Below are 57,671 nucleotides of genomic sequence, written 5' to 3' on the forward strand. Positions count from 1 at the left end.
GCCCTCAAGAACGCCATCAGATGTTTGCGTTCCAACACCTGTTAAATCTCAAAAATCGTGCGGTCCTGCCTAATTTACTTCTTCATATGAACAAACTAGGATTGTCAGGGAAGCTCAAAACGTTAAATATGTTGAAAAACAGTGTTTGGGCCAAAGATTTTCTTACTCTGGAGCTTTTAAAACGATGGAGCAGCCTTCCCCAACATCCTTCCATTGCCGCAGCTCTTCACTTCTATTTTGTGGAACATGACTTACTCAATGTTTCTGACGTTGCCGATGATCTTTACGATCAATCTGGGGACAGATTGTTCGCCGCTATTCTTAGCGTAAGAAAATACAAACCCTGTGGAGAATATCAGACTCTTGCTCAAAACCGCCTTTCTGAAATTCTACAATCTGAAGATCCCGAGTTAATAGTCAAAGGGCTTTCTGTCTTAGCTCTGGAACGCAGACCTTCGAATTTTCCTATTATCCTTCCATTTTTAACACATCCCAATGAGCAAGTTTTCCTACAGGCGTGTTTAGCTTTAGAAAGCTGCGCAGACAAGCAATATAACCAATACGGCCCAACTATCTTGCATACCCTGAAAAAAACTAAGGATATACAAGCCTCTATGGCCTTACTCAAGACCTTGGCCCCTCTCTTACAACCTTCTTTGATTCAGGAATTCATCACCACCGCAGTTCAACTCAAAAATGTTTTGCGCAAGCACGCAGAAACTATTTTAGCTTCTCTTCCTAAGGAATGTGTTCCTATTTTAGTCGATATTATCTCTGATTCCTCCTTACACAATAGCTGCCGTATTATGGCGGCAAAAGCACTAAGCCAGATCGATCATCGACAGCTAAAACGACTCGCTTTAAAAATTTTAAAAGCTAAAGCTAGCAAAGCTCTATTTTATGATTATCATAAAAATTTTATACAGAAGCGTTATCCTCGCTACGATCTCCATCTACTTATCGAAACCTTGGAGGCTAATTACCACGCTGAAGTAAATTTCATGCTAGCTTTTTTAGCTATCGTTGGTTCCACAGACTATGCAGACGTTTTAATCAGATCCTTAACAGGAAAGAATTTAAAGGCTCGAGCCCAAGCTCTAGAATCTTTGGAAAAAGATAGCGAAAGCCATCTTTTTACTCTCATCACGCCTTTTGTATACCGTGATGTACCAGTTTTTGAAGAAAAATATTATCTAAAAAGAGGTGTCGAACCTTTAGCCATTGAAGAACTTCTTAACTGGATCGAAAAAACTCCTTTCCATTTCAGCAAGCTTACAGCTTTGCAATTAAAAGAAGAGCTTTCTATTTGTGATGCAGAGTTTTCTGCTGCTTTACAAAACTTTGCGAAGAAACAAAAAACCTCTATACTATCCCGAGAATGTATAACGAGTCCGCAAATTTAATCCTTTAGGAGGGACTTCCTTGAACCTTATAGACAAAGCTTTTCTCCTGAAAAAAACGTTTCTATTCGCTTCTTTGGATATGGATGTGCTACTTTCGATAGCAGATAAGTCCGAAGACATGCTCTTTAAGGCAAGCTCCGAAATTTTTTCAGAAGGGCAACCAAGCTTTAGCTTATACGTCATAGCTGAAGGATGTGTAAGAATCTTTGCCAAAGAACCAGCTATTAATACACGTCTCAAACCTCTTGATTGCTTTGGAGAAGAAAGCTTTTTCAATAGCAAGCCTAGAGAATATTCTGCAGAAGCTATTACTCTTGTAAAAACGCTCGTATTGAACAAAGGACAGTTCTTAAGCATCGTTGAAGAATGCCCTTCCGTCGCGCTAGCGTTGTTAGAGCTTTACTCAAAACAAATAATTTTTCGGAATTAAAAAAAAACCACAGCTCCTCTTATCGAAGCTGTGGACGCAAGACTCTTCTTTGCAAAGAGTTTAGTTTTGACGCTCTTGGATGTACTTGATTACATCGCCAACCGTACGAAGTTGTTCGGCCTCATTTTCAGAAATTTCAAAAGCAAATTTCTCTTCTAAAGTCATAATCAACTCGGTCAAGTCCAAACTGTCAGCATTAAGATCCTCTATGAAAGAGGAAGTTTCTTTGACGTCCTCAGGGCTTACTCCAAGCTGCTCAACTACAATTGCCTTTACATCATCTTCTAAACTCATCCTATGATCCTTACTTTCATTTCAAAATGAAGCGCCTTCCATCTCAAGTAGACGGCCGACTTGTGGCTGCTCAAAGCAACCACTGGTTTTCTCGCAGAGTTTACAGCAAAAAAATCTAGCTTTAAATAAAGCTTGATTAACTAACTCCCACAAGTCTACTCTTTCGCACATTCTATGCGTAAGGGTTCCTAATAAGCTGGGCAACCTTGCCTAGCTACCGGTTCTGACTGTATATACAGCCAACGAAACTCCCACTAAATAAAAAATTTAGAAGGACTTAGAGCGAGAAGCACAAACCGCTCGCGAAGATAAAGAAGAAGTTAACACGAAAAAACTTAATTTTTCAAGATAACCTTTCCCAACTCCTTAAGCCATCCCCCCATCAACGCTTAAAACCTGTCCTGTAATATAAGAAGATTGCTCAGAAGCTAAAAATAAAGCAGCCTTGGCGATTTCTTCTGGAGAGCCAGCGCGCCCTAAAGGGACGCCCTTTAGCCATTCATTTTTCAAATTATCACTTAATCCCTTAGTCATGTCTGTATCGATGAATCCAGGAGCAATACAATTAACCCGGATATTTTTGCTTCCAACTTCCTTAGACAAGGCTTTGCTAAATCCAATAATTCCTGCTTTAGCAGCGGCATAATTTGTCTGCCCCGGACTTCCTCTTAGCCCTACAATAGAACTAATATTAACAATAGCTCCAGACCTAGCTTTAATCATAGGCCTTATAACTGCAGAACAAACATTGTATATAGATCCCAAGTTCGTATCGAGCACCGCAGACCACTCTTCCTCGGACATTCTCATCAAAAGAGCATCTCGAGTAATACCCGCATTGTTAACAACAATATCGATAGTCCCATATTCTGTTAAAAACTGCTGAATCTGAGCAGAAACCATCTCATTTTTGCTCACATCCACTAAAGCAAAAGACACCTTTCTTCCTGCTTTCTCAGAAAGCTCTCGAGCAGCTGCTTGACCAGCATCCCCATTAATCCCCCAGATTTGAACATCGGCCCCTTGCTCCGCAAATAGTTTTGCTATGGCAAAACCAATCCCTCTAGAACCGCCTGTCACAATTGCTGTCTTGTTCATCAATAAACTACTCATCACAACTCCGACAAAAATTTTCTATATCTTCTACAGATCCTAAATGTTTGCAGGGAGAAACAAGCCCTATAGATCTACAAAGCCCTGTCAGAACATTCCCTGGTCCAAGTTCAAGCAACAAATCTACCTTGGGATCAATTTGAAAACAGGTTTGATACCACAGTGTTGGAGAAGTCATTTGTTTAACCATTAAAGAACGAATCTTTGTACTCTCCTGGACCAACTCTCCTATTACGTTGGAAGCAAAAGCAATATTCGACTCCTTGATTGCCAACTGATAAAGATAAGGAGTCAGTTCATCTTGAGCAGCTTGCATAAGCGGAGTATGAAAAGCTCCCGAAACTTTTAGCATAACTACTTTTTTAGCCCCCAACCCCCGCAAAATCGTAGCAGCCTCCTCTATCTTCCCCTTGATTCCAGCAATCACGATTTGCTTAGGAGCATTGTAATTAGCTACCCAAATCCCTTCACCCAAAGATTCCAAAGCTGTTTGCACAACATCTGCGGTTAATCCCAAAACCGCAGCCATTGCTCCTAGCGATTGTTCGCAAGCAGCATTCATGAGTTCCGCTCGTTTTTGCACAACACGAAGACCATCTTCCAAACTCACCCGCTTGGACGCCGTTAAAGCGGTGTACTCTCCCAAACTTAAACCAGACACCAAAACTGGGTCAAAAGAACACCGCTTAGACAAAACCTCTAATACAGCTAAACTATGAAGATAGATAGCTAGCTGGCTGTTCACTGTCTTCAACAAGACGTCTTCTGGGCCTTCAAACATAATAGAAGATAAAGAAAAGCCAAGGAACTCATCTGCTTGAACAAATAAGCTCCTTACTTCCGGATATTGTTGACAAAGATCCTTGCCCATACCCACGAATTGGCTCCCCTGCCCCGGGAATAGCAATCCAATACGTTTCATAACTTGATCTCCTCTGCTACACCTGCTGTAAAATTACAGCTCCCCATGACAATCCTCCTCCAAAAGCGACTAACAATAATCGCTCTTCCACACCAATATCATGGGTACGTAATAGTTCATCTAAGGCAATGCCTACAGAAGAAGCTGCAGTATTTCCATACTTAGCAAGAGTCTTGAAAACTCGAGAATCTTTAACAGCAAAACGTTTTGCAATCGCATCAATGATACGTTCGTTCGCCTGATGAGGAACTAACCAATCTATATCTTTCTCCTGTAGCCCAGCTTCCGTAATACAAGTTTTTGCCGCAAACTCCATCCGTCGCACAGCGTGTTTAAACACCTCCTTACCCTCCATGGTAATGAAGTGTTGTTGTTTTTGTATGGTATCTTGAGATGCTGGACAACGACTTCCTCCTGCAGGCAACCGAAGAAGATCCCCTTGTTTTCCATCCGCCCCTAAATTTACTTTGGCTATTTCTAAAGATCCTGGTCTAGACGGGCCTACAATGCAAGCCGAGCCGCCATCTCCAAACAACACGCAAGTATTGCGATCCTCATAATTAACAAAGGAAGATAGCTTGTCAGCCGCTATCACGAGGACGCACCGATACATTCCGGATTCCACATAGGCTTTAGCTACAGACAACCCATAAAGAAAGCCTGTACATGCAGCCAGGCAATCAAAAGCGGGGACATCTTTAAGTCCCAAATAAGCTTGAGCCAATGCAGCACTGGATGGGAAAATATAATCGGGAGCCGCAGTAGAAAATACAATACAATCTATCTGATCTTTAGAAATTTGAGCAGCCTCTATAGCCTTTTCTGCAGCCTTGGCCCCCATAAAAGAAGAAAATTCTTCGGAAGAAGCTATTCTACGCTCCTTAATCCCCGTTCTAGTTGAAATCCACTCATCGGAAGTTTCAACCATTTTTTCTAGATCCGCGTTCGTCAAAATTTTTTTAGGCAAATACGAACCAGTTCCCCAGATCGACGCTCTCACATCTTTTTTCACATGCACCTGCAAACAAAAAGAAAAAATCGAGTATACTGCTAGGGGCGTTTATACTCTAACCTTTATTTTGCATCTATCCCCATAATCGATTATCTAGATGTACAGATCTCAATTGGCTTAAAGACATGTTGAAATATCCAGACTACATTGCAAAACTCATTTCATTTTTAAAAAAACTTCCTGGAATTGGATTTAAATCAGCTGAAAAGATTGCTTTTGAATTACTGGATTGGGACCCTGCTCAAGTTGAGGCCATGGGCTTGGCCATACAAGAATTTTCTACTTCGCACGCAACATGTCCGGACTGTTTTTGCCTAAAAGCTAATAAAACAACCCCTTGTGATTTTTGTAGCGAATCTAGAGACTCTTCATCTTTGTGCATCGTTGCAACACCAAAAGATGTATTTTCTTTTGAAAGATCCAAAATTTTTAAAGGTCACTACTTTGTTTTAGGAAACCTTCTTTCTCCCATTACCGGGAAACATTTGTCTCTAGAAAAGCTCGCTATTCTCAAACAACGTATAGAAGACTTCTCTCCCCAAGAAATTATCATAGCCCTTGACGCAACCTTAGAAGGAGATGCTACTGCCTTGTTTTTGAAACAAGAATTCTCCCACCTTCCCATAAAAATTTCGAGATTGGCCCTTGGAATGCCAGTTGGGTTATCCTTTGATTTTGTAGACACCAACACCCTAGCCAGAGCTTTTGCTGGAAGAAACGGTTTTTAGCCATCTCACAAACCGAAACGCTTTTCAAAAAACACCTTTTAAAGTATATTTGAGGCGGTTTAGCTAGTTTTTTGCCAGCGACCAGCACCCCTCTGAGTTCTCCCCCGAACCTGCTAGAGGGGCTGCTTTTTCCCCCACCCTTTTTCTGGGCTTGATAGTTCAATCGTTTTCTTTTTTTGCTGTATTTGTAGGGCTAGTCAAATTATCCTCGATTCTCTATTGTAATTGGATAGGTCTTAGGGAGCTCTCCTCAACGTACATAGAGGCAATTGTGAGGATAGCTTCCGGTCGAAGAAGGATGTCTTTCTCTTTTTTGAAAAGAAAAAGACATCTGCTCAAGAGAGCAGGACAAAGCTTCATCCCTTGCGAAGACTTTTCTAGATAAAGGAAGTAAGAATGCTTGGAATACGAAAAAAAATAATTCTGCAACTCGCTGTTTTACTGTTGCTCCCCTTTTTACAAAAGGCTTTCGGAGCGTCTCCAGAACGATGTATCGTGGTACAATCTGTTACCATTACAACTCAAGGAGAAAACGTTCAGAACAAGCGCGCTATTCCCAAAATAAAAACGAAGCAGGGCATGCTATTCTCTCAGGCGGATTTTGATGAAGATTTAAGAACGCTTTCGAAAGATTTCGACCGTGTAGAGCCCATTGTAGAGTTTCGCAATGGACAAGCAGTTATCTCCTTAGTTCTAACAGCAAAACCTGTTGTCAGACAAATCCATGTTTCCGGGAATGAAGCCATTCCTACTCATAAAGTTTTAAAGACTCTAGAGCTTTATAAAAACGATTTATTTGATCGCGAGCAATTTTTTAAAAATTTTGATGCTCTACGAACGCTTTATTTAAGACGCGGATATTATGATTCTCAAATATCTTATTCTCACGATCATAATGAGAAGGAAGGCTATATTGATATTTCTATTCAAATCAAAGAGGGCCCCTACGGACGCATAAAGAAACTAACCATTTCAGGCATTACTCGAACAGAGGCATCCGAACTGGGAGATCTCGTATTAACTAAACAATACTCCACCACAACCAGCTGGTTTACCGGGGCAGGAGTATACCATCCAGACATGGTGGAACAGGATTTATTTGCTATAGCTAACTATTTTCAAAATAAAGGCTATGCCGACGCTAAGGTAACAAAAGAAGTTTCCGCTGATGCTAAAGGAAATCTTACGCTGCTTATCAATGTGGAAAAAGGACCATTGTATACTTTGGGTCACGTACACTTGGAAGGATTTTCTTCTTTATCCAGACGACTACTAGATAAACAATTATTGGTGGGTCCTAATTCCTTGTACTGTCCAGAAAAAATTTGGACTGGGGCACAAAAAATCCGTAGCACCTACGCTAGATATGGGTATGTGAATACAAATGTGGACGTATCCTTTTGCGCTCATCCAACCCTTCCCGTTTATGACGTTACCTATAAAGTAAGTGAGGGAGCTCCATATAAAGTTGGTCTCATCAAAATCAAAGGGAACACACACACCAAACATGATGTGATCTTGCACGAGACAAGTCTTTTCCCTGGCGATACTTTTGACAGATTAAAATTAGAGGATACAGAAACTCGTTTACGTAATACAGGCTATTTCAAAAGCGTAAGCGTTTATACCGTACGCTCTCAACTAGATCCGTTGGACTCAAATGATCTCTATAGAGATGTTTTTATTGAGGTGAAAGAAACGGAAACTGGTAATCTCGGACTATTTTTAGGATTTAGTTCCATAGACCATTTGTTCGGGGGGGCAGAGATTGCAGAAAGCAACTTTGATTTATTTGGCGCTCGACACTTTTTCAAAAAAGGATTTAAGTCCTTGCGAGGAGGTGGAGAATATCTTTTCTTAAAAGCCAATTTAGGAGACAAGACTACTGATTATACCGTCAAATGGACAAAACCTCACTTCTTGAACACTCCATGGATCCTCGGCGTAGAATTAGATAAATCTATTAATAAGGCTTTATCTAAGGATTATTCTGTTGACACTTACGGAGGAAACGTCAGTACGACATACATCCTCAATGATAAATTGAAGTATGGATTGTATTATCGTGGTAGTCAGACTAGTCTAAGCTTACGCAAAAAAACACAAGCTTCCACTAGACCAGGACCAGATCTAGACAGCAACAAAGGGTTTGTTTCTGCGGCGGGACTTAACGTTCTTTACGATTCCATTGATAACCCTAGAAAGCCTACTATGGGGGTTCGAGGTTCATTAAACTTCGAATTATCTGGATTGGGAGGAACCTACCAGTTCACAAAACTAACAGCTAGTAGTTCTATCTATCGTTTGCTCACCCAAAAAGGTGTTTTAAAAATTCGAGGAGAAGCTAAATTTATTAAGCCTTTTGGCTCCACAACTGCACAAGGAATCCCTGTTAGTGAACGCTTCTTTTTAGGAGGAGAATCTACTGTTCGCGGATACAAACCGTTTATTATTGGACCTAAATTTTCTCCAACAGAACCTCAAGGAGGCTTATCTTCTTTATTGCTAACAGAAGAGTTTCAATATCCTTTGATTTCTCAGCCATGCATCAATGCATTCGTTTTCCTTGATTCGGGCTTTATCGGAACTGAAGAGTACACGATTCGACTTAAAGATCTTTGTAGTAGCGCTGGATTTGGTTTGCGTTTCGATATGATGAATAATGTACCCATTATGCTGGGTTGGGGCTGGCCTTTCCGCCCAACAGAAATGTTTAATAATGAGAAAATTGATGTATCTCAAAGATTCTTTTTTGCTTTGGGAGGAGTATTCTAGAATCCGAAAGGAGAAGGAGCTCTCTCCCCCTTCTTCTTTCACCTATCTGCTTATGTTTTTATAGGAAAGAATTATGAAAAAGCTCTTATTGTTTATCTCACTGTCTTTGGTTTCTTCACCCGCATTTGCAGCAAGTTCTACTAGTACGATCGGGATTGTTAACCTACGTCGCTGTCTAGAAGAATCTGCTCTGGGCAAAAAAGAAGCTGCTGAATTTGAAAAAATGAAAAAACAATTCTCAAACAGCATGGGAAAGATGGAAGAAGAACTCTCTTCTATTTACTCGAAACTTCAAGACGACGACTACATGGAAGGTTTGTCCGAATCTGCAGCAACAGAGCTGAGAAAAAAATTCGAAGAGCTATCAGCCGAATACAATACCGCTCAGGGACAGTATTACCAAATACTAAATCAAAGCAATCTCAAACGCATGCAAAAAATCATGGACGAAGTGAAAAAAGCTTCTGAAATTGTTCGCGTTCAGGAAGGCCTTTCGGTGCTTCTTAACGAAGATGTTGTATTAGCCATTGATGCCTCTGCAGACAAAACGGACGATATCATTAAAATTCTTGATGATTCTTTTCAAAATAATTAACATACGAAGCTAGCCGAGGAGTGCCGTATGTCCCAACCCATTTACTCTCTTAAACAGTTAGCTGATTTTTTAAACGTCGAGCTTCACGGAAATGGAGCCACTCTTATTTCCGGAGTTGAAGAGATTGGGGAAGCAAAAGCGGCACACATTACTTTCTTAGACAATGAAAAATATGCTAAGCATTTGAAGTCTTCGGAAGCTGGCGCCATTATTCTTTCTCGAACACAATTCCAAAAATATCGAGAGCTGAACAAAAATTTCTTGGTAGTGTCAGAGTCCCCCTCTTTAGCTTTTCAGAAGTGCTTGGAATTGTTCATTACTCCAGTAGATTCGGGATTTCCGGGTATTCATCCCACGGCGGTTATCCACCCTACAGCGGTTATTGAAGAACATGTTTGTATCGAGCCTTATGCTGTAATTTGCCAACATGCGCATATTGGAGCAGCTTGTCATATTGGAACGGGAAGCGTTATCGGGGCTCATTCATCTGTTGGAGAGCATTCTTATATTTATCCTCGAGTTGTGATTAGGGAAAGAGTTTCTATCGGCAAGCGAGTCATCATTCAACCTGGAGCCATTATAGGTTCTTGTGGATTTGGCTATGTCACAAGTGCTTTTGGACAACATAAACATTTGAAACACTTGGGGAAAGTAATTATTGAAGATGATGTAGAGATCGGAGCTAATACAACTATTGACAGAGGAAGATTTAAACACAGCATCATACGTGAAGGCTCTAAAATTGATAACCTTGTACAAATTGCACACCAGGTAGAGGTTGGTCAACACAGCATGGTTGTAGCGCAAGCAGGAATTGCGGGATCAACAAAAATCGGCAATCATGTAATTATTGGCGGACAAGCCGGCATAACTGGACATATTTGTATTACAGATCACGTGATCATGATGGCACAAACAGGTGTTACAAAATCTATCACCTCCCCAGGAATCTACGGAGGGGCTCCTGCTCGTCCATACCAAGAGATTCATCGCCAAGTAGCCAAAGTACGCAATCTTCCTCGCCTTGAAGAACGCGTTGCAGCACTGGAGAAGTTGGTTCAGAAGCTAGAGGCTTTGTCCGAACAGCACTGATTTGGCTGGATCGTTTGAAGTTGGCTTTCTTTATTCACAACAAAGGGCTCATAAAGAGCTCCTTTTTTTTAACAACAAAACTTTAATCAGTTTCTTGCGGATAATTTCTGGGCAAACTCTTCCTGTATCGACTAAATGCAGTAAACGCTTCTCGCTAAACTGGAATTCAGCTAAAGAAGAAAAAGTAAAAACATCCCCACCTTTGTGCAAAGTTTCAATAGCAGCTTCATCATCATGAAAAATATGACTTCCTGAAAACCGCAAACACGATCTATCTATATTTGCGGATAGCGCTGCAATAGTCCCCATCAGGTCGTAGTTCACAGAAATTGGATTCAGCCCTTCTCTCTCCTGAACCAAAGAATGAAACACTTCTCCCTGAACAATCTGTGATTGCTGAAGTCCTCGACATAGCTCAGAATACTTTTTATCATCTAGATCTAAAATTTCTTTGTAGATCAAAGTAATAGAAACCTTTCTTTGTTTCAGAAACTCCCCAACGGCTTCTCCAAGTCGAAAGAAATCCTCCTTTTCTTGAAAAGGGGCCCGATGTGCATAAGAATAATATGCCTGTAGAGCATAAGAGACCGTTGTAGCAACCAACATGGGAACAGCTCTAACCCTATTCACTTGATACAAATATTTATCAAAAGACTCGAAGGGTCCCGCAGAAAATAAAATTCCGCCTAATTCCCTTTTCTCAAAAGCTTGGAAAAATTTTAAAAAATCCTCCCACCCTAGATTTAAAGGAGGCGTATAAAAAAATAACTGGGCTAACTGTTGTCTGAACGATTCCAAAGACGAGAACAAATCTCGGATATCTTGCAACTCTTCTTCGGAACAAGGAAACTTCCCAGCATTCTTTAGTGATTTAGTTTGCAGAGAAACATTTGGGGAGCTAGGGCAAAAACATTTGGACCTTTTTCGGATAGCTAAAAGTTTTTTTTCTAGCTTAGATTCTTTATCGTGCCTTCTTTCTTCTAAAGATTGTTTATTTTCTCCAACGACTTCAGAGGAGCCTCCCACATTAGGAATTGCCGGAGATAACATACCGAAGAAGGCATTAAAAGAATTCACTACGGCTCCTAACAAACAAAATTTTGAGCGAAAATTGTAATTGTTTTTCTGATAAAATACAACAGCCGAAAACCGCTCAAAACCCTCTTAAAATAGGGTCTGAGCAAAGAAAATAAATTTTTAAAGTTAAAAAAAAGGTCTGTACTTCATCCATTTTTCTAGGTAGTGCTGAAAAATTATTTTGTGTAGCATAGGCTTTGCGCCCGGCAACATATAATATATTTGCGAAGGCCAAAAGCTTTCTGGTTTCTTTTTCACGCTGGCTTTGCATAACAAGAAAGGCTTTCAAGAAATTGTGCTTGAACGAATTTCTAACAAGACAAGTTTTTGAAAGTAGCTCTATATTTTTTAGGAACCCTTTATCCAAGAGAATCTATGCAGCTCCTGACTCTCAACATAGCTTCTGAGGAAACTACAGAAGACCAAGTTTCCCGTGTTATTGAACACTTCGGAACAGATTTCTGCATTAACCTTTTAAAAAAAATGCTGCTTATTCGTGAATTTGAGATTCAAGGAGAAGCAGCGTATTTGGAAGGCCTTGTTGGGGGATTTTACCACTCCTATATAGGTCAGGAAGCTGTTGCTACAGCAGCCATTGCCTGTACAGGGAAAGATCATTGGTTTTTCTCTTCGTATCGCTGTCATGGAGTTGCCCTTTTACTAGATGTTCCCCTACATCAACTGGCAGCAGAGCTATTAGGAAAAGAAACGGGGTGCGCCTTAGGACGAGGAGGATCCATGCACATGTGTGGCGAACGTCTTCCAGGAGGATTTGGTATCGTTGGCGGACAAATTCCTTTAGCTGCGGGAGCCGCTTTCTCTATGAAATATCAAAAATTATCCTCTATCTCTTTATGTTTTATTGGAGATGGAGCTGTTGCTCAGGGAGTGTTTCATGAAACATTGAATTTTGCCTCTCTTCACTCCCTTCCCCTAATGCTTGTTATAGAGAATAATGGTTGGGGCATGGGAACTGCTTTGCATAGAGCAATTGCTAAACAACCCATAGCGGAGTCCCAAGCTCCTTCTTACGCAATATCTTCTGTTACCCTCAACGGTTTCGATCTATTCAATTCGCTTATTGGATTCGAGAAAGCATATCAACATATGCAAAAAACGGGAGCTCCTATCGTTGTAGAAGCTTTATGTTCCCGCTTTAGAGGCCATTCTATTTCTGATCCGAATTTGTATCGCTCTAAAGAGGAAATGCAGTGTTTACTTAAACGAGATCCTATTCTTTTTGCAAAAGAATGGTTGATCCGCATTAACGTCTTATCTGAGGAGGATTTTAAAGATCTACGACAAATAAGCAAAACAGCAGTCTCAGAAGCGTTCTCCCAAGCTCGTCTTGATCCAGAACCAGCCGTTGCAACTTTAGAAGAGGGGGTCTATGCCTAAATTTGTTACACTCGAAATTCGAGAAGCCATACGACAAGCTATTGATGAGGAAATGACCAGAGATCCTAATGTATGCATCTTGGGAGAAGAGGTCGCTGAATACAATGGTGCCTATAAAGTTACTAAAAATCTTTTAGATAAATGGGGCCCGAATCGGGTGATTGACACCCCCATCAGCGAAGCCGCATTTTCCGGAATTGGAATTGGTGCAGCATTAACCGGGCTACGCCCTATTATTGAATTTATGAGCTGGAACTTTTCTTTAGTCGCTGCGGATCAGATCATTTCTCATGCAGCAAAAATGCACTACATGACCGGAGGAAAATTTTCTGTTCCTATTGTTTTTAGAGGAGCCAATGGGGCTGCTGCTCAAGTCTCTTGTCAACATTCTCATTGTGTAGAAGCTCTTTATTCCAATATTCCAGGATTAATTGTCATAGCTCCATCAACCCCTGCAGATGCCAAAGGGCTTCTTAAATCTGCGATTCGCGATAATAACCCCGTTCTATTTTTAGAAAACGAATTAGATTATAACCTTAAAGGAGAAGTCCCTTCGGAAGAATATCTTACTCCTATTGGGAAAGCTAGAATCGTTCAAGAAGGCCAAGATCTAACCATTATTTCCCATAGTCGTATGGTGACTGTTGTGGAGCAGGCAGCTAAAATGGCCAAACAACGCTGGGAAATCTCTATTGAAATCTTAGATTTACGAACGATTAAGCCTTTAGATGTTGCTGCGATCCTTTCTTCCGTAAAAAAAACAGGAAATTGTCTCGTTGTAGAAGAGGGGCATTATTTTTGTGGAATAGCTTCGGAAATTATAGCAACTGTTACAGAACACATTTTTGACTATTTAGACCACCCCCCTCTAAGAATTTGTCAAAAAGAAACTCCTATGCCATACAATAAATCCCTAGAGATGGCGACCCTTCCTAATATTAACCGCATCCTGGATGCCATTGAAAAATTTATGAGGTAACGTTGTGGTTTCTTTGTTAAAAATGCCTAAGCTTTCTCCTACAATGGAAACAGGGACCCTTGTCAAGTGGCTCAAAAAAGCTGGAGATGAAATCCATTTTGGAGATGTTTTGTTAGAAATTTCTACTGATAAAGCCGTGTTAGAACACACAGCCTCGGAAGATGGATGGTTGTTAGAAATTCTTGTAAAAGAAGGAACTAAGATTCCTGTCGGGGCGCCTATTGCTGTGTTTTCAACAGAGAAAAATGTTACGTACGATTTGAAACAGCTTCTACCATCGCAAGAGGCTGTCAGCACGGATGAGCCTACACAAATTGTACCGAATACGTCTTCTCAGCAGGATAATTCTCATTATGCTGGGCCTTCCATGGCCATTGTGGGATTTCGTCCAGAACCACCTCTAACTACCCCGCTAACCATCAAAAACCCTGGGGATCCAGTGTCGGCTTCCCCCTTAGCAAAAAAATTAGCTAAGGAACAAAACTTAGATCTCTCCGGGGTAGCTGGTAGCGGCCCAGGGGGACGGATTGTAAAAAAAGATTTAGAGAAGGCTCCTCCTTTAAGAATCGCAGGATTTGGATATCCAGAAGCTCCCGAAGTGAATCCAGGCACCTATGTAGAAGAACCCTTGTCTCCTATTAGAGAAGCCATATCTAAACGGTTACAAGCCGCTAAGACCTTTATTCCACATTTCTATGTGCGACAACGGATTTATGCTTCTCCTCTACTCGCATTACTGAAAGAACTTCAAGCCCAAAATATAAAGCTATCTATAAACGACTGTATCGTGCGAGCTTGTGCCTTGGCTTTAAAAGAATTTCCAGAAATCAACTCTGGATTCAATAGCGTAGACAATACAATTATCCGCTTTTCTACTATTGATATCTCCATTGCTGTAGCAATTCCTGATGGAGTCATTACCCCCATCATCCGGTGCGCAGATAGAAAAAATGTTGGTATGATTTCCGCAGAGATTAAAGCCTTAGCAGCACGAGCCAAACAATCCGCTCTTAAAGAGGAAGAATATAAAGGAGGATCTTTCTGTATCTCTAACCTTGGCATGACAGGAATTTCCGATTTCACAGCCATCCTCAATCCTCCTCAGGCAGCTATTTTAGCTGTAGGAAGCGTTGAAGAGCAGCCCATCGTTTTAAATGGCGAGCTGGCTGTAGGATCTACATGTATGCTCACGCTGTCTGTAGATCATCGAGTGATTGATGGGTACCCTGCGGCTATGTTTATGAAACGGCTACAGAAACTTCTTGAAGCCCCTTCTGTTCTACTTCTTAATTAACGGGGAGAAACTCCTTTCCCCCCTACTTTCTAAGAAGGAAGCTTAGAGACATTCCATATGTTATAAGCGTAGTCAGCAATGGATCTATCACTAGAGAAGAAGCCTATTCCCCCGACGTTGTAGATAGACTTTTTCGTCCACTCCTCAGGTTGTTGAAAAACGCTTGCAACACGGTTTTGCGCATCAATATAAGATTCTAAATCTGCAAGCACAAAGAAAGGATCTCTTTCATTCAAAAGCCTATTCACAATAGGTTTAAAGAGATCCTTGTCTTCTTGAGGAAGTCTTGCCTGTAATACCATATCAAGAACCTCCTGAATTTTGGGATTAGCAGAGCAAATTCCTTGGGGATAGTACTCGTTTCGGAGATTTGCAATTTCTTCTTCTAAAAGACCAAAAATGAACATATGTTCCTTCCCAATATGTTCGGCCATCTCAATATTAGCACCATCCATAGTACCAATCGTTAAGGCCCCATTTAAAGCAAATTTCATATTGCCTGTTCCTGAAGCCTCCATTCCGGCTGTTGAAATTTGCTCGGATAGATCTGCTGCAGGAATTATCGCTTCTGCTAAAGACACCCTATAATTAGGCCAAAAGACCACCTTAAGCAAATCATTTACTTTAGGATCATTGTTAATGATATGAGCAACATTATTTATCAATTTGATGATTAACTTCGCCATGGCATAGCCTGGAGCCGCTTTGCCACCAAAAATGACCGTTGTTGGAACCTTCTCTGCGGAGCCGCCGTTGCGAATTTCATTATAAAAATATAAAACCCTAAGTATGTTCATGAGCTGTCGTTTGTACTCATGTATACGCTTAATATGGCAATCAAAAATAGACTGTGGATTCACAGAGATTCCCAGCTCTCTATGAATGCGAGATGCGAGTTCCTCCTTGTTTTGTATTTTAATTTTACGCCACTCTTCCCTAAATCCACTATCTTCAGCTAAAGGAATTACTTTTTGTAAATTGGTAAGATTCGTTAAATAATCCGTTCCTATTGTACGATTTAAAAAAGAACTTAATCGCTGGTTGGAAAGAGCTAACCAACGTCTAGGTGTAATCCCGTTAGTCACATTAATGAATTTATCAGGGAAAAACTCGACAAATTCTTTAAATAATGTAGTTTTTATAAGCTGAGAATGAAAAGTTGAGACCCCGTTTACCTTATGCGTCCCAACAATAGCTAGATTTGCCATGTTCACAAACTTAGAACTTCCCTCCTCTATAATGGAGAGAGCCCGACGCTTATCATTATCTCCTGGATATTTTTGAGAAACTTTTGCTAGCCAACGAGCATTAATCTCGTAAATAATCTCTAAATGGCGCGGGAGCACCTTAGAAAATAAGTCTAAAGACCATCTCTCTAACGCTTCTGGAAGAATCGTATGGTTCGTATAGTTAAATATTTTTGTTGTTGCGTCCCAAGCAACATCCCAATCCAATTCCTCGCGATCCACTAAAAGACGCATCATTTCTGCAATACCTAGAGCAGGATGCGTATCATTCAATTGGACAGCGACTTTTTCCGGTAACCTATCTAAAGAAAGATGTGTCTTTGTGTAACGACGAAGAATATCTTGTAACGTAGCAGATACAAGAAAATATTCCTGTTTAAGACGTAACTCCTGCCCTTCAGAAATAGAATCATTAGGATAAAGCACTCGGGTAATATTACTTGCTAATGCAATATCTTCAATGGCTCGAATATAATTTCCATGATTAAAATAGCTAAATTCAAAGCCATGGCGAGATTGAGCCTGCCATAAACGCAAGGAGTTCACTGTATCGTTATTGAATCCCGGTACAGGAACATCATAGGCCATGGCTAAAATTTCTTGGGAGTCCACTAGCTCGGCGACATCCCTACCCCTTGAATCCGTGCTGTGCTTTACTTTTCCATAAAAATGTATAGGATACAAATATTCTCCCCTACATATCTCCCAAGGGTTGCCGTAGCGTAACCACTCATCAGGCGACTCAACTTGGTATCCATTCTCTATTTGCTGATCAAAAATTCCATAATCATAACGAAGACCATACCCATAGGCAGGAATGCCGAGAGTTGCCATAGAATCAAGAAAACATGCTGCTAATCGACCTAACCCCCCATTTCCAAGACCTGCATCATGTTCCATTTCAACAAGCTGGTTGAAATCATAACCAAGATCCGACAAAGCCTCTGTCACTAAATCTAAGAGTCCCAAGTTCAATAAATTACTTTTCAAGCTCCTTCCTAACAAAAATTCCAGGGAGATATAGTAAACACGCTTTACATCATTCTCATAATAGCTACTTTGTGTCTTTAGCCATCCTTTAGCCATCCACTCCAATACAGTTTTAGCGACAGCTGTAAAAATATCCCTGGTTGATGCGGATTGAGGGGTTTGGACTACTCCACAATACATCCTTTCAAGAATAGCTTGCTTCATAGATTCCACATTGATCTTCGTCCGGTCAAAATGCATAGGGGTTGCTCTCGTAAAGAATTTGTTGGTTTTTGAATAAGAAATCTTAAATTTAAAAAAAAGTTTTCTGTTTCTAGAAAGCCATGGGGTGAAGAGTCTTGATATTCGGTAAAAAATCAAGTAAAATATTTGCCTTTTCAGTTAAGGAGGCTTTATGGTTAAAGCTCATGAGTATGGTTGCTGGGGGGGCAAAGGGAATAATATCTTTACTTTGCAAGATGTGAATTCAGGCCGAACAGAGACAGCTTCTAAGACTTCCTCTAGTCCTACAAAATCCGGTTTAGCAACAAAAATTGCGCGCATTGCAGAAGGGGTCGCTGTTGCAGCAGGCGTGGTTCTTTCGCTCATTACGTTTGTTGCCGCAGCTATTACCCTCCCCGTTGGCGCAACAGGCGTTCTTATCCTAATAACCCAACTAACATTTGCCGTAATTCTTGCATATAGGCTTTACCACATCATTAAGGGAGACCGGAGCGCTGGAACTCCTCTCATTCAGGCACAGACTCGATTGTAAAACACATTAAAACAGTGAAGAGACGGGGCAACCCCGTCTCTTTCCTTTAATCTACAATAAAATCCAGACTCTGATAAGCGGACGAAAGTCGCTTTGTTAGTTCTTGTATTGCGCAGGAGATATCACTTTCTCTATCGCCTTCCTCTAGTTTTTGCGAAATGGCTCGAATTGAGGAAATCACTGTGGAGTGATCTCTAGAGAAAACTTCTCCGATTTTTACATAAGACAGAGAAAGTTTTTGTCTGCACAAGAACATCGCAACTTGTCTAGGGAAAACATACTCTCTGGACTGAGAACGCCCTAAAATACTTTCAGGAGAAACTCCGTAATACTGCGCCGTAGCACGAACAATACCGGAGGGGGTTAAGCGAATATTCTCCGCCGCCTGCAACACATCTTGCAACAGGACCTCTATGTCTCCTTGATATAAGAGCTGATGCGATAACTTTTTATAAGCAACTCTTTTTGCTAACATGTTGAGAGCATGCAATAAGGATTTTACATGCGAAGACAAAGCCTGTATTAGGAAATCCAAAGCTGTTTCCTCTATACGAATATTCAGCTTTTCTGTTTTTCGTTCCAAAAAGTTTTTCAAGCCTTCTCTTGTTAAAGGACTAACAGGAATCGCAATTCCCCACTCAAAACGGCTAATCAACCGTTCTTCCATAGCTTTGAGCTCTCCAGGAGCAAAAGTAGAAGAAATTACGATTAATTTCCCATCGGTATGCAAAGAGTTGAATGTATGAAAAAACTCTTCTTGAGTAGCGCCTTTTCCAGAAAGGACCTCAATATCTTCAATAAACAACGCTTCTACATTACGATAAAACGCACGAAAACGCTGCATTTCTCCAGAACGAATAGCCGATACTAGATGTTCTGTGAACAGATCTGACGAAACATACAAAGTTTTTACTCCGGCTTCGCGTAAACCTGCAACAGCAGCTTGCATCAGATGTGTTTTTCCTGAACTTTCCGGGCCAAATAAATAGATAGGATTAAAAGGAAATCCCTTACTCTGCTCAGAAACTTTAGCAAATTCTTGAAGAATCCTTACTGGTAAATCATTTTCTGGAGTCACGAGAAAGTTCGCAAAGGACATCTGCGGATCAGTGTCTCCATACTGCATCGTGAAATAAGCTGTTTTTTCTTGCTGTATTTGTGTCTCTTTAAACGGCGCAGATTTGTCTAAGGAGGTTACACGAACACGGATTGGTTTTCCGTTATTATTGATGAGACTAGCCTTAACTTTATGGCGAACATGCTCTTCGAACCAAGTTACTTGGAAAGAATCTTTTGCCTCTAAATACAAGTTACACGCATCAAAGCACAAGACTTTCAAAGACCTTAGCCACTTATTGACTGTATCTACCCCAATTTCTTTTTCTTGTAGCAAAAGGAACTCTTCCCAAGCCCGCATAAAAACATCTCAGCTAAATAGTTTTTAATAAAAACTATTCTAATTAAAAAACAGAACTATTTGCCTTATCGGCATTCTCTATCTCTTCTTATTAACAATCACTTCATGCTGCAAATGTTTTTCATCCAAAATTTTGTTTGTTACCCACTGTTGAATAACCCCAAGCAACATAGAAGAAAGCCAATAAATATTTAACCCAGAAGGGAAATTATAAAACATAAAAGTAAATAATAGCGCCATCATAGTACCCATAGCTTCCTGCTGACGCTGTTGATCCGAAACTGGCCCAGATCTTTTAACTGCAGAAATTTTTTGCTGAGCAAACATGACAATCCCCAATAAAAAGGGGAGAAGATGAAACTCTTTTCCAAAGAACCATATAGGAGTTTCCCAGGAAAAAAGAACATCCGGAGCTGTCAAATTATCAATCCACCCAGGAATAAAACTTGCCCCTCTCAATAAAAAGGAAGACTTCAACAAATCAAACATCGCTATAAGAAACGGTATCTGAACGAGCAAAGGAAGACAGCCGGTTATCGGATTGACCTTATTGACCTTATACAAAGCCATGATTTCCATCTGAGCTCTTTTAGGCTCGCGCTTGTATTTCTGCTGAATATCTTGAATGTATGGGGAGAGCTTTTGCATACGACGCATGGATCGGATAGACCATGCGTTCAGAGGATAGAGCAAAAGTTTGAGTACAATTGTCAATAAAATGATCGAAATTCCCCAAGAACCAGTTAGAAATTTGAAAAATTTCATTATAACGAATAACAGAGCGGCGAAAGGCTCAGTTATGAAACTGAAAAATCCTCTAAAAGCTATCGCATCAATATATTCAGGAGTTTCTCCTTTAGAGTTTGTATAGGCTCGGTCTAAAGCTTTCAAAGTAGGCTCTGATAGAGGGCCTGCGTATACCATGAACTGATAACGTCCCGCTTCTTTAGGTAAAGGAAGCATAGCCGTATAACCAGGATATTTGGAAGCAGGATAGGCCTGATCTCTTGGGGAAAGTTGTGAAAGTCGTGTAGGCACAGTATTCCCAGGAACGAGAGAAGATGCATACCCTACAGGAAGCTGTGTTTGAGGAGCAAGAATCACCCCAAAATATCCATTAGAATTCAGAATCCATTGAGGAGAAGCATCATTACGTACTAACAAGGGGTCTTTTGCTTTAGGTAATTTTACATTAAAAAGATCACCCTTATTTTTTTTCACCGCGTGATACTTCACCGCTGGAACGAAAGCGTTGGACATAATCTCAACCTCAGGAACTCCCGAAGTGATCCACAAGTCTTCCTGTTCTCGAGTAGTTTGAATTTCTAGCTCAAAAGCGTAAGGCTGATCCCCTAGATGATAAGTTTTGCGAATACCACCATCCCCGCTTTCCAAAACAAGGGTTTTATCATCAAATGAAACCACTCGAAACCCTGTTGCCACAGGCGAAGACAGCTCTCTCCCAGAGACTATATTCAAAGCTTGGTACTGAGGAGGAACCATTTTTTTAGTACCCGACAGTATTCCTCGTCTAAGCAAAGGATAATAGCCTCCTACAACGTCCGATACATTTTGACGCTGAGAATCCACAGCTTTAACCCCTGGGAAAGAAGCTTCAGCTGGAGCGCTAACCACTAGCTCTCTATCAAAACCTATCTCATTAACAATGCTCTTATTCCCTTCGTGATCGGAAGCAAAAGGAAGGTTAATTCCCTCTACCGCCCCACTTTCCTGAGAGACTATAACCTGCATATACTCATTAGAAAGCATATAATAACTTCCCGTTGCTGCAGGCTTTTCCTTATCTGCAAAAACTACAGCTCTTGCCATGGGAAGATCTAGAGACTCGACACATTCCTCTTTAGAATTGTAGATGCCTAATGGAACGAACTCATTCCCCGTATTGAGAAAAACCAGAGAGGTTCCGTAAATAGCGCCTTCTTTATTCGAAATCTTACCGTCTTTATACTCTCCCAGGAAAACCAGAGGCTCTTGGTTTCTACGAAACTCTGCCACTAAAACAGGAAGAGCATCTTGTTGATTAGGAAGATAAACGGATCCTCCTTTCGACGAGACCTCTTGTCCTGATTCTCCATACAAAGAAACAAGAATCCCCCCGAAAGTGCTCGTTTGATCTATCAAACTCCAGGAAGTTCCCTTAGAATATACTTCCGAAAGCGACCCTCCTTTTGTTAATAGAAGAAGCCGATTTCCTAAGCGCACGGCATATTGATTAACAGATTCCTCCTCTTCCGGAGAAGCGGTCCAAGGAACAACACTCAGCAGCTCTGTTGAAGCTAATATTTGCTCTGAAATAGCTCGCTGTTTTTTTGCCTGGGCCTGGCAAGATTTCAAATCCTGATATCCAAAGAAAATTTGGCACCCTAAAAATGCTGCGCTTACTAAAGAAACAAATAATAACGTTCGTTTATTCATTCTCTTCCGAGGTGGATTCTCTCATGACGGAGATGGAAGCCTCGTTCCTATCACGGTTGCTTTAATTCCCTAATCAACAAAAATCTCTGTAATAAAGATGCTCTTTTCCGCTTTTTTTAGAGAAGCTCATCCTTGCTCTCAATAATTAAGCCCCCTTCTTTCGAATAGAGCTTCACATTATGAAACTTAGCTCATTTTATAGAGGGATTCTTTTCCTTGCACTTGTAAAATACCTTCTTCTCTCGTTCATAAAAAAGTTTAATGTACCCCCCCCCTAGAATATCATGCGGTGCCAGCCTTATTAAGTTGCCAAATTTCACACGGCTTTCTTTTTGCTCGCAATCCAAAGAATAGCGCCTCCCAAAAAAATCATAGGAATAGATAACCATTGTCCTATGGTAAAAAAACTTCCTTCCTCAAGCCACGCTCCCTGATGCGTTTTGAAAAACTCTGCACAAAAGCGAATACCGGCTACCCCAATCAGAGCTCCAGCAGCACTATATCCAGAACCTAAACGAATGGAACCTCGATAGCAAAGTCGGTACAAAATACAAGAAAGCAACAAATAGCCTACCCCTTCATACAACTGAACTGGATGTCTGGGAATCAAATTTCCATCATTAGAGAAAATAACTCCCCAGGGCATAGATGTCGGGGTCCCCAAAATCTCTTGATTCATAAAATTCCCTATGCGAATCGATAGAGCAGCCCCTCCAAATGCAGCTCCACAAAGATCGCAAATATAAGTCAAAGATAGCATAGGTAAACGACGTATATGTAATCGAGAAAACGCTGCAGCCCAAAGAATCAAAGCGGCAATAGCTCCGTGACTAGAAAGCCCACCCTTCCATATTTTTATGATTTCCAAAGGATGCTCAAAATAAAAGCTTCCCCCATAGAAAAGGACGTAGGCAACTCGAGCTCCGATGATAATAACTAAAAGAGCTCCCAAAGCAAAATTTTCTAAACTCGTTCTAAGTTCTTTGCGTAGCGCAGAGTCTTTGCAAAGCGCTGTTGCCAGCCTAATCCCCGCAAAAGAGGATAAAAAAATGCCTAAAGAAAAAAAGATACCATACCATGATAAGTGAAGCCCAACTCGCGGGAAAGACAAAAGAGTCCTAGACTGTTCCCAATGTATCACGTCTTATCACCTCTCTTAAAAAGAAACATTTCTTCTAAAAAAAAGCCTATGCTGAAACTTTTTTGTGAGCAATCTTGCAAAAATAACTTCTTTCTACAGATTTCTCCCTCCACCATCTATATTAGTTGCTTTTTGAAAATACTCATGGTAGAGTTCTCTTTAATACATAAGTTCCTCTGGTCTTTTGCGCAAGCTTACAAGAGTGTTAGCAAGGGCGTAAAAAGGAATCGATTTTCTCACCGAGTATATTATGCGAAGATCCTGGTTACTAGCTTCTTTCAGCCTTTTATCTTTGACTGCGACAACCCTTTCTAGTTGTTCTGTATCGACTTCTGGTAGTTATAATGCCAGGCTATATACCAAAGGAAGCAAGGCTAGAGGAGTTGTGGCCATGCTTCCTGTTTTTTATCGAACAGAAAAATCCGCAGAGATGCTTCCCTGGAATTTGCAGGCAGAATTTTCCGAAGAAATCTGTAAGCGTTTACACTCATCTGATAAACTGCTTTTAATCAAACACCACGCTCCAGCCGGTGTTGCTGCACAGTTTTTCTCTCCTACTCCTAACATCTCTCCCGAATTGGCTGCTCAGTTATTACCTGCAGAGTTTGTGGTTGCTACAGAAATTTTGGAACAAAAAACAACAGAAGATATTTTAAACCCTTCTATCTCAGCCTCTGTTCGTGTGCGAGTTTTTGACATTCGTCACAATAAAATTTCTATGATATACCAAGAAATTTTGAACGCAAATCAACCTCTCGCTTCCGGTAGCAGCGACTACTATCGTTACGGCTGGCGCTCTAAAAATTTCGATTCAACCCCCATGGGACTCATGCATCAGAGATTGTTTAGAGAGATCGTGGCTCGAGTAGAGGGATATGTCTGCGCAAATTACTCTTAAATATGGCAAGTTTAGGACTTTTGCTTGTTTTTGCAGGAATCTCGGCCTTTCTATCGAAAGGTCTTTTTGTATGGCCTAACCCTGAAAAACATCGCGCTTTGCCGTTCGTCCTGGTATGCATGGGAGCAGCATTGTTTCTTTTGCCGGCGCTATTTCCGACCGAAACCCTCTTCTCCTCCACATCCGTATCACAAGTCTCTTTTCACGGCGTTTTTGTTTTCAGCGCTTTTCTTTTTTTCCTATTAGGACTGCCTCTCCCTATTACAAAGTCTATTTTGTATGCAGGGAGCTCTTCCAGCACGACTTCCTGGTTATCTGCTACAAAATCCGGCGTGCGCATGTGGGTTGTTACGGTTACAGCAACCCAAATATTAGCGCGATCATTACAATGGATCCTCCCTCTTATTCTACCAAGTCGCCTTTTTCAAGAGCAGGTCATTACAGAAGAAGTTCGAGAACATCTCTCGCAGGATCCAAAATTTTTGTATATTTGCTGTATAGCCGTGCTCATTCCTATTGCAGAAGAAATCTTTTTCAGAGGAATACTCCAAAACTTTTTTAAGAACGCGCTTTCCAGACACAAAGCAATCGTGGCGAGTTCTCTTATTTTTGCGGTTACGCACACAGAAGCTTCTTTGGGAAGTTTGATTTTTGTTCCGACATTGTTCGTTTTTTCGCTATGCGCAGGCTCTATTTACGAGAAAACACGGCATATAGCCGCCCCCATCACCTTACACATCCTCTTCAATAGCTGCCAACTAATCCTGCTGTCGTTATAAGGAAAGAATAAAAGAAGGTAAGCCAGAGAAAACTCCTAGCACAAGAGGACCATCCTTAGGGCTGCTACCTTCCGATCCTGACCCGGTTCAGAAGTCTCTCATCTTAAGAGGTCCCCAGCTTACGCAATCTTTGGTATCATAAATACTGTTTTCTCTCAACGTTCTTTACTTAAATTTTATTAAGAAATTTTCTCTTGCTCTTTCATTCGAGACCAATATTCCTCAGCCTCTTCTAAAGAAATTTTGTTATGAGGATCAAAAACATGCGGAGATCGACGACGCAGTTTTGCTATTGCTTCAGTAAAAACTTCGTCGGCCTTAAGTTTGCCTTCTCTTTCCAATAAGAAACACAAAGTTAATACCAAAGTAAGAACATCTCCAGCTTCCGAAGCAATCTCAGATGAGGCCTTATTTTCTTGAACAGCATCTGCCAACTCCTGACACTCTCCTGCTATGTGACGTAGCATAGAATCAATATTTTGCAAGCTAGTCCAAGGACAAACTCCTTGCAACGCCATTGCTCGCGAAACTGCTGCAAGCTGTAAAATATACTGTTCTTCCATAATCCAAATTCCTGTGTTCCTAAAAAAGTGAGTGATGCGAATACTAAAAAAACACTAAACACATTTCTTACTTAGCCTTTCTAAGGCTTTCCATCTACTGAAGAGTTCTCCCCCCACCTAGAGAAAAAGTGGATTTCTTCTAGCATTTTTTATAGATAATAAGAATAATCCAGGTCCGCTCATAATAACCCGAGTAGCATGTTCTCTTCAGTGATTATTGTTTTAACTGCTGTCTTCGTCTTGTGCTCGGGGTTTATTTCTTTATCACACATAGCTCTATTCTCGCTTCCTTCGTCTCTTATAGTCCACTACAGTCACTCAAAAAACAAGCGGCTTAGACAAATTGCCAACCTTATGGCTTACCCTAATCATTTGTTGATTACTTTAGTTTTTTTCGATATCGGGATCAATATTGGGGTACAAAACTGCATAGCCACACTAGTTGGAGACTCAGCATCTTTTCTATTTACCGTAGGAATCCCTCTTGCTTTAACGCTGATTTTGGGAGAAATCATCCCTAAAGTCATAGCAATCCCTTACAACGCTCGAATTGCGCGTTTGGTAACCCCCATCATCTTTGTCTCAACGAAAAGTTTTCGTCCTATTTTTGATTGGGCTATTTCTGGCATTAATTTTATTGTTCAAAAAATGTTAATCCATCAAGAGAGCGATTTCATTCAGCCTCAAGAATTAAAAGAAGTTCTACGCAGCTGCAAAGACTTCGGAGTCGTGAATCATGAGGAAAGCCGATTGCTGTTTGGCTATCTTTCGATGGAAGAAGGAAGTATTAAAGAAAGAATGAAGCCTAAACAAGAAATTGTTTTTTACGATGTTCTTTCTCCTATTGAAAATTTGTATCGATTATTTTCTGGACAACGCTATTCCAGAATTCTAGTCTGTAGAGATGGTCTACAAAATCTTTTAGGTGTTTGTTCTGCAAAATCTTTGATTCTCCATAAAGAAAAAATTCAATCCGCTGACGACCTTCTTCCTCTTCTTCGGAAACCCCATTACATTCCTGAAACAGTATCTGCTAAAACTGCTTTATATCACCTAGCTAAAGAAGATAGCGGCCTAGGCATCATCATTGATGAATATGGATCTATAGAGGGATTGGTTACCCAAAACGATCTATTTGAGATTGTTTCTAAAGAAGTTGCTCATAACCGTCCCGTTTCTAAACAATTTGCTCACTCAGACAAAAATGTAGTTGTCGCAGCAGGAACTTATGAGCTTTCTGATTTTTATGATCTGTTTGGTGTAGATCTTCCTACAACTTCAAATTGCGTTACAATCGGTGGGTGGCTTACCGAACAATTAGGAGAGATTCCAGAAACTGGAACCAAACTAACCTGGGGACAATTCGTATTTCAAGTACTAGACGCCGCTCCTAATTGTGTAAAGCGGGTGTATATAAGGAAAACCCATGGAAACTAACTCTTTTTTCTTCTGGCTAGGAGTTAACCTCTTTTGTATTTTTATCCAGGGGTTCTTTTCTATGATGGAAATGGCGTGCGTATCTTTTAATCGCGTACGCTTGCAATATTATCTTACCAAAAGCAATAAAAAGGCTTCTTATATCAATTTCCTGATTAGACGCCCCTATCGCCTATTTGGGACCGTTATGTTAGGAGTAAATATTGCTCTACAAATTGGTTCTGAGTCATCTAGAAGATGTTACAGCCTCTTAGGCATCCCTCCTGAATATGCTCCTGCAACCCAGATCTTTTTAGTTGTTATCTTCGCAGAACTACTTCCTTTGGCTATTTCTCGAAAAATTCCAGAAAAAATAGCCCTGAAAGGAGCTCCTATTCTTTATTGCGCGCACTATCTTTTTTACCCACTTATTCAATGTGTTGGCGGCATCACTAACATGATTTATTTCATGTTAAATATTAAAGAAGAAACCCTTCAATCAACGCTTAGCCGAGATGAGCTCCAAAAAACATTAGAAACACATCATGAGGAACAAGATTTCAATGTTATTGCGACAAATATCTTCTCCTTAAGCGTAACTTCTGTAGAGCAAGTGTGTCAATATTTAGACCAAATCCCCATGCTATCAGCAAAAGCTTCCGTAGAAGACTTTTGCCAATTAGTACGTCGCCACAGGCTAGACTTTGTTCCTGTTTACCACAAAGTTAAAAAAAATATCGTAGGGATTGCTTTTCCGAAAAACCTTATCAATCGGAATCCTTCGGATCCTGTTGTTCCTTATCTGAACTCCCCATGGTTTGTGACAGCAAAGTCTAAACTTATTCATGTTATTCCAGAATTTCGTAAAAACAGCTCAAACGTAGCTATCGTTTTAAATGACCAAGGAGAACCTATGGGGGCCTTGGGATTGCATTCCGTATTCAAAACACTGTTCAATACCAGAAATATTGCTCAATTAAAGGCTAAGCCAACTTCCTTGATTGAGCGTACTTTTTCCGGAAACACTCCGTTACATGAAATAGAAAACGACCTCAATATTTCTTTTTCAGATAGCGAGTGTAAAACTATTGCCCAACTTATGTTAAAGCTTCTCGACACGCCTCCGGAGGTGGGATCTTCTATCATTATCAATGGCTTGCTATTAGAGGTGAAAGAGATTTCCTTATCCAGCATCAAAACTCTTTCCATTAAAGACACTTTACAATGATTAGGCGTACTGCTGTAAATGCTGTACAACCTGAATCACTTTTTGAGCCGCAACCGAGACGTCCTCTTCTGAAAGCAAATGGCTAAAAGAAAATCTTAGCGTTGCTAATGAGATCTCTCGCGGGACCTTCATCGCTGTCAAAGATTTAAAAACCGAAGTCGTCCCTGAAGAACATGCGGAACCGAACCCGCAAGCAACGCCTTCAAGATCTAAAGCTATCTGTAAGACCTCGCCTTCCAACCCAGGAAAAGCTATCGCAGAAAGATTGCTAACCCTAGAGTCTTCTTGACAAATCACTACGCAATCTGGAAGAGCTTCTCGTATACGCGATTCAAAAGTATCTCGATAGGAGCGCATAGTCTGAGAGATGCTTAATTGATCCGCCAATATTTTTTTGAAAACATACTGTAAGGAAGCGATTCCGTGGATATGCTCCGTCCCAGAACGACTTCCTCCTTGTTGCCCACCTCCTAAAAGCATCGGAGATAGTTTCATTTGAGGAGCAATAAGAAGCACACCTATCCCAGACAGAGCATGAATCTTGTGGCCCGAAAAAGCTAACATGGAGACTCCCTCTGGGACGCGAATCACCTCTTTCCCCACAATAGCTGTTGCATCGACTATAAGCATCAATCGTCGTTCTTTAGCAAATGCAGCAATAGCCTCAAGATCAATCCTTGAGCCAATCTCACTATTCACCCATCCTAAAACAATGGCCGAGGTATCCTCCCGCACAGCCTCCTTAATCTGTTCTAAAGAAATAACACATTTCTTTGGAATAGGATCTAAATAAGTAACGGAAAGACTTGCTTTTTTTAAAGGTTCGATAACCGCAGGATGTTCCATGCTAGACGTAATAACGTGGCTTCCTGCAGGAATATTTTGAATAGCTAAATTAAGACTTTCTGTTGCTCCAGCAGTGTAAATTACTCGACACCGATCAAAACCTAAGGCTTTTTCTATCAACAACGAGGTCTCTTTAATCAATTGTTTTGTTTTTTTCCCAAAACCGTGAATGCTAGAGGGGTTCCCGAAACCGCCCTCTTCTACAAATAGAGAATGTAAAAACATCAAGATGCCTGGATCTAAAAAAGCCATGGCATTCGTATCTAAATATATCGCCATAAAAATTAACGCATCCGAACAAGTACAACAGTAGCATTATCTTTACCGCCCCGACTATTGGCTAGAGAAATAAGAATATTCCCGCCCTCTTCTAGGGTGGTTGTTTGCGTTAATACCTCTAGCATGTCATGATCAGAAACCATGCTAGTTAATCCATCAGAACAGAAAACAAACAGATCCTCTTTCTCATAAAATATCTCTCGAATATCCGGAGACACATGAGGACGACTTCCCAAAACGTTTGTCAGAACGTGCCGCCCAGGATACCTATTCATACTTTGTTTTGGAAGCCCATATCGAGCAGCCAAGTGATTTGCAAGAGAGTGATCTTCTGTTAATCTTTCTAAGATCTTATTTCGCAATCTATAGACACGACAATCCCCCACATGAAATAGCCAAGCCTTCCCTCTACGGAATTGCATACCGCTCAAAGTTGTTCCCATTCCTTTAAATTGTTCGTTCAACAATCCCTGACGATAGATCGATAAATTTACTTCTGATAAAATAGTTTTTATAGATTCTTTATACTGTTCGTCTTCGAAACGCGCCAAATCCATTTTGCGCAGATCTACGAGTTCCATAAGATTGCAAACAGCTTCATAAGAAGCTACCTCTCCAGCACGACGCCCTCCCATTCCATCTGCGATGGCAATAATTTGGGAATCACGATTCACCTGCCAAAAATCTTCGTTATTATTCCTGACTAAACCAATGTCGCTTAACCCAAAATATTCAAATTCCGCAACAGTCATTACACCCTCTCCGTCTAGGAGCTTGCCATAGACGGTCGATACACTCGCTAATCGCTTAAGATCTTCGGAGATATATCAAAGATTTTTTTTAAAAAGAATGCAAACTTTCAGCCCTCACAGACAACCCGCAAGCCTATTCAACACCCAAAGTAAAAATAATTTTTAACGACCTGCTATTTTTTATGGAGCCATCTAAACAGAAGCATTTTGCTCTGCCAAAAAACCTTACTCAAGTATAGTTTGGTATTAAAAGTTGCTTTTTTTCTAATAAGCTGTACTCTGAGGATCGGTACAATGACGACGTGGACTTTAAATCAAAATAACCTCACAAAATTTCTAACCCATGCTCAGCTAGAACCCTCTTTGGAACGGGAAAGCGGTTTAATTTACATTACAGTTCCTGCTGGAGAGCATGAACTTCCTCTTTTTTTCGTCATTCGTAACGAAGGAGAAGTCCTACAGCTTGTTTGTTATTTCCCATATCAAATACAACAGGGCCAACGAGATGCTACAGCAAGACTTTTACACCTTGTTAACAGAGACATTGACATTCCAGGATTTGGAATGGATGAAGAACAGAACATTATTTTCTATCGTCTTGTCATTCCTTGCCTAAAGGGAGAAATCAACGAAGATTTACTACGGGTGTACATTGATACAATCAAATTGATTTGTGATAGCTTCTTCCATGCCATAGGGTTGATCTCGACAGGCAACATGGATCTCGATGAATTAAAAAAGCAAGCAAGCTCGGAAAATAACCACCCTCATTAATACAAGCTTTAGAGGACCCCGTGCCGGATTTAATTTTTTATGACACAGAAACAACTGGTACGCAGATCGATAAAGATCGCATAGTGGAAATAGCTGCGTACAATGGGACCACAGGAGCTTCTTTTCAAACCTTGGTAAACCCTGAAATCCCTATTCCCGCCGAAGCAACTAAGATTCACGGAATCACAACTGCAGAAGTTGCCGATGCCCCAAAGTTTCCGGAAGCCTACAGACAATTCAGCGAATTTTGCGGCACAGACAATATTCTTGTCGCTCATAATAACAATTCCTTTGACTATCCTTTGCTACTTCGAGAATGTCATAGACATGGATTGCCCGAACCCAAGCTCCGTACTATCGACTCTCTAAAGTGGGCAAAGAAGTATCGAACTGATTTGCCTCAGCATAGTCTGCAATACCTTCGTCAGGTCTATGGATTTGAAGAAAATCAAGCACACAGAGCTTTGGATGATGTTATCACGCTTCATAGAGTGTTTTCAGCTTTGGTCGGAGATCTATCCCCAGATCAAATTTATGATTTGCTGAACGAAACTTGTCATCCGCGAATCTTTAAAATGCCGTTTGGTAAATACAAGGGCAAGCCTCTTTCTGAAGTCCCCTCAAGTTACATTGCTTGGTTACAAAAAGGAGATTACTTATTACAACCAGAAAATAAAGAAATTAAAGCAGCGATCGAGGCTTACCAACAGCTCAAATGACTTTTTCCGCAGCCTTCTCTCCTTGTCCCAACGATATTTTCTTGTTTAGGTCTTTCTTAGAAAAGCATGAAGGGTTTCCTTCTTTGCGCCAAATTATGATTGCAGACATCGCTTCTTTAAATTTTTATGCCCTAGAAGCTCGCTTTCCTTTAATTAAAATTTCTGCAAGCTTGTATCCTAAGGTCGCAGACGCGTACCATGTTTTGAATGTTGGCACAACTTTAGGATACAAGATAGGCCCTTTAATTCTTTCGAAAGAACCAGATAAAAAATTAACAACTCTTGCTACTCCCGGAGCCACAACAACAGCGCATGCTCTTTGTCGTCTATTCTATCCGCAAATAGAATTGGTCCCGATGAGGTATCAAGAAATCATTCCCGCCATCCTTACCAATCGGGTGGACGGTGGAGCAGTGATTCATGAAGAGCGTTTTTCTTTTCCAAAGGAATTGTGCATTATCGAAGACCTTGGGCAACTTTGGGAAAAAACTTGGCGCCTTCCATTGCCTTTAGGCTGTATTGTTATTTCTAAAGAGCTTTCTACTGATGACTCTTATCTATTGAGCAATGCCCTTCAAAAATCTTTAAAAAGATCTTTAACAGAGAGCTCTTTGGCTATTCAAAAAGCTTCTGAATATTCTCGAGACAAAAGCTCCGATACGATTCAACGTTTTGTTGATACGTATGTAACCAAGGAAACCTTTCACCTCTCCTCTATTGGGCAACAAGCACTTTCCACCTTATGGACGGCTTGTCGTAATGCTTAAGCTTCTTCTTATTTTTGCAGATCCTGCAGAAGCTTCGGCAACCCTTGAGCTTTTTCCTTTTTCAGCCCACAGAGAATTCTTTTCGTACCATACAGAAGCTTTTCTAATAGATGTTCTCATATTGAAAAAATGGGGCCCAGAAGGAGTCATCCATGCGCTAACTCCGCCCCCAATGGGGTACCACCATTGGATTAACTTGGGGTTCGCGGGCGCCTGCAATCCTGATATCCCTCTTCTTACAACCTATACAACAGCTTCTGTAAAGATATTCAACGACCAGGGATCCCCAGAAACCTCATATGCTGTAACTCCTGTCCCTAGTCTCCCCATAGCACAATTGACGTCCGTGAGCTCTCCATATAGAAAAGGATTTCATAAACAGTGGCAACTGGTAGATATGGAGGGTTTTTTTATTGCTCAACAGGCTTCTTTAATTTCTTGCTCCTGCTCCATGATTAAAGTATCTTCCGATTACACGATTCCGGGAGGCGGCAATTTTTTGAAAAAAAACAAAGCTCGCCTTTCTCAAAAATTAGCCGAGTCCCTCCAAACTCACCTTTTATCTTTTACTCATAGCGGAACAGAGTTCCCAATCTTTAGCGCCAGATAAACCCCACATACGCTGAAAGGCTGGACAGGAAGTCAGTAGTTCCTCTTTTGTTCCTTCTGCTATTTTCTTCCCCTGATCCAAATAAACAATACGATCTACATGTTCAAGAGTGGAAAGCTTGTGAGCAATAATAATTTGCGTACACCGCCCCTTTAATTTTTCTACCATTTCTTTAATGTAATTTTCGCTAATGGCATCAAGAGCTGATGTTGCCTCATCAAGCAAGAGAATCGAGGTGTTATGAAGCAATGCTCTGGCGATAGTCAAACGTTGCTGTTGCCCCCCAGATAGATTTTTTCCAGACTCTTCTAAAAAACTATGTACTCCCTGAGGCATCTTACAAACAAATTCATAAGCATGAGCTTGCTTTAGGGCTTCGATAACCTCTTCTTCTGAAAAATCTCTTCCGCAGGTGAGATTATTCCAAACGCTATCATAGAATAGAAATGGATGTTGCAACACACAGCCAATATGTTTTCTTAGAGAGTTTTTGCTATAACTTTTGATAGGAAGCGAATCTATGAGCAATTCTCCCTGAGAGACCTCATAAAGTCTTGGTAATAACTTTGCTATTGTAGATTTTCCAGATCCTGTTGGACCAACGATACCAATAGCCTCGCCTTTTTTTAATACCAAATTGAAATCCGAAAGCACGGGTCTATCTTCCGAATAACCGAAAGATACGTTACAAAACTGTATGCTATGTTGTAGCCCTTGAAATTCGTTTAGCTGTTCGGAAACACAAACCTGCTGCTTCGAAAAATCGAGAACTTCATAAAACCGCTCCGCAGCGGCACAGCCCCGCATGATCGTAGCATTTTCATCTGCGAATTTTTTAATCGGGTCATAAATTAGATATAACAACCCACAAAATACAATCAGCTCTTCAGGCGGGATATGAAATTTATATAGCCCAATCATCACAACAAAGGCAAAGAAAAGGGCTGCAATGGTATGAAGAAGAGGTCTTGGAATTAAGCTATAGGCTGCACTACGTTCTTCTAAACGAGCAATTTCATCATTTTTCTGACAATATTTTTTAAAAGAAAACTGCTCCGTTCGGAATACTTTTACAGTGAGAATCCCTAACAAAAAATCCAGCAATACGGCTGTAAAATGATCTTGATTTTTCTGAATCCGCTTGGCTAAAGCTTTGATTTTTTTAGCGATTACAATGATAGGCAAAATAAAAATGGGGAAAGCCACACACACGCAAGCGCAAAATTTCCAAGAAATGGATAAACATACTATTAAAGCTAGCGCCATGGTAATGGGCGCTTGTATATAGTTTACCATCAGGGAATTGATCGCCAATGCAATCATAGAAGAGTCTGCAATCACTCGGCTGCTTAAATTCCCCATATCATGAGCATGAAAGAAAGTCATTGGAAGCGTTTGCAGAGCTGAGAAATAATCTTTACGTAAAGAACAACTCACTCTAATAGCGATCAGTTGCGCTAAAAATCTTTGGAAAAATAGTGTTGTCGACTTCAAAATAGCCACAATCACAAGAAAAAACGCGAGATACTGAAGGCGCGAAAGATCAAAACACCCAGACAGATAAGCAGATAACCTTTTTGTTATGGATTGGGAACTTCCAGAATGCTTTGCAATATACGTATTTGCCTGAGCCACGGAAAGAACATCACCATCTCCAACAATATGATCCCATTGCTCAAGAAGCTGTTCTTTAGAAAGTTCTTTTCTTTTAACTAAAACATTGTTCTCTTGCTTTCCAAAAAGAAGGAAAGTATCGGGGCCTGTTTTAGCAATAAGTCCCAAAGAGAAGATTTCCGCTTGGGACGTTATTGTCAGTCCTAATATAGACAAAAGAGAAAAAATAAGTAGAACTAGATGCTTCTTATGCCTCAGAACCGCTTTCAGAAGAAGTTTCATATAGACCTATCGTTCGGAATTTCTGATATCGTTTTTCCAGCAACTCTTCTACCGGTAGATCTTTCAATTTAAGCCATTCTTGAAGGATATATTCTTGAACACTACAGTACGTGGCCGCGGGATTGTGATGCGCTCCACCTATGGGCTCTTTAATCACAGCGTCTACAATAGCAAATCCTTTAAGATCCTCTCCATGCATTTTTAACATGGCCGCAGCATCACTATTTTTTTTCGGGTCCTTCCATAGAATAGAAGCACATCCCTCAGGAGAAATCACAGAATAGTAGGAGTGTTCTAGCATGGCTACAACATCCCCTATAGCCATTCCTAAAGCTCCTCCAGAACACCCTTCACCAATAACAATTACAATGATTGGGGTTGCTAGTCTGGCTAGCTCAAACAAATTTGTTGCGATAGCCCAACCTTGCCCCCGCTCTTCTGCTGTCAATCCAGGAAAAGCTCCTGGTGTATCCACTAAAAAGATAATGGGGAGGCCAAATTTTTCAGCCATTTTAGCTAACCGCAAAGCTTTTCGGAAACCTTCAGGACAAAGCATTCCAAAATTGCGATGCATACGAGAATTCGTATCACATCCTTTCTCCTGCCCTATCAGCATAAAGCGTTGTCCTTGAATCTTTGCAAATCCTCCAACAACTGCAGGATCATCACGGAATGTTCGATCTCCGCAAAGTTCAACAAACTCCTCACACATACCTTCAATGTAATTAACTGTTCTAGGTCTTGAAGGATGGCGGCAAATTTGTACTCTTTCCCAAGGAGAAAGATTAGAGTAAATTTTTTCTTTTAATCTATCTAGACGTTTTTCCAATTTTTGAATCTCTGAAGAGGAAAGCAGGCTATTCTCTTTATTTTTTTCTTTAAACTCGGCGATCGTTTTTTCGTATTCGACAACCTGTTTTTCATGAGGAAGTAGTTCCACCGTAGCACGCTCCCTTCTTATAAAAAAGAGTTAATTTTAATACAAACAAGCATCAAAAACAACCTAAAACCAACTAGCTGATTATAAAGACGCTCGTTTTCAAGAAAATTATTTTAACTTCTCTTAAAGAAAATCAAGCTTTTTCAAACAAAATGTTTATGTCGTTCTGCGTATACGGAAGGTTAATCAAAAAATTACTTCCCCAGAACTGCTCTTTTCCTTGTAAAGAGAAAATTTCCATATAGGTGCTGGAAGATAGGATCCGAATAGTTTCTTTCTCACCTTTGATCAGCACGTCATAAGCAGGTCCCTTATAAGAGTCCGAAGCCTCGGTCCGTAATTTAGGACCATTAAGCACCTGGCATTGTGCTCCTTTACAAAAAATCGCAAAAGAGGCTCTGTGATTTTCTTGCTCTAAAGAGGAATGAATTAAGCATCTTTGCTCTGAAATTTCAATAGAATGACACGATCCAGTTCCTTGTAGGGCATCCTGCAGATAAAAAAAGCCTGTTTGTCTAGCATAAGGCTGGGCTAAGGACGCTGAAAAAGATAGCACTGTATCGCCGTCCCTTTTTTGACACAAAAACTCTTTCACACGCCCACATAGACCAAACCCCAAACATGCTTCAGGATCCCTCACACAAGGGCCATAGTTAACAACTCCAGCATCCCCGATAAAAAAAGCTCCCAGTCCGCTTTTACAACCACTACCGCTAACATAAGCAGAAAACGAAGAAGTCCTTTGCATCCAAAAACCAAGAGAAGCTTCCGTTAGCGTGAACTGGTCCTCAATACGCGCTTCTTTTTGGCAGAAAAGCAGTTTACTCACAGACGTTTTTTCTTGTTCAGATCTGTCGTATTTTTGGCTCCATAATGCGGGGAAAATTCTTTTTTCATGAGAAAATAGAGCCTGTTGAAACGCCAGCATTTTCCTCACCAATTCGTGGCTTGCATCATAAAACTCTGCAATGCGAGATAAGAGCATGGCCATCTCAGCATGTTCTCCTGGATATGGGAGCCCGCCCCACAAGAACCCTGCTCGACGAAATAATAACACAGCCCCTGTCTGAGTCTGGTGTATATCAAGAAACTGGTCCCCAAGATCCAAACCTTCTTCCAATGCGGCTAATAAATAGGTCGCGCGAGCAATATCGTGAACATGCAATAAAGGGTGATACAGAAAATGTTGTAAAGCAATTCTTCTCAGTTTCTTATTCTGAAAAATTTCGACGAGTCTCTTGCTTTGAATATCAAAATTCCCATTAGAGAACGTCTCCAAAACATCCCCTAACTCCAACCGCGATTCTATTAGCATAGTTAACGAAAAGACGTTTAACGGCAAAAAATAATTTCGAAGAAAATTAGAGTCAAGCCTTAGCAACAGGCAGACCTGACTCTATGATCGAAAGCAAAGCCTGGGAAAGGGAAGAGGACTAAGAAGATTTTGTTGGTGTTTCAATCAAACGTTTCATTCTTTTGCCAGGAGTGAACTTTACAGCTCTTCTAGCAGGGATATGAATAGGCACTGCTGCATTTTTAGGGTTACGCCCAACTTTTGGTTTTCTTTCTACAACCTGCAAAACCCCAAAATCTCTAAACTCCAATCTATCCCCTTGAACTAGAGCGTCTGTCATCTTATCTAAAAAATTCTGAATAACAGTTCTCACGTGATTAGGATGTATTTTATGATCTTGAGATATCGTACTAATTAGTTTCTTCTTAGTCATCGTTGCCATGGTAGCTTGTTGCCTCCTAGTTAAAGTGGTAACCCTTGCGTCCCTAAGTACCGCAATATATGCGTATAATATGCATTCATCCTTTGGATTCAAGACTTTTTTTTATCTTCTCCACGAACGCACAAAATCCACCCACGAGTCGCACTCAACTGAAACCTCCCCTACTACGAACATCTTTTCGCACACTTAAAGGTCTTGTTAACGCCTCTCTCCCCCAGATTATTTATGTACTTGTTTCACTCCCGAGCCCGTTGTTGAAGTCTTGTTAACCTGTCGATTTAGAATAAAAGCGTGTATCCCCTCCGCAATACCTTTAGCCAAATGCGAGCGATAACGGGAATCCAAAAGAGCAGCACGCTCTTTTGGATTGGAAAGGAACCCTGTTTCCACAAGAACGGCTGGCATCGTAGTCTCTCGAATAACAGCAAAATTTCCTTCTTTCACTTTCCGCTCCCGCAAAGCTCCATTTTTTTGCATAAAAGCTAGAATCGACTTCCCCAGGCTTTCTGATTTTTTAGTTCTCAACACATTCTTATCATTATAAAAATAAATCTCAGTACCTAAAGCAGATGTATTAGAGGAATGGTTACAATGAATACTAACAAAAACATCTGCTTTATTTTGATTTGCTATTGCAGCCCGCTTACTAAGATCTATGTAAACATCCGTAGATCTTGTCATGATCGTCTTATACCCTAGGCGACGCAAACACGCTTGCACACTCAAAGCGATCGATAGAGCAAGCGATTTTTCTTTGTAGCGCAGCTCTTTATCCGCAGTCCCTTCATCTTTACCCCCATGACCAGGGTCTATGACAATCAGCTCATTTCGACTAACCTTAGGAACATAGCTGGCATCCGCAAAACAACTATCTGAGCTAGTCAGAGCAATTAGCAAAAGTAAGATTTTCGAATTAACAAAGCGAGGCCAAAGCTTCACACACAACCTCTCGATCATCAAAGACAATCGTCTGATGTTTGAAGATCTGATATACCTCATGTCCTTTCCCTGCAACTAGCACAATATCCTTATCCGAAGCCATTGACATCGCTTTAATGATGGCTAATTTTCTATCACCTTCAACAACATAGCAATCTGTTGAAAAACCCGAACAAATATCAGCAATAATTCGTTCTGGATCTTCGGTTCTGGGATTATCTGAAGTAACAACAGAAAATCCGTAGCGCTCAGAAACTTTTGCCATGAGAGGCCGCTTACTACGATCTCTATCTCCTCCACATCCGAACACAATAATTAACCGACCATCTTTAGGAAGGAGCTGCGACAAAATTTTACACACATTGTCTAGCGCATCTGGAGTATGCGCATAATCAATATAAACGGGACAAGGACCAGATAAAACTGGGTCCAGCCGTCCTTTTGGAGCAGACAAGTGACGAACATAACGCACAAGCTCCGCCAAATCTCCTCCCAAAATCTGATGCACCACCGCCAAAGCTGCTAAAATGTTATACACATTGTGCTCTCCCACCAAAGAGGTTTCGCAAGGGAAGACTTCTCCCTGATACCAAATATCACAACTAGATCCTGAAGAAGAAAACCTCAAATTTGTAGCACGATAATCAGCCTCTTGATGCACAGCATAGGAAACACCTCTAGCAGGAGAACTTGCTAAAAAGCTTTGCGCGTACTGGCAATCTAAATTAACAACCGCAATACCTTGTTCTGGGAGAGCAGCAAACAGCTGTTGCTTAGCCGCTACATATTCCTCAAAAGAGCCATGAAAATCTAGATGATCTAACGAGATATTTGTTAAAACGCCCGCTAAAAACTTCGTTTCGCGGACTCTTCCAAGAGAAAGACCTATCGACGACACTTCCATAACAGCTGTCGACAAGTTCTGTTTAACCATTTCAGCAAAGTATTTTTGTAGTAAAACGGCATCAGGAGTCGTAAAACTATCAATAATTCTATTCGCTCCTAAAATGTGTTCTATAGTTCCAATGAGTCCCGTTCGCCGTCCCTTATATTCCATAAGCTCTCTAACTAGACACGAAACCGTCGTCTTCCCATTAGTGCCTGTAACCCCTATAACGTCCAGCTGTTTCGAAGGATCTTTATAGAACCTCGCGGCCAAATAAGCTTCTAAAGCCACCAGATCTTCTGCAACAATTTGAACAACCGATAGGAATGGATTATATAAAGAAGAAAGAACTGCAATCGCCCCATTTTCAACAGCTTGAGCTGAATAATCATTGCCGTCACAAAACCGTCCTTGACGAGCGATGAAAATATCTCCTACCCCAACACAACGAGAATCTCGAGTCAAATTCCTAACAGGAATAGACTCAACTTTCCCATAGATCTTAGCCGGAATATTCTGAAGAAGTTGGTCTAAATGCATGCCAGCCCCCTAAAACACACGTACAAAGGCTTCAAAAAGCGTTCTCAAATAATTTACTATACAAACATTCGTTGTCAAGCTTTGTCAACCAACGGTTTTCTAAAGAAAGAGATCTACAACGATCCTTTCTCTTTTTTGCTCTTTCACAAAAAAAACAACTTTTATATGGAGCAAAGAAATTCTTCGTTACGGATCTAATATTATGAAACTATTATTCTCTGTATTGCTATTCTCTTCTCCAGCCTTGCTCATGCCGGGGTGCACACTCATTCCTCAACAACAAGCTTCAGAGCACGTATGTGCATCGAAATAACCCTACTTACGATTCCACTCTTCGTATAAACTTTTCAGCTGGACAATCTCTTCTTGACAGGCGTGCTGTTGTTTATCTTCCGGCACGCCTAAATACGGCAACACCCGAGATGCTATTCTAGAAAAAACCGGTGCAGCACACCGTCCCCCCATGTAGTTTTTTGTGCCATCTTCTCTAACTCCATGTGCAGGATCATCAATAGAAACAAGGATAACTAAAGGGACCGCAGTTTCTGATAACGCTGTTATAGGAGTAATCCCAATAAACGAAGCTATATGCCGTTTTTTATCATAACGCCCGTTGACAAGCTTTTCGGTCGTCCCCGTTTTCCCCGCACTAGAATAGCCCTTAGGAGCAGCACGGAAGCCTGTCCCTCCTACAGAAGTTGTGAATTTCATCGCCCTCACGACCTCCGAAACAACTTTTTCGGAAAGTAATCGAGTTTTTTCAGGCTTTGCTGCTAGATGTATTTCTTTTCCAGAAGGCGAAATAATTTTTTTGACCAGTGTAGGACGCACCAAAAACCCGCCATTGCCAAAAACAGCGTAAGCTTGCACCATTTGCATGCTCGTGGCGAGTAAATTATAACCCATAGCCAAGGAATACGGCGTTGACAAAGACCATTCTGGTGTCCCATTTTTATGAAAACGCTTTCTTGAAGGGACCAACCCCACAGCCTCTGCCGGCAATTCTATTCCTGTTTTCTTCCCAAAACCAAAACTCTGTAGACGCTGTTCATACCAATCCGCCCCCAATTTTTGCACAATGCGATCTGCTAGTTGCGCCATATACACATTGGAAGATTTCTGAATTGCCATGTACATATTTAAGCATCGATTGCTCACAATGTCTCGAAGAGGCATTTTTTGACGTCCAGGAAACAAGCGTCGAGTGACATCTATAGGTTCATTGGGATCGAAAAGAGTTTCTCCATAACGTTTTTGCGATTCTTCATTTGCCAACAAACCTATAGCAATGGTCAATGGCTTCATGATAGATCCTGGCTCAAAAACATCGCTAACAGCTTTGACTTTAGTGTCTTCTATGCTGTCCTCGCAATTAAAAAATTCTCGATACCTCTCAGGATTAAAAAAAGGATATTGCGCTAAAGCAAGAATCTCTCCTGTATGCGAATTGAGCACAACAACTCGTCCACTGCGAGCCCTAGCCTCCAATACTCCCACAGCAATTTCTTGTTCCGCAATCGTTTGAATATTCGCGTCTATCGTTAAATAAATATCACTCCCATCTCTAGGAATTTTCGTTACCTTATCTACATCTAAACGATTTAAAGGAGAGCGCTGTAACTTACGTTCACCATTTTCTCCCTCTAACAAATGATTAAAATAAGCTTCTAACCCCCCGGTAGGGAACGCTTCTCCAGATTTTTCATCTTTTACTTCTCGCAAAGTATGTAAAACTTGTCCTAGAAGCTTTCCAAAGGGATATGATCGTTGGTAATCACTAATAAAAAATAGCGCGTTAGCCGGAATTTTATGTTTGATAGCAAACGGTTTCCACCAAGCTAAAATCCGATCTCGAATAGAAACATCTAGCGAAACGTATAACTTGCGGTAGCGTGATTTTTTATCAAACTCACTGCGGATTCTCTGATAATCTCCTTCTCCAACCATAACAACAACCATACGAGCGATCTCGTCTCGGTATGCTTCAGGAATAACCACTGCATCCAAACACAAATGAAACTTAGTGACATCAATGGCTAATGGCTGGAACTGTTCTTTTTCACCTTTGCGCAAGCTGGTGTTCGCAAAAAACGTTCCTCTTCGAAATGGGTCTTTGACACGAAACTCGTGCTGACTTGCCGCTTCCGCAGCCCAACGCTCTCCATCACAAATTTGAATTTTGTAATAACGAACTATTAAGAGTGCGTACAGAGACAAAACCCCAACAACGATTAGAGTTAATTGTCTACGGTAGTTCATAAGTTAAAACACTGATTTTCTCCTCGCTAGGATACTCGAGATATTGGTATTCAGGAAGCGAGGCTATCTGTAACAAATGTTCTGGATTTTCTAACTTTTCAAGCAAAAAATGCAGCGATACATTTTCCTGCTCTACTCGGCGCAATTGGGCCCATAAACAAGGAATTTCTAACCGCAGTTTCGTAAGATCATTCTGTTTATCTATATACCGATAAAGAGCACAGCACAAAAGGCTCAAACAAGTAAACAATCGCCAGAACCGGTACCTATTCATAGCAAGCTTCTACATTTTCTCAAAACAACGCAACTTAGCCGAACGTGATCGAGGATTTTTCCTTGTTTCTTCATAAGTTGGCATGATTACCTTTTTAGTCAACACACGACCAAGGCCCTTAGACTCAGCCTCTCTAAAAGCCCATTTGACAGGACGATCATCTAAACTACAGAAAGAAATGATAGCCAGGCGTCCACCAGGGCTTAACCAACGCAAAGCCGAGTTTAATAAAACTTTTAATTGCGCCCCCTCTTGATTAACATAGATGCGTAAAGCTTGAAATATCAATGTTAACGGATGAATCTTCTTGCGCAATCGATAAGAAGGAAAAACTCCGGACATTGCATCCTTCAAATCCTTAACCGTCAAAATCTTTTTCTTTTTTCTAAAATGGACCACCGCAGCCGCTGCGCTCCTCCAAAAAGGTTCTTCTCCATACTCTCGAAAGATAGTTCCGATTTCCTCTTCTCGTAAAGAATTCAACGCTTCGCTAGCAGTAATTCCTCGAGAAACGTCCATTCGCATATCTAGGGGATGCTCCTCTCCCTGAAAACTAAATCCTCGTTCAAGATCTGTTAACTGCATAGAGGAAACTCCTAAATCTGCTAGCACTCCATCATACATTCCATCAGAAGTCAAAGCATCAACCTCTTCAAAAGAAGCATGCCGCAAACTTATTCGCTCTTTAAAAGGGCGCAACCGTTGTTCCGACAATGTCAAAGCAGACTGATCTCTATCCGATCCATCATAACGTTTTATCGAAGAAAATGCTGTTAGAAAAGCTTCTGCATGACCACCAGCACCAACAGTAACATCGCAGAAAGTTGTAGGATTTCGGTCCTGGAATAAAGAAAGAGTCTCTTTTACCAAAACAGGGATATGAGGAATAGCATCTGTCACGGGAAACCTTTCGCTCAAAAATTAGTAACTATTAAGCTAAGCCGCAAAACGACTTTCTTCAAAACCTCAAAAAAATTCCCTTGCAGCTAAAGTAGAAGGTTCTAGTTTATCGCACATTTAGTTAAAAGCACAGTTTTTCAACAAAAACTAATCACCGCTTTTTATATCTAACACCCTAAAAACCTTGGGATTACGTTCTCATCTTAGCCACGCTTGACTTTTTCCCTTCCCCGATTATGATTGAGATTATGACCCCCTTCAAAGGAGACTTATGGTCGAGATTTTTAACTACAGCACCTCGGTATACGAGAAGCATAGCTCTACAAATAAGCTCGTTAATGATTTCCGTAAAGAAATTCAGATGGAAGGTGCGGCTATTCGCGACATAGCTAAGCACGCTAAAATCTTAGATATGACGCCGAAGCCTTCAGCTCTGTCGACGCTTATGCAAACCGACAAGAAAACTTGCTGGGCCTCCTTTGCTCCTCCTGCAAAGTTTCACAAACAACGATTTTCTACTCCCTATCTGGTCCCATCTCTCGGCTCTCCGGACCAACAAGATCAAGACATGGAAAAAATTTCCTCTTACCTAAAGGTTTTAACCAGAGGCAAATTCTCTTATCGCTCAACAACAGCCCCTCTTACAAGAAGAGGCAAACGCCATCCTGATCGAGAAGATCTGGAAGAAGAAGCTGCTAACGAAGAGGAGCAAGAGGAATCTTTAGTTCGCGAAGGAAAGATACTGCTTAGAGCATTAGATCAAGGAATCAAAAGCTCGAATCTTCTAATCGACTACGTTATTTCCCGCATTTTTCAATTTGTACAGGGTTAAACATATATGTTAGACAATGAGTGGAAAGCTATTTTAGGATGGGGAGATGAAGAACTCGAGGAGCTTCGCATTTCTGGCTATTCGTTTCTTCGACAAGGACATTATCAAAAAGCGATTCTTTTTTTTGAAGCGCTCACTATTCTGGACCCTTTGAGTGTTTATGATTTTCAGACTTTAGGAGGGCTTTACCTACAAATCAACGAAAATACCAAAGCGCTCGCCGTATTGGATCAAGCTTTGCGTATGCAAGGAGATCATCTTCCAACCCTTCTCAATAAAACTAAAGCTCTGTTTTGTCTCAAACGTATAGAAGAAGCGTCGGCAATAGCTTCCTACTTAACCTCTTGTCCTGATCCCGTTATTGCCAACGATGCGGAAGCTTTATTACTTAGCTATGTGAAAACTCCTTTAACTTCCGTTCGATAGGTTATTTGTTCAAAAGAGAATACCAACTCACAATTTCTCTTTTCTTTGCAAAAAAACTCTTTTATTGTTGAGCATTCGTTTGTTTCTCGTTCAGGAAAATTTTAATAAAAAAATCTCCTATCCCTAAGCGTATTTTTGAACGAAATGTATTGATTGCTTATCGATTGCAATGCTACATTTGCGGTTTTCTCCAAGAGGAGGACGCATTACCAAATCCTTAATTCCTCAAGCGATAAAGAGAACGCGATGTTAACTTGCAACGATTGCAGCACGTGGGAGCAGTTCATTAATTATATTAAGACTCGCTGCTCCAAAACAGCTTTTGAAAACTGGATTGCCCCTATCCAAGTACTAGAAGAATCTAGAGAAAAAATTAGATTAGAAATTCCAAATATATTCGTTCAAAGTTATTTACTAGATAACTACAAAAGAGATCTTTGCTCTTTTGTCCCTCTAGATGCAGAAGGAAATCCGGCCCTTGAGTTTGTCGTTGCAGAAATCAAGCGTTCTTCTCCTCCGGTAGCTCCAGCTATTACCAAGCCGGCCGCAGAAACCTCAGAAGAAAATAAAGATTTTCAATTAAAACTGAATGGAGCTTATCGCTTTGATAACTTCATAGAAGGACCTTCTAACCAGTTTGTAAAATCTGCTGCCCTGGGGATTGCTGCCCGCCCAGGAAGATCTTATAATCCCCTATTTATTCATGGAGGAGTGGGACTAGGTAAAACCCACCTGCTTCATGCTGTTGGACATTATGTTCGAGAACACCATAAAAATCTCCGCATACACTGTATCACGACGGAGGCTTTTATTAATGATTTGGTTCATCATTTGCGAGTTAAATCTATTGATAAAATGAAAAATTTTTATCGATCTTTGGATCTCCTTCTCGTCGATGATATTCAGTTTTTACAAAATCGCCAAAATTTCGAAGAAGAATTTTGTAATACCTTCGAGACTTTAATCCATTTATCCAAACAAATTGTCGTAACTAGCGATAAACCTCCTGGTCAACTCAAATTATCCGAACGCATCATTACTCGGATGGAATGGGGGCTTGTCGCTCACGTTGGAGTTCCTGATTTGGAAACTAGGGTTGCGATTTTACAACATAAAGCTGAGCAAAAAGGACTCAATATTCCTAATGAGATCGCTTTTTATATAGCAGATCACGTTTACGGAAATGTTCGTCAGCTCGAAGGCGCAATTAACAAACTTACAGCATATTGTCTCTTGTTTAATAAACCTTTAACAGAGACTACTGTTCGGGACACTTTAAAAGAGCTTTTCCGCGCTCCGTCTAAGCAGAAAGTTTCTGTTGAGAGCATTTTAAAGAGTGTTGCAACAGTATTTCAGGTGAAAATTCAGGATCTTAAAGGGACTTCTAGGGCTAAAAATGTTCCGTTAGCTCGCCAGGTTGCTATGTATTTGGCGAAAACTTTAATTACGGATTCTCTTGTTGCAATTGGCGCTGCTTTTGGAAAAACTCACTCAACAGTTCTTTATGCTTGCAAGACAATCGAACAGAAGATAGAAAAAGACGCTCTGCTAAAAAATCAAATTAGCTTATGCAAGAATAATATAGCAGTAGACTCACCTCAACACTTTGTGTAGTCTTCTTAAGCTGTTCTTGTTTTACAGAGACCGTCTATGTGGGGAGAGCAATGTTCAAAAGACCTACGAAAAATTTCTTTGATGGAGTCCAGACTTTGTATGAGGATAGCGGCGCGAATTCCGCAAGTTACGGCGCGTATTCTCAACGAACAGAACGTTTAGAAAACCACCCAAGTATTTTCGAAACTGCTAAACCTGCGGAAACTCGATTGTTGTCTCAAGAAGAACACGCCCAATGGGAGGAACAGCAAGAAGAACCTGTGATTCAAGAACCTACTTTTCCAGAAGAACCAGAGACTACGCTAGGAGAAGGAGTCTCTTTTAAGGGAGAGCTAACTTTTGAGCGCCTACTTCGTATCGATGGAACTTTTGAAGGAATTCTGGTTTCCAAAGGAAAAATTATTGTCGGGCCTCGAGGATATGTGAAGGCTAATATTGACCTGGAAGAAGCAGAGATTGCAGGAGTCGTTGAAGGTAATATTACTGTAACGGGAAAAGTTTCTCTTCAAGGAAGAGCTATGGTTACAGGGGATATTCAAGCAGGAAGCCTTTGTGTAGATGAGGGTGTACGCTTATGTGGTTATGTTTCTATTCAGGGGGCCGAGCCTAGTCAACACGAGAAAATAGACTCATAAAAAGAGTTCCAGTGGAACAGTAACCAACAATTTCTTCTCGAATCGTTTTATTCAATGGGTAAACTGAGAGAATACAAATCTTTTCTTGCGAAGCTAGTAGCTTCTTTCTCCTGAAGAAAGAGACTTTTTCATAGGGAACGTTCAGATGCTTTGCTATCGCGGCTGCAACATTTTTCTTTATGTCTTTTGAAAAAAAGACCACGCGAGCAATCGAGCTCTGATGTAAAACTAAGGCTCTTGATGCAGCCAAAGAGAAGCTTCGTTCTCCACACACATTCCCCAAACAAGCGCTGCGATATAAAGCCAAAGCTTCAAGAGAGTGCTCGTACAGATATAAAGAAAGATGCGGAGGTAGGACAGCACAGGCTGCACAAGCTGCTACACTTTCTCCTATACCTACTGTTTCTAAACACCGGGAGCATCTCTGCTCTGGAACGCGCTTACAGCATCGACGCAAACAAGACAAGCAAAGGCTTTTTCCTGGAGCTTTACAAATGCAACAGAGAACAGGAAATATTTGTCGAATAACAAATATTAGAGCCGTATAAATAACAGAGTTTTTTATTCGTAAAAATTTTAATGATTTGTTACGTTTTGGACGTGTAACGTTCTCAACCTTTCTATCAGACACAATGCTCGAAAAACTTGTCGATTCTCTTTGGAAAATTTGTCGTAAAAGCAAATTTCAATACATGACTCCTGTGGCAGATGCTGTAGATAGTTTCTGCTTCGAGCCCCTACACACACCTTCTTCTCCCCCGTTTGTTAGAGATGCTGTCGATGTTAAGCGTTGGATGATGCTCGTTGTCATTGCCCTAATGCCTACAATCTTTGTCGCTATCTGGAATTCTGGTCTGCAGGCCTTGGTTTACCAGTCTTCTGATCCACAAATGATGGAAGCATTCTTACATATATCAGGGTTTACTAGCTATTTTTCATTTGTGGCCAAAGAGATCGGTATTGGCAACGTACTTTTCTCTGGCTGCAAAATTTTTCTGCCTCTGCTATTCATTAGCTATACTGTGGGAGGCGCTTGTGAGGTGTTTTTCGCTATTATTCGTAAGCATAAAATAGCGGAAGGACTTTTAGTTACGGGACTGCTTTATCCCCTTATTCTACCACCTACTATCCCTTACTGGATGGCAGCTTTAGGAATTGCATTTGGAGTCGTTGTTGGGAAAGAGCTTTTTGGCGGTACAGGTATGAATATTCTGAATCCTGCCCTTACGGGACGAGCCTTTCTGTTCTTCTCCTTCCCCGCTAAAATGAGCGGAGATGTCTGGGTCGGCAGCAACCCTAACAAAATTAAAGAAAGCCTTGCGATGATGAACTCCTTGGCAGAAAGAAGTAGCTTCGATGGGTTTTCTCAATCTACCTGCTTACAGATTCTTAACTCAACACCACCTTCCGTTAAACGTGTGCACATCGATGCTATTGCTTCTAATATTTTAAAACTTGAACACGTTCCCTCTCAGGAAGTTCTCCAAACACAGTTTGCTACATGGGCAGAGTCTTTTCCTAATTTGACAATTGATCAACTTTCTTTAGAGCAACTTCAAAGTTTTATAACTGCCCCTACAGCTGAGGGCGGATTGGGTCTTCTTCCTGCACACTTTGATGCCGCATATTCTCTTACCGACGCTATTTATGGTATTGGAAAATTTTCTACCGGAAATCTCTTTTTCGGGAATACTGTTGGAGCCTTAGGCGAGACCTCTACTGTAGCCTGTCTACTTGGAGCCGGTCTTTTATTGTTAACCGGGATTGCTTCCTGGAGAACCATGCTTTCTTTTGGTCTCAGTTCTCTATTTTTTGCCTGGCTATTTAAAATCATAAGCGTCTTAACAGCTGGACAAGCTGGCGCTTGGGCTCCAGCTAAATTTTTTATTCCGGTCTATCGCCATCTTTTTATTGGGGGATTAGCTTTTGGCCTAGTCTTTATGGCTACAGATCCCGTTTCTTCTCCTGCAACCAAACTAGCGAAATGGTTTTACGGCACTTTTATAGGCTTTCTTACCATTCTCATACGCTTAATTAATCCCGCGTATCCAGAAGGAGTCATGCTGGCCATTCTATTAGGGAACGTTTTCGCTCCCCTATTTGACAAGATCGCTCTTAAGCAAGTCAGACAACAGGGGGTATAAAATATGGCATCCAAGCCTAGTCATTATCTCAACCAACCTTGGTACATCATCTTATTCATCTTTGTTCTTAGTTTGATTGCGGGAACTCTTCTTTCTACAGCTGCTTATTTTCTGACCCCCATCCAAAAGCAAGCCGCAGAATTCGACCGCAATCAGCAAATGTTAATGGCTGCACAGGTTGTTTCTTGTGACAACAGATTCCAAATACATGACGAAGGAGACTGGAAACCCGCTCTTTATAACACAAAAAACCAGCTATTAGAAAGCTCCTCAACTCCACCTCGAGTAACCGCAGCAACTCTAAGTTCTTATTTTCAAAATTTTGTTAGAGTCTTACTTACGGATTCTCAGGGTCATCTTTCCTCTTTTGAAGACCACAATCTCAGCCTAACAGAATTCTTATCTCAACCGACCCCCTCAATACGAAACCATAGTCTTTATGTAGTTTACGCTATTCTAACCAACGAGGAATCTTCAAAAAATTTATCTGCATCCCAAGTAGCAGCAAACCCTACAGCCATTGAGTCCATAGTTATTCCTATAGAGGGCTTTGGTTTATGGGGGCCTATCTATGGATTTCTTGCGTTAGAAAAAGATGGGAATACAGTTCTTGGGACATCTTGGTATCAACATGGCGAGACCCCAGGATTAGGGGCAAATATAGCGAATCCTCAATGGCAAAAAAATTTTAAAGGGAAGAAAGTTTTTCTTGCATCTTCTTCTGGGGAAACTGACTTTACGAAAACCACTTTGGGATTAGAAGTCATCAAAGGATCTGTTGCCGCAGCATTAGGAGATTCTCCTAAAGCAGCATCCGCTGTCGATGGAATTTCAGGAGCTACGCTAACTTGCAATGGTGTTACTGAAGCTTTTGCTAATTCGCTAGCTCCCTATCGCCCTTTATTGACCTTTTTTGCCGATCTGAATTCTAGTGGAGAATCTCATGACAACCAATAAATCCTCTTTGAGTTATTTTATTGATGCTTTGTGGGTCAATAACCAGCCTCTTGTTGCTATTTTAGGGATTTGCTCAGCGCTAGCTGTTACTACTACGGTAACAACAGCTTTAACAATGGGATTAGCGGTTAGCTTTGTTACAGGCTGTTCCTCTTTTGTGGTTTCCCTTCTACGAAAAATTACCCCAGAAAGCGTGCGAATGATTGCACAGCTTATCATCATCAGTCTTTTTGTGATCCTAATCGACCAGTTTTTAAAAGCTTTTTTTTTCAATATCTCTAAAACCCTTTCGGTTTTTGTAGGATTGATCATTACTAACTGCATCGTCATGGGCCGCGCAGAGAGTATGGCTCGCCATATTTCTCCGATACCCGCATTTTTAGATGGTCTGGGAGCAGGTCTTGGCTATGGCTGGGTGCTTGTTTGCATTAGTGTAATTAGAGAGTTATTCGGATTTGGAACCATCTTAGGCTTCCGCATCATTCCTACAATCTTTTATTCCTCTGTATCCCATCCCGATGGATATGAAAACTTAGGATTAATGGTTTTAGCTCCATCAGCATTTTTCCTATTAGGAATCATGATTTGGTTGGTGAACATTATTAGAGCCCAAAAGACAAAGAGGTAAAATATGTGGTTAGGAGACTATTCTTTAGTGAATCTTTTAGGGATCTTCTTGCAGGCCGCATTTATCCAAAATATTTTGCTGTCTACATTTTTAGGAATGTGTAGCTATCTAGCCTGTTCTTCTCGCTTGTCAACAGCTAACGGCTTAGGGATGTCTGTAGCCTTAGTGCTTACTATTACAGGTAGTATTAACTGGCTAGTCCATCATTTTATTACAGGGCCTCATGCTTTGGCCTGGCTGTCTCCTGCATTAGCAGATATAGATCTGAGTTTTTTAGAATTAATTACATTCATTGTGGTTATTGCAGCATTCACACAAATTTTAGAACTTCTTTTGGAGCGATTTTCAAGAAACCTGTATTTAGCCTTAGGGATCTTTCTTCCCCTTATTGCAGTAAACTGTGCTATTTTAGGCGGAGTATTATTTGGTATTACTCGAAACTATCCCTTTTTTCCTATGGTTGTATTTTCTTTAGGATCAGGATGTGGATGGTGGTTAGCTATCGTTCTTTTTGCAACAATTCGAGAAAAACTAGCGTATTCTAATGTCCCTAAACACTTACAAGGAATGGGCATCTCTTTCATTATGACAGGCCTCATAGCTATGGCTTTCATGGGATTGACTGGAATAGACATCTCCAAACCCACATCTAAAGCTGCCATTGTTACAAGCGCTACCGACAATGTGAAAGCACCTATACAGTCTGGACTGGAAGAAGGCCCAAAAAGCTAGCGGCTCAAGCAGCCCGCTAAAGCTCTAAAGAAAAACGTTCTCCATCAAAATCTTCGGACAATTGGAGAACAACTAGCCAGCCCTCGGATTCTGCGGCACGGTTGATGGGGAGGATATCATCTTCAAGCGCGGCATTGACCTCTAACACCTCTCCGGAAACCGGAGAAAGAACTTCTATCGCTGATTTTGAAGACTCTAAAACACAAAGCTCCTCTCCCTCTTTGACAAACGCTCCTAAAGAAGGAAGATCGACATGCAAAATATCCCCCAGATGCTCACGCATTTGGGCTGATAACCCCAGTCTTACAACTGAAGGATGAATAGGCTCTATCCATACATGGTAGTCAGAATAATATTTTTTACCTTTCATACATGTCCTATTCCATTTCTATGTTGTTAATTTGTGGATTGGGAAAAAACCTCTGCTAAATAAGGTCCTAAAATCTCTTCATTCAAATGACGCTTAGCAAATAATAGCTTGTCTAAACTTGCCGGGTAATCGCAATATATTTTTGAAATAAAAGCATAATAGAAAGGACCTCTATCTGAATCAAATAGCACATCCGATACTTGCCCTTCTTTCTGGGACAACATATCTTCAAACTCCTGTGGAGTACCCTGATCCCCTCTAGAAAATGTTTTTATCGTTCTCTCTAATCCTCCAACAAGATCTCCTTGCGATAGTTTTCCGGATTGAAAAGATTGAACAAATCGAACAAGACGTCTCTGATAGAGATCTTTGCCCGAGCGGTTAGGAAAGGCTTCTTGCAAATAGGCTAAGACACGACGAATACGCTCTTCTGCTTTGTAATTCTCTAGCAAAGTCTTCTTTAACCCTTTGCGAATCACTTCTTTATACGGCAGCACCTCCTCTCTACTTGGCCGATTTCTTACCGTAACACAATAGAAATGCTCATTATCCTGGGAATAGTTATCAATTACATCTTGCTGCATCAAAATATTTGCTAACCGAACACCATTTTGAATGCCCGGCAATAGGGGCTCCTGCCCTACAGACAAGAAAAGCTCTCCCGCTTTCTGCTCCTGCTTAGCCAACTCAGACTGAATCATATCTGAATCCGCCCGAAGAATTGCCTTTCTTACATAAGCGTGCGCTTTTTCTACAACAGCGGGTTTCAAATTCAAAATATCGCGTAGAGATGTACAGGTTTCTAATTCTGGAAATTCTGCTAAAATTTCTTCAAAGTTCTCTGGATTCTGATACCACAAATATACCTGAGCCATAGGAACATATTTTTCAAGTTCCGACAGCTTTACACTCCGATAAAAAATGGAAAAACGTTTCCCAACCAGACACTCTGCTTTGTTTTTTACCTTTTCAACAGGAAGGAATTTCGTTGGGATGTCTAAGACATGATCCGAAGGAGCTGTTACTAAACTAAGATAGGTCTCAAAAGCCTCTAAATCTTCTTTATCCTTAAAGACTAAACTATCTGGCAAATGAAACATCTCCACAGAAACGGAATCTTTCCCCATAGAAAAGAACTTCTGTAAGGGATAGTAGTCAAAAGCAACGGCTCCTTCCAACGCTAAGATAGCTTTTTTATATAACAAAATTTCCCGATACATGCGGAGAAACTCTGTTTCTTCAACTCCCATAAAAGAGTAAAAAGAAGCTACTAACTGATCAAATGTTAAATGGAACTCCGCATGCTTACTCAATCTAGCGAAAGCTTGCTGAGCTTTATCATAAAAATCCTGCCGAGCTTCTTTCAAAGAGGGCATCCCTATGTTCTTCTTCTGCTCATCTATGAAACGTAACACAGCCTCTGTTACCGCAGAAACATACCTATCCCCAAACCAATCTTTAACATTACGATATCCAAACAAACGCAAGTCCCGCCCCTGCGACAAAGAGTTGTCTATCGGGAGCTGAAACATCTGACGCCGATACTCCAACAGCTGTCTAAGGACGTAGTGAGGAAATTTTTTCTCTTCTAAAAATAGTCTTACTCGAGCAGCAAATCCTTCTGAAGAAACAGGATTTTCTAAGCGTTGAAACACTTGAAAAGCATCCCGTAATTGAGGAGCAGAAGATTTCCAAACTTCATCGGCAGAAATAAAAGGAGCATCAAAACGCCGATACCCTTCATAAACTCGTTCTTTATCAAATGCGGGGAAACCGGACTTATACACTTCTAAGAATAAGCTCTCCCCTAACTTATTTGTCAAAAAACGCTCCGTTAGCATCCCTTCATTAAGAAAATTCCACTCTCTTGGATTGCCTGTAAAAGGATAGGCTTCGTTAGATAAAAAACGTTTCAATAATCGGAATTCTTTTTCAGAATATTTTCTACCTGACGGAGTCCTAAAAACCGTGTTGCTAGATCCTAGATTTCGCGTTTTAACGGTTTGCCCCACTCCAACACCGAATCCAGATAAACAAACGCCGGCGATCACTAACCCGATAAATTTTTTTTGATGTTTGTTGAAAAACGCTAGCAAGAGCCCCTTCTTTCTTTGAGCAAATTTTCATTAAAAAAAAGGAAAACCATTCTTAAAGCATTCCTTCTCGACAAGGGAGAGAACTCTCCCAGAACGCCCCATGGTACTCATTGCGAAAGTTATTATCAAGCTTACTAGATAAAGAAACGGAGAGATATATTGCATCTCTCCAGACTACTATTGAAACAATTTAGGCCGGCATGTACTTGTCTTCCAAATATCCTAAACAATAATTCATTGGATCAAAATACCAATTAATAATTTCATCGTAAGTCACCTTTTTGGAAAGCCCCAAATCCTTTTCAAATACCAATTGTGCCCTAGCAACAGCTTCTGGTGACTCAATAACAACGATACACTCGTAATCACATTCATCACTCTTTTTGCCAAAATTATAGCTGCCTATAACTAAGACTCGATCATCTACGAGCATGCATTTTTTATGTAGCTGAGTATTGGCTACGTAAAACTCATGAACAGAAAAATTGTTGGTAGCGTGACTAGGGGAAAAGAGAAACCGTTTCCACAAGAGAGGCCTAGACCCAAAGGTCAATGGAAAATAATTAATCCGATTCCCCCAAGCATATGTTCTCGTAATATCGGGGCTACGATCAGTTCTCCCGTTAGTTATCACCCGAATATATACATTTCTACTCCAACAGGCCTCCATTAAGCTATCATATATTTTGTCTGCGGGGATAAAATACATCTGCGCGATTCGAATGGAGTGTTCCGCCTGAGCAATCAATTGACTATACTCTTGGGTAATCGTATTATTCGCTTCATCTGGCCCAGAAAAGATAAATCGAATCTTATCTAGCGGAACAGAAACCGAACAAGAACTCGTTTCAATCACCGGACAGAAAGAGTGTCTCGCTTTTTCTAAAGGAAGATTAACAGGATCTATACCTCTGAAATCATCTAATTTTTTGTTAAACCACAATTTTTTAGTGAAATCTTTCCATAAGGCATAATGAGCACAAAACTCTTTTCGAAGCAAAGCTCCTAATTCTGCTGAAACAATCGTGACATCTTGGTCTCTAAGAGCAGAAGGCCGAAGCACGCCTCCTATCATAGCACGAGGGGAATCCGAGATTCCCGGATCAACGTCCCCTTTGGAGCACATGAGATCTTCTAAATTCGTTCCCCCAATAAAAATATACTTCCCATCAATGATAGAAAGCTTGATGTGTGTTTCGATAACGTTAGGAGAAAAAATATTGCAATACGGGGGGCAATCCGAAAATAAATAAAAGAATCGATCCGCGCGCTTCTTCTGAAGAGCTTGTAAGTTTTTTCGGTCATTATCATCTATAAGCGTAGGCTGAATCAACATGTAGCCCACAAGTTCAGGAGCTTTTTCCATACGCTGATCCAGATGTTGCAAAATAGTAGATAAAATCTCTCCGCCTGTCATACAAGGACATAATTCTACAGTATATTCGGCGTTATCGATAGCGGCTAACAGGTATTCATACATTTCATAGCCGTTATCATGAATAAGCACCTTGGCCTCTGTGCCTCTATCAGGAACGGTTATTGTGTGCGCAAAGCTGCTAAATGTTGTTGCGCAAGCCAAAAACAAAAATATTTTTCGTAAAAAAAGTGTTTTCATCCCCATTAAATCCCCTCCTGCATAAAGATGCGCATTAAGGCGTCCTTCACCTCTCCTCTAACTTCTTTTAATACCGATGCAGGAGCTTCTATTCCTAAGGGGAAAAACGCTTGTTCCTCCATTTTCGAGCTCATCTTGTCCACAAGATCCGGCTGTAAAATTTTTCGATAGAAATGCGGTGAATTTCCTGACAAAAAGATGGAGCCTTGATGTAAAAATCCTTGTTTTACAGATCTTTGAGATGCTCCCCCTATTTTTTTATCTCCTATGAGAACGTCGTATTTAGAAATTTTTGCCACACAAAAATTAGAAGCCTCCACTTGCTCCGTCGAGCTTTCTTTAGGAGACAATGAACCTTCTAATCTAAATAATCTGTTAATGGCTTTGAGGACAAAACGGTTCACCGTATGATAATTCGCTAAAACAGACTTTTGATAGGCTGGGTGCTCTGAAGACACAAGTAGAGAAAACGCATAGTCTCCATTATGGAAGGTAACTCCTCCTCCTGTAGGACGACGTGCAGCCCTTACCCCTAAAGCTTCCCAATCTGCCCGAAAGAATCTTTCGGGTTTAATAAAACATCCATACGTAACAGGAAAAAGGCCCTCCCACTCATACAAATGAAGAATCACCTCTCCTGCTTTCAAGGAATCCAGGAGCGAACGATCTTTCTCCATAAGCTCTTCAGGAGTCGCTTTAGTAGAATCGATAACACGAATTTTCATTATTCAATAAATACCTACAACCTATGCAAATAAACCGAGAACAGTCCTCTCTTATTTATTTCAGAAACATATTACATCAGAATACCGATCTAATAAAATTAAATAATGCTTGCCCTTAGAAAACCCTCTTTCTAGAAAAATTTTTATTACAAAAAAAACGCTACAAATCTCCTCCCCCTTCTCTTACGAAAAGTTGCATCATTATCATAAATGTCGTATATGCAGAAAAGTATTCTACCTCCCCATTCATTCAGGTTTTTATGTTTGAGAAGTTTACCAATCGCGCAAAGCAAGTGATTAAGTTGGCGAAAAAAGAGGCTCAACGGCTCAATCACAATTATCTAGGAACCGAGCATATCTTATTAGGATTACTAAAACTTGGCCAAGGAGTAGCTGTTAACGTGTTACGCACTCTGGGCGTCGACTTTGACACAGCAAAACAGGAAGTAGAAAAGCTGATTGGATATGGACCTGAGATCCAAGTATACGGGGATCCTGCACTAACAGGAAGAGTAAAAAAATCTTTTGAATCCGCTAACGAAGAAGCCGCTCTTTTAGAACACAACTATGTCGGGACAGAACATCTCTTATTGGGAATTCTCAATCAAGCTGATGGCGTAGCTTTACAGGTTTTAGAAAACCTACACATAGATCCAAAAGAAATCCGAAAGGAAATTTTAAAAGAGCTGGAGACATTCAATCTGCAACTTCCTCCATCTTCTTCGATTACTCCAAGAAGTTCTAATAGCTCTTCATCCTCTTCTAAATCTTCCTCTCCCCTAGGAGGGCACTCTTTAGGAGGAGATAAACCGGAGAAACTTTCCGCTCTTAAAGCATATGGTTATGATCTGACAGAAATGTTCAAAGAGGCTCGACTAGATCCTGTTATTGGCCGATCTGCAGAAGTTGAGCGGCTTATTTTGATTCTTTGTCGTCGTAGAAAAAACAACCCAGTTTTAATTGGAGAAGCCGGTGTAGGAAAAACGGCTATAGTCGAAGGATTAGCTCAAAAAATTGTCGCAGGAGAAGTCCCCGAAGCTCTTCGTAAGAAACGGTTGATCACTTTGGACTTGGCTCTAATGATTGCCGGAACTAAATACCGAGGACAGTTTGAAGAGCGCATTAAAGCCGTTATGGATGAAGTGCGCAAACATGGAAATATTCTTCTATTTATTGACGAACTGCATACTATTGTAGGCGCTGGAGCTGCTGAGGGAGCAATAGATGCTTCCCACATTTTGAAACCCGCCTTAGCTCGCGGAGAAATTCAATGCATAGGAGCTACCACTCTAGATGAATACCGTAAGCATATTGAAAAAGACGCAGCCTTAGAACGAAGATTTCAAAAAATCGTTGTACAACCGCCTAGCGTCGATGAAACGGTGGAAATTCTTCGCGGCTTGAAGAAAAAATATGAAGAGCATCACAACGTCTTTATTACGGATGAGGCTCTTGTTGCTGCAGCTAAACTAGCTGATCAATACGTCCATGGTCGATTTCTTCCAGATAAAGCTATTGACCTTTTAGACGAAGCTGGAGCTCGTGTGCGCGTCAATACAATGGGGCAACCCTCTGAGCTGGTACGTTTGGAAGCTGAAATAGAAAGCACCAAACAGGCTAAAGAACAAGCTATAGGAACTCAGGAATATGAGAAAGCGGCTAGTCTTCGTGATGAAGAGAAAAAGCTGAGAGAGAAATTGAACTCTATGAAACAACAGTGGGAGTCGAATAAGGAGGAACATCAGGTTCCTGTTGATGAAGAAGCTGTTGCTCAAGTTGTCTCCGTACAAACAGGGATT

At 40.8% G+C, this 57,671-nt stretch carries 53 protein-coding genes, 1 other RNA gene and 1 pseudogene (2 of these 55 cut by a window edge); 27 read left to right on the top strand and 28 right to left on the bottom strand.

What is annotated here, in order from left to right; all coding sequences use genetic code 11:
• A protein-coding gene (locus tag B6E89_RS01280) for a hypothetical protein (protein WP_080132942.1) crosses the window boundary here: on the top strand, positions 1 to 1,403 show its 3' portion. It extends 1,360 nt beyond the left edge of the window; 1,403 of the gene's 2,763 nt are visible here — the last part of the coding sequence; its start codon lies off the left edge, out of view; the stop codon is at positions 1,401 to 1,403.
• Positions 1,404 to 1,422: 19 nt separating this feature from the next.
• Positions 1,423 to 1,833, top strand: coding sequence for a cyclic nucleotide-binding domain-containing protein (locus B6E89_RS01285; RefSeq protein WP_035405924.1), 411 nt, complete (start codon positions 1,423 to 1,425; stop codon positions 1,831 to 1,833).
• A gap of 60 nt (positions 1,834 to 1,893) precedes the next feature.
• Here B6E89_RS01285 and acpP read toward each other — a convergent pair whose 3' ends face one another.
• The 4 genes from acpP to fabH all read right to left on the bottom strand — a co-directional run bounded on the left by acpP (position 1,894) and on the right by fabH (position 5,162).
• Positions 1,894 to 2,127 (bottom strand): acyl carrier protein, encoded by a 234-nt coding sequence (gene acpP / locus B6E89_RS01290; RefSeq protein ID WP_080121287.1) that lies wholly within the window; start codon positions 2,125 to 2,127, stop codon positions 1,894 to 1,896.
• Positions 2,128 to 2,493: 366 nt separating this feature from the next.
• Positions 2,494 to 3,240, bottom strand: a complete 747-nt coding sequence (fabG, locus tag B6E89_RS01295) for a 3-oxoacyl-ACP reductase FabG (protein WP_080132048.1) — start codon at positions 3,238 to 3,240, stop codon at positions 2,494 to 2,496.
• Positions 3,233 to 4,162 carry an ACP S-malonyltransferase gene (gene fabD / locus B6E89_RS01300; RefSeq protein ID WP_080122970.1) on the bottom strand — a complete coding sequence of 310 codons (930 nt, stop codon included), beginning with the start codon at positions 4,160 to 4,162 and terminating at the stop codon, positions 3,233 to 3,235. The genes fabG and fabD overlap by 8 nt, the downstream gene beginning before the upstream one ends.
• 16 nt (positions 4,163 to 4,178) lie before the next feature.
• A complete protein-coding gene (fabH, locus tag B6E89_RS01305; RefSeq protein ID WP_080121290.1) occupies positions 4,179 to 5,162 on the bottom strand; it encodes a ketoacyl-ACP synthase III in 984 nt (327 codons plus the stop codon).
• 137 nt (positions 5,163 to 5,299) lie between these two features.
• Between fabH and recR the strand changes: the two genes are divergently transcribed.
• From recR to lpxD, 4 genes are all read left to right on the top strand, one after another.
• Positions 5,300 to 5,902: a recombination mediator RecR gene (recR, locus tag B6E89_RS01310; RefSeq protein WP_035405935.1), complete on the top strand. Its 603-nt coding sequence runs from the start codon at positions 5,300 to 5,302 to the stop codon at positions 5,900 to 5,902.
• A gap of 396 nt (positions 5,903 to 6,298) precedes the next feature.
• Positions 6,299 to 8,677 (top strand): outer membrane protein assembly factor BamA, encoded by a 2,379-nt coding sequence (gene bamA, locus B6E89_RS01320; protein WP_080132943.1) that lies wholly within the window; start codon positions 6,299 to 6,301, stop codon positions 8,675 to 8,677.
• Positions 8,678 to 8,750: 73 nt separating this feature from the next.
• Positions 8,751 to 9,272, top strand: a complete 522-nt coding sequence (locus B6E89_RS01325) for an OmpH/Skp family outer membrane protein (RefSeq protein WP_035405951.1) — start codon at positions 8,751 to 8,753, stop codon at positions 9,270 to 9,272.
• Between the two features lie 27 nt (positions 9,273 to 9,299).
• Positions 9,300 to 10,364, top strand: coding sequence for a UDP-3-O-(3-hydroxymyristoyl)glucosamine N-acyltransferase (lpxD, locus tag B6E89_RS01330; protein WP_080122974.1), 1,065 nt, complete (start codon positions 9,300 to 9,302; stop codon positions 10,362 to 10,364).
• Here the strand turns inward: lpxD and B6E89_RS01335 are convergent.
• Both B6E89_RS01335 and B6E89_RS01340 read right to left on the bottom strand, forming a co-directional pair.
• Positions 10,331 to 11,499: pseudogene (locus B6E89_RS01335) on the bottom strand (hypothetical protein). The gene lpxD and the pseudogene B6E89_RS01335 sit on opposite strands and share 34 nt — an antisense overlap.
• 18 nt (positions 11,500 to 11,517) lie before the next feature.
• The gene (locus B6E89_RS01340; protein WP_080132944.1) at positions 11,518 to 11,808 is read right to left on the bottom strand and encodes a hypothetical protein; all 291 of its coding nucleotides are present in this window, start codon (positions 11,806 to 11,808) and stop codon (positions 11,518 to 11,520) included.
• An 8-nt stretch (positions 11,809 to 11,816) separates the two neighbouring features.
• Here B6E89_RS01340 and pdhA point away from each other — a divergent pair, with 8 nt between their 5' ends.
• From pdhA to B6E89_RS01355, 3 genes are read left to right on the top strand one after another with little or no spacing between them, the layout of a single operon-like run.
• Complete coding sequence (pdhA, locus tag B6E89_RS01345; protein ID WP_035405966.1) at positions 11,817 to 12,839, top strand: pyruvate dehydrogenase (acetyl-transferring) E1 component subunit alpha; 1,023 nt, start codon at positions 11,817 to 11,819, stop codon at positions 12,837 to 12,839.
• Positions 12,832 to 13,818, top strand: a complete 987-nt coding sequence (locus B6E89_RS01350; protein ID WP_080132946.1) for an alpha-ketoacid dehydrogenase subunit beta — start codon at positions 12,832 to 12,834, stop codon at positions 13,816 to 13,818. Before pdhA ends, B6E89_RS01350 begins: the two co-directional genes overlap by 8 nt.
• A gap of 4 nt (positions 13,819 to 13,822) precedes the next feature.
• Positions 13,823 to 15,112: a pyruvate dehydrogenase complex dihydrolipoamide acetyltransferase gene (locus B6E89_RS01355; protein WP_080125455.1), complete on the top strand. Its 1,290-nt coding sequence runs from the start codon at positions 13,823 to 13,825 to the stop codon at positions 15,110 to 15,112.
• A gap of 29 nt (positions 15,113 to 15,141) precedes the next feature.
• On the opposite strand, the gene B6E89_RS01360 is transcribed toward B6E89_RS01355, so the two are convergent.
• Positions 15,142 to 17,589 (bottom strand): glycogen/starch/alpha-glucan phosphorylase, encoded by a 2,448-nt coding sequence (locus B6E89_RS01360; RefSeq protein ID WP_080132948.1) that lies wholly within the window; start codon positions 17,587 to 17,589, stop codon positions 15,142 to 15,144.
• A 154-nt stretch (positions 17,590 to 17,743) separates the two neighbouring features.
• Between B6E89_RS01360 and B6E89_RS01365 the strand changes: the two genes are divergently transcribed.
• Positions 17,744 to 18,103, top strand: a complete 360-nt coding sequence (locus B6E89_RS01365) for a hypothetical protein (protein WP_080132951.1) — start codon at positions 17,744 to 17,746, stop codon at positions 18,101 to 18,103.
• A 46-nt stretch (positions 18,104 to 18,149) separates the two neighbouring features.
• Here the strand turns inward: B6E89_RS01365 and dnaA (B6E89_RS01370) are convergent, their stop codons facing one another.
• The 3 genes from dnaA (B6E89_RS01370) to B6E89_RS01380 all read right to left on the bottom strand — a co-directional run bounded on the left by dnaA (B6E89_RS01370) (position 18,150) and on the right by B6E89_RS01380 (position 23,097).
• Positions 18,150 to 19,520 (bottom strand): chromosomal replication initiator protein DnaA, encoded by a 1,371-nt coding sequence (gene dnaA, locus B6E89_RS01370; RefSeq protein WP_080121303.1) that lies wholly within the window; start codon positions 19,518 to 19,520, stop codon positions 18,150 to 18,152.
• A 78-nt stretch (positions 19,521 to 19,598) separates the two neighbouring features.
• Entirely contained in the window at positions 19,599 to 21,956 is a 2,358-nt protein-coding gene (gene yidC / locus B6E89_RS01375; RefSeq protein ID WP_080132954.1) for a membrane protein insertase YidC, read from the bottom strand.
• Between the two features lie 316 nt (positions 21,957 to 22,272).
• Positions 22,273 to 23,097: a prolipoprotein diacylglyceryl transferase gene (locus B6E89_RS01380; RefSeq protein ID WP_080122980.1), complete on the bottom strand. Its 825-nt coding sequence runs from the start codon at positions 23,095 to 23,097 to the stop codon at positions 22,273 to 22,275.
• A 250-nt stretch (positions 23,098 to 23,347) separates the two neighbouring features.
• Here B6E89_RS01380 and B6E89_RS01385 point away from each other — a divergent pair, with 250 nt between their 5' ends.
• Together B6E89_RS01385 and B6E89_RS01390 are read left to right on the top strand one after the other, a co-directional pair.
• The gene (locus B6E89_RS01385; RefSeq protein ID WP_080121308.1) at positions 23,348 to 23,995 is read left to right on the top strand and encodes a CT253 family lipoprotein; all 648 of its coding nucleotides are present in this window, start codon (positions 23,348 to 23,350) and stop codon (positions 23,993 to 23,995) included.
• 2 nt (positions 23,996 to 23,997) lie between these two features.
• Positions 23,998 to 24,774, top strand: coding sequence for a CPBP family intramembrane glutamic endopeptidase (locus B6E89_RS01390; RefSeq protein WP_080121310.1), 777 nt, complete (start codon positions 23,998 to 24,000; stop codon positions 24,772 to 24,774).
• Positions 24,775 to 24,793: 19 nt separating this feature from the next.
• On the opposite strand, the gene ffs is transcribed toward B6E89_RS01390, so the two are convergent.
• Both ffs and B6E89_RS01400 read right to left on the bottom strand, forming a co-directional pair.
• Positions 24,794 to 24,892: signal recognition particle sRNA small type (ffs, locus tag B6E89_RS01395), an RNA gene on the bottom strand.
• Between the two features lie 61 nt (positions 24,893 to 24,953).
• Positions 24,954 to 25,337 (bottom strand): MazG nucleotide pyrophosphohydrolase domain-containing protein, encoded by a 384-nt coding sequence (locus B6E89_RS01400; RefSeq protein WP_080123637.1) that lies wholly within the window; start codon positions 25,335 to 25,337, stop codon positions 24,954 to 24,956.
• A 198-nt stretch (positions 25,338 to 25,535) separates the two neighbouring features.
• Here B6E89_RS01400 and B6E89_RS01405 point away from each other — a divergent pair, with 198 nt between their 5' ends.
• Positions 25,536 to 26,774: a hemolysin family protein gene (locus B6E89_RS01405; protein WP_080125460.1), complete on the top strand. Its 1,239-nt coding sequence runs from the start codon at positions 25,536 to 25,538 to the stop codon at positions 26,772 to 26,774.
• Entirely contained in the window at positions 26,764 to 27,981 is a 1,218-nt protein-coding gene (locus B6E89_RS01410; RefSeq protein WP_080121315.1) for a CNNM domain-containing protein, read from the top strand. The genes B6E89_RS01405 and B6E89_RS01410 overlap by 11 nt, the downstream gene beginning before the upstream one ends.
• Here the strand turns inward: B6E89_RS01410 and B6E89_RS01415 are convergent, their stop codons facing one another.
• Together B6E89_RS01415 and B6E89_RS01420 are read right to left on the bottom strand one after the other, a co-directional pair.
• Complete coding sequence (locus B6E89_RS01415; RefSeq protein ID WP_080123642.1) at positions 27,982 to 29,106, bottom strand: cysteine desulfurase family protein; 1,125 nt, start codon at positions 29,104 to 29,106, stop codon at positions 27,982 to 27,984. It lies immediately after the preceding gene.
• Between the two features lie 5 nt (positions 29,107 to 29,111).
• On the bottom strand, positions 29,112 to 29,858 hold the full coding sequence (locus B6E89_RS01420; RefSeq protein ID WP_035406046.1) for a PP2C family protein-serine/threonine phosphatase: 747 nt from the start codon (positions 29,856 to 29,858) through the stop codon (positions 29,112 to 29,114).
• 294 nt (positions 29,859 to 30,152) lie between these two features.
• Between B6E89_RS01420 and B6E89_RS01425 the strand changes: the two genes are divergently transcribed.
• The 4 genes from B6E89_RS01425 to B6E89_RS01440 are packed head-to-tail and all read left to right on the top strand — an operon-like array spanning position 30,153 to position 32,728.
• Positions 30,153 to 30,632, top strand: a complete 480-nt coding sequence (locus B6E89_RS01425; protein ID WP_035406049.1) for a YbjN domain-containing protein — start codon at positions 30,153 to 30,155, stop codon at positions 30,630 to 30,632.
• Between the two features lie 20 nt (positions 30,633 to 30,652).
• Positions 30,653 to 31,351: a putative quorum-sensing-regulated virulence factor gene (locus B6E89_RS01430; RefSeq protein WP_035406052.1), complete on the top strand. Its 699-nt coding sequence runs from the start codon at positions 30,653 to 30,655 to the stop codon at positions 31,349 to 31,351.
• The gene (locus B6E89_RS01435) at positions 31,348 to 32,118 is read left to right on the top strand and encodes a 1,4-dihydroxy-6-naphthoate synthase (RefSeq protein WP_080121318.1); all 771 of its coding nucleotides are present in this window, start codon (positions 31,348 to 31,350) and stop codon (positions 32,116 to 32,118) included. Before B6E89_RS01430 ends, B6E89_RS01435 begins: the two co-directional genes overlap by 4 nt.
• Positions 32,111 to 32,728: a hypothetical protein gene (locus B6E89_RS01440; protein WP_231909333.1), complete on the top strand. Its 618-nt coding sequence runs from the start codon at positions 32,111 to 32,113 to the stop codon at positions 32,726 to 32,728. The genes B6E89_RS01435 and B6E89_RS01440 overlap by 8 nt, the downstream gene beginning before the upstream one ends.
• Here the strand turns inward: B6E89_RS01440 and B6E89_RS01445 are convergent.
• The 9 genes from B6E89_RS01445 to rsmH all read right to left on the bottom strand — a co-directional run bounded on the left by B6E89_RS01445 (position 32,678) and on the right by rsmH (position 43,098).
• A complete protein-coding gene (locus B6E89_RS01445; RefSeq protein ID WP_080132957.1) occupies positions 32,678 to 34,624 on the bottom strand; it encodes an ABC transporter ATP-binding protein in 1,947 nt (648 codons plus the stop codon). The genes B6E89_RS01440 and B6E89_RS01445 overlap by 51 nt on opposite strands.
• The gene (locus B6E89_RS01450) at positions 34,590 to 35,564 is read right to left on the bottom strand and encodes an acetyl-CoA carboxylase carboxyltransferase subunit alpha (RefSeq protein WP_035406061.1); all 975 of its coding nucleotides are present in this window, start codon (positions 35,562 to 35,564) and stop codon (positions 34,590 to 34,592) included. The genes B6E89_RS01445 and B6E89_RS01450 overlap by 35 nt, the downstream gene beginning before the upstream one ends.
• Before the next feature lie 133 nt (positions 35,565 to 35,697).
• Positions 35,698 to 36,879: a hypothetical protein gene (locus tag B6E89_RS01455; protein WP_080121322.1), complete on the bottom strand. Its 1,182-nt coding sequence runs from the start codon at positions 36,877 to 36,879 to the stop codon at positions 35,698 to 35,700.
• Between the two features lie 118 nt (positions 36,880 to 36,997).
• Positions 36,998 to 37,300 (bottom strand): HU family DNA-binding protein, encoded by a 303-nt coding sequence (locus B6E89_RS01460; RefSeq protein WP_009871614.1) that lies wholly within the window; start codon positions 37,298 to 37,300, stop codon positions 36,998 to 37,000.
• A gap of 219 nt (positions 37,301 to 37,519) precedes the next feature.
• Positions 37,520 to 38,299 (bottom strand): N-acetylmuramoyl-L-alanine amidase family protein, encoded by a 780-nt coding sequence (locus B6E89_RS01465; protein WP_080132056.1) that lies wholly within the window; start codon positions 38,297 to 38,299, stop codon positions 37,520 to 37,522.
• On the bottom strand, positions 38,214 to 39,665 hold the full coding sequence (locus tag B6E89_RS01470; RefSeq protein ID WP_080128971.1) for a UDP-N-acetylmuramoyl-L-alanyl-D-glutamate--2,6-diaminopimelate ligase: 1,452 nt from the start codon (positions 39,663 to 39,665) through the stop codon (positions 38,214 to 38,216). The genes B6E89_RS01465 and B6E89_RS01470 overlap by 86 nt, the downstream gene beginning before the upstream one ends.
• 315 nt (positions 39,666 to 39,980) lie before the next feature.
• Positions 39,981 to 41,924 carry a peptidoglycan D,D-transpeptidase FtsI family protein gene (locus B6E89_RS01480; protein ID WP_080132959.1) on the bottom strand — a complete coding sequence of 648 codons (1,944 nt, stop codon included), beginning with the start codon at positions 41,922 to 41,924 and terminating at the stop codon, positions 39,981 to 39,983.
• Entirely contained in the window at positions 41,911 to 42,198 is a 288-nt protein-coding gene (locus B6E89_RS01485; RefSeq protein WP_035406074.1) for a hypothetical protein, read from the bottom strand. Before B6E89_RS01485 ends, B6E89_RS01480 begins: the two co-directional genes overlap by 14 nt.
• Before the next feature lie 9 nt (positions 42,199 to 42,207).
• On the bottom strand, positions 42,208 to 43,098 hold the full coding sequence (gene rsmH / locus B6E89_RS01490; protein WP_080132962.1) for a 16S rRNA (cytosine(1402)-N(4))-methyltransferase RsmH: 891 nt from the start codon (positions 43,096 to 43,098) through the stop codon (positions 42,208 to 42,210).
• Between the two features lie 271 nt (positions 43,099 to 43,369).
• Between rsmH and B6E89_RS01495 the strand changes: the two genes are divergently transcribed.
• From B6E89_RS01495 to B6E89_RS01510, 4 genes are all read left to right on the top strand, one after another.
• The gene (locus tag B6E89_RS01495) at positions 43,370 to 43,930 is read left to right on the top strand and encodes a DUF5399 family protein (RefSeq protein ID WP_080132964.1); all 561 of its coding nucleotides are present in this window, start codon (positions 43,370 to 43,372) and stop codon (positions 43,928 to 43,930) included.
• A gap of 6 nt (positions 43,931 to 43,936) precedes the next feature.
• Complete coding sequence (locus B6E89_RS01500) at positions 43,937 to 44,356, top strand: type III secretion chaperone (protein WP_035406080.1); 420 nt, start codon at positions 43,937 to 43,939, stop codon at positions 44,354 to 44,356.
• A gap of 246 nt (positions 44,357 to 44,602) precedes the next feature.
• The gene (dnaA, locus tag B6E89_RS01505; RefSeq protein ID WP_035406084.1) at positions 44,603 to 45,970 is read left to right on the top strand and encodes a chromosomal replication initiator protein DnaA; all 1,368 of its coding nucleotides are present in this window, start codon (positions 44,603 to 44,605) and stop codon (positions 45,968 to 45,970) included.
• A gap of 50 nt (positions 45,971 to 46,020) precedes the next feature.
• Positions 46,021 to 46,605, top strand: a complete 585-nt coding sequence (locus tag B6E89_RS01510; protein WP_035406286.1) for a bactofilin family protein — start codon at positions 46,021 to 46,023, stop codon at positions 46,603 to 46,605.
• Here B6E89_RS01510 and B6E89_RS01515 read toward each other — a convergent pair.
• The gene (locus tag B6E89_RS01515; RefSeq protein WP_035406087.1) at positions 46,577 to 47,236 is read right to left on the bottom strand and encodes a hypothetical protein; all 660 of its coding nucleotides are present in this window, start codon (positions 47,234 to 47,236) and stop codon (positions 46,577 to 46,579) included. The two genes, B6E89_RS01510 and B6E89_RS01515, sit on opposite strands and share 29 nt — an antisense overlap.
• A gap of 1 nt (position 47,237) precedes the next feature.
• Here B6E89_RS01515 and B6E89_RS01520 point away from each other — a divergent pair, with 1 nt between their 5' ends.
• The 4 genes from B6E89_RS01520 to nqrE are packed head-to-tail and all read left to right on the top strand — an operon-like array spanning position 47,238 to position 51,066.
• Positions 47,238 to 48,749, top strand: a complete 1,512-nt coding sequence (locus tag B6E89_RS01520) for a Na(+)-transporting NADH-quinone reductase subunit B (RefSeq protein WP_080132966.1) — start codon at positions 47,238 to 47,240, stop codon at positions 48,747 to 48,749.
• Between the two features lie 3 nt (positions 48,750 to 48,752).
• Complete coding sequence (locus B6E89_RS01525; RefSeq protein ID WP_080132967.1) at positions 48,753 to 49,706, top strand: Na(+)-translocating NADH-quinone reductase subunit C; 954 nt, start codon at positions 48,753 to 48,755, stop codon at positions 49,704 to 49,706.
• Positions 49,693 to 50,334 carry an NADH:ubiquinone reductase (Na(+)-transporting) subunit D gene (nqrD, locus tag B6E89_RS01530; protein WP_035406097.1) on the top strand — a complete coding sequence of 214 codons (642 nt, stop codon included), beginning with the start codon at positions 49,693 to 49,695 and terminating at the stop codon, positions 50,332 to 50,334. The genes B6E89_RS01525 and nqrD overlap by 14 nt, the downstream gene beginning before the upstream one ends.
• 3 nt (positions 50,335 to 50,337) lie before the next feature.
• Positions 50,338 to 51,066 carry an NADH:ubiquinone reductase (Na(+)-transporting) subunit E gene (nqrE, locus tag B6E89_RS01535; protein WP_080132968.1) on the top strand — a complete coding sequence of 243 codons (729 nt, stop codon included), beginning with the start codon at positions 50,338 to 50,340 and terminating at the stop codon, positions 51,064 to 51,066.
• A 16-nt stretch (positions 51,067 to 51,082) separates the two neighbouring features.
• Here nqrE and B6E89_RS01540 read toward each other — a convergent pair whose 3' ends face one another.
• The 4 genes from B6E89_RS01540 to B6E89_RS01555 form a co-directional block, all read right to left on the bottom strand.
• Positions 51,083 to 51,436, bottom strand: coding sequence for a glycine cleavage protein H-like protein (locus B6E89_RS01540; RefSeq protein WP_035406104.1), 354 nt, complete (start codon positions 51,434 to 51,436; stop codon positions 51,083 to 51,085).
• A gap of 26 nt (positions 51,437 to 51,462) precedes the next feature.
• The gene (locus tag B6E89_RS01545) at positions 51,463 to 53,532 is read right to left on the bottom strand and encodes a hypothetical protein (RefSeq protein WP_080132970.1); all 2,070 of its coding nucleotides are present in this window, start codon (positions 53,530 to 53,532) and stop codon (positions 51,463 to 51,465) included.
• 190 nt (positions 53,533 to 53,722) lie between these two features.
• Positions 53,723 to 55,147, bottom strand: coding sequence for a phospholipase D-like domain-containing protein (locus B6E89_RS01550; protein WP_080133257.1), 1,425 nt, complete (start codon positions 55,145 to 55,147; stop codon positions 53,723 to 53,725).
• A 5-nt stretch (positions 55,148 to 55,152) separates the two neighbouring features.
• Positions 55,153 to 55,872, bottom strand: coding sequence for a lipoate--protein ligase family protein (locus B6E89_RS01555; RefSeq protein WP_080128975.1), 720 nt, complete (start codon positions 55,870 to 55,872; stop codon positions 55,153 to 55,155).
• 260 nt (positions 55,873 to 56,132) lie between these two features.
• Between B6E89_RS01555 and B6E89_RS01560 the strand changes: the two genes are divergently transcribed.
• Positions 56,133 to 57,671, top strand: the 5' portion of a protein-coding gene (locus tag B6E89_RS01560; RefSeq protein WP_080121340.1) for an ATP-dependent Clp protease ATP-binding subunit. It continues 1,026 nt past the right edge of the window; 1,539 of the gene's 2,565 nt are visible here — the first part of the coding sequence; it begins with the start codon at positions 56,133 to 56,135; its stop codon lies beyond the right edge, outside the window.

This window comes from Chlamydia suis (assembly GCF_900169085.1).
GTDB classification, from domain to species: domain Bacteria; phylum Chlamydiota; class Chlamydiia; order Chlamydiales; family Chlamydiaceae; genus Chlamydia; species Chlamydia suis.

Excerpts from the sequence above, each read along its gene's own strand:
- B6E89_RS01390 (WP_080121310.1), top strand. The coding sequence starts at position 23,998 with ATGGCAAGTTTAGGACTTTTGCTTGTTTTTGCAGGAATCTCGGCCTTT.
- B6E89_RS01360 (WP_080132948.1), bottom strand. The coding sequence starts at position 17,589 with ATGCATTTTGACCGGACGAAGATCAATGTGGAATCTATGAAGCAAGCT.
- B6E89_RS01445 (WP_080132957.1), bottom strand. The coding sequence starts at position 34,624 with ATGAAACTTCTTCTGAAAGCGGTTCTGAGGCATAAGAAGCATCTAGTT.
- nqrD (WP_035406097.1), top strand. The coding sequence starts at position 49,693 with ATGACAACCAATAAATCCTCTTTGAGTTATTTTATTGATGCTTTGTGG.
- fabG (WP_080132048.1), bottom strand. The coding sequence starts at position 3,240 with ATGAGTAGTTTATTGATGAACAAGACAGCAATTGTGACAGGCGGTTCT.
- lpxD (WP_080122974.1), top strand. The coding sequence starts at position 9,300 with ATGTCCCAACCCATTTACTCTCTTAAACAGTTAGCTGATTTTTTAAAC.
- yidC (WP_080132954.1), bottom strand. The coding sequence starts at position 21,956 with ATGAATAAACGAACGTTATTATTTGTTTCTTTAGTAAGCGCAGCATTT.
- B6E89_RS01555 (WP_080128975.1), bottom strand. The coding sequence starts at position 55,872 with ATGAAAATTCGTGTTATCGATTCTACTAAAGCGACTCCTGAAGAGCTT.
- B6E89_RS01465 (WP_080132056.1), bottom strand. The coding sequence starts at position 38,299 with ATGAGGTATATCAGATCTTCAAACATCAGACGATTGTCTTTGATGATC.
- B6E89_RS01455 (WP_080121322.1), bottom strand. The coding sequence starts at position 36,879 with ATGCTAATAGAATCGCGGTTGGAGTTAGGGGATGTTTTGGAGACGTTC.
- bamA (WP_080132943.1), top strand. The coding sequence starts at position 6,299 with ATGCTTGGAATACGAAAAAAAATAATTCTGCAACTCGCTGTTTTACTG.
- nqrE (WP_080132968.1), top strand. The coding sequence starts at position 50,338 with ATGTGGTTAGGAGACTATTCTTTAGTGAATCTTTTAGGGATCTTCTTG.
- B6E89_RS01405 (WP_080125460.1), top strand. The coding sequence starts at position 25,536 with ATGTTCTCTTCAGTGATTATTGTTTTAACTGCTGTCTTCGTCTTGTGC.
- B6E89_RS01550 (WP_080133257.1), bottom strand. The coding sequence starts at position 55,147 with ATGAAAACACTTTTTTTACGAAAAATATTTTTGTTTTTGGCTTGCGCA.
- recR (WP_035405935.1), top strand. The coding sequence starts at position 5,300 with ATGTTGAAATATCCAGACTACATTGCAAAACTCATTTCATTTTTAAAA.
- B6E89_RS01435 (WP_080121318.1), top strand. The coding sequence starts at position 31,348 with ATGACTTTTTCCGCAGCCTTCTCTCCTTGTCCCAACGATATTTTCTTG.
- B6E89_RS01350 (WP_080132946.1), top strand. The coding sequence starts at position 12,832 with ATGCCTAAATTTGTTACACTCGAAATTCGAGAAGCCATACGACAAGCT.
- B6E89_RS01460 (WP_009871614.1), bottom strand. The coding sequence starts at position 37,300 with ATGGCAACGATGACTAAGAAGAAACTAATTAGTACGATATCTCAAGAT.
- B6E89_RS01495 (WP_080132964.1), top strand. The coding sequence starts at position 43,370 with ATGGTCGAGATTTTTAACTACAGCACCTCGGTATACGAGAAGCATAGC.
- B6E89_RS01540 (WP_035406104.1), bottom strand. The coding sequence starts at position 51,436 with ATGAAAGGTAAAAAATATTATTCTGACTACCATGTATGGATAGAGCCT.
- B6E89_RS01440 (WP_231909333.1), top strand. The coding sequence starts at position 32,111 with ATGCTTAAGCTTCTTCTTATTTTTGCAGATCCTGCAGAAGCTTCGGCA.
- B6E89_RS01470 (WP_080128971.1), bottom strand. The coding sequence starts at position 39,665 with ATGCATTTAGACCAACTTCTTCAGAATATTCCGGCTAAGATCTATGGG.
- B6E89_RS01500 (WP_035406080.1), top strand. The coding sequence starts at position 43,937 with ATGTTAGACAATGAGTGGAAAGCTATTTTAGGATGGGGAGATGAAGAA.
- dnaA (WP_035406084.1), top strand. The coding sequence starts at position 44,603 with ATGTTAACTTGCAACGATTGCAGCACGTGGGAGCAGTTCATTAATTAT.
- B6E89_RS01420 (WP_035406046.1), bottom strand. The coding sequence starts at position 29,858 with ATGACTGTTGCGGAATTTGAATATTTTGGGTTAAGCGACATTGGTTTA.
- acpP (WP_080121287.1), bottom strand. The coding sequence starts at position 2,127 with ATGAGTTTAGAAGATGATGTAAAGGCAATTGTAGTTGAGCAGCTTGGA.
- B6E89_RS01410 (WP_080121315.1), top strand. The coding sequence starts at position 26,764 with ATGGAAACTAACTCTTTTTTCTTCTGGCTAGGAGTTAACCTCTTTTGT.
- B6E89_RS01520 (WP_080132966.1), top strand. The coding sequence starts at position 47,238 with ATGCTCGAAAAACTTGTCGATTCTCTTTGGAAAATTTGTCGTAAAAGC.
- B6E89_RS01325 (WP_035405951.1), top strand. The coding sequence starts at position 8,751 with ATGAAAAAGCTCTTATTGTTTATCTCACTGTCTTTGGTTTCTTCACCC.
- B6E89_RS01415 (WP_080123642.1), bottom strand. The coding sequence starts at position 29,106 with ATGGCGATATATTTAGATACGAATGCCATGGCTTTTTTAGATCCAGGC.
- B6E89_RS01365 (WP_080132951.1), top strand. The coding sequence starts at position 17,744 with ATGGTTAAAGCTCATGAGTATGGTTGCTGGGGGGGCAAAGGGAATAAT.
- fabD (WP_080122970.1), bottom strand. The coding sequence starts at position 4,162 with ATGAAACGTATTGGATTGCTATTCCCGGGGCAGGGGAGCCAATTCGTG.
- B6E89_RS01485 (WP_035406074.1), bottom strand. The coding sequence starts at position 42,198 with ATGAATAGGTACCGGTTCTGGCGATTGTTTACTTGTTTGAGCCTTTTG.
- pdhA (WP_035405966.1), top strand. The coding sequence starts at position 11,817 with ATGCAGCTCCTGACTCTCAACATAGCTTCTGAGGAAACTACAGAAGAC.
- B6E89_RS01525 (WP_080132967.1), top strand. The coding sequence starts at position 48,753 with ATGGCATCCAAGCCTAGTCATTATCTCAACCAACCTTGGTACATCATC.
- B6E89_RS01480 (WP_080132959.1), bottom strand. The coding sequence starts at position 41,924 with ATGAACTACCGTAGACAATTAACTCTAATCGTTGTTGGGGTTTTGTCT.
- B6E89_RS01385 (WP_080121308.1), top strand. The coding sequence starts at position 23,348 with ATGCGAAGATCCTGGTTACTAGCTTCTTTCAGCCTTTTATCTTTGACT.
- B6E89_RS01400 (WP_080123637.1), bottom strand. The coding sequence starts at position 25,337 with ATGGAAGAACAGTATATTTTACAGCTTGCAGCAGTTTCGCGAGCAATG.
- dnaA (WP_080121303.1), bottom strand. The coding sequence starts at position 19,520 with ATGCGGGCTTGGGAAGAGTTCCTTTTGCTACAAGAAAAAGAAATTGGG.
- B6E89_RS01510 (WP_035406286.1), top strand. The coding sequence starts at position 46,021 with ATGTTCAAAAGACCTACGAAAAATTTCTTTGATGGAGTCCAGACTTTG.
- B6E89_RS01425 (WP_035406049.1), top strand. The coding sequence starts at position 30,153 with ATGACGACGTGGACTTTAAATCAAAATAACCTCACAAAATTTCTAACC.